At 56.1% G+C, this 56972-nt stretch carries 54 protein-coding genes and 1 tRNA gene (1 of these 55 running past the window's edge); 18 read left to right on the top strand and 37 right to left on the bottom strand.

Annotated features, from left to right (window positions below; genetic code table 11):
- The 3 genes in view from RBQ93_RS02760 to RBQ93_RS02750 are tightly spaced (at most 40 nt apart) and all read left to right on the top strand, a layout consistent with a single transcriptional unit that may run on beyond the window.
- Positions 1-1768, top strand: partial view of an Hsp70 family protein gene (locus RBQ93_RS02760; protein WP_320370483.1) — the 3' portion only. It extends 653 nt beyond the left edge of the window; 1768 of the gene's 2421 nt are visible here — the last part of the coding sequence; its start codon lies beyond the left edge, outside the window; it ends in the stop codon at positions 1766-1768.
- 40 nt (positions 1769-1808) lie between these two features.
- The gene (locus RBQ93_RS02755; RefSeq protein WP_320370482.1) at positions 1809-2495 is read left to right on the top strand and encodes a metallophosphoesterase family protein; all 687 of its coding nucleotides are present in this window, start codon (positions 1809-1811) and stop codon (positions 2493-2495) included.
- 17 nt (positions 2496-2512) lie between these two features.
- Positions 2513-3082, top strand: a complete 570-nt coding sequence (locus tag RBQ93_RS02750) for a hypothetical protein (RefSeq protein ID WP_320370481.1) — start codon at positions 2513-2515, stop codon at positions 3080-3082.
- Positions 3083-3167: 85 nt separating this feature from the next.
- Here the strand turns inward: RBQ93_RS02750 and RBQ93_RS02745 are convergent, their stop codons facing one another.
- The 3 genes from RBQ93_RS02745 to RBQ93_RS02735 are packed head-to-tail and all read right to left on the bottom strand — an operon-like array spanning position 3168 to position 12503.
- Positions 3168-6476: a DEAD/DEAH box helicase family protein gene (locus tag RBQ93_RS02745; protein WP_320370480.1), complete on the bottom strand. Its 3309-nt coding sequence runs from the start codon at positions 6474-6476 to the stop codon at positions 3168-3170.
- Between the two features lie 3 nt (positions 6477-6479).
- Positions 6480-9611 (bottom strand): site-specific DNA-methyltransferase, encoded by a 3132-nt coding sequence (locus RBQ93_RS02740; protein WP_320370479.1) that lies wholly within the window; start codon positions 9609-9611, stop codon positions 6480-6482.
- A gap of 18 nt (positions 9612-9629) precedes the next feature.
- The gene (locus tag RBQ93_RS02735; RefSeq protein WP_320370478.1) at positions 9630-12503 is read right to left on the bottom strand and encodes an SNF2-related protein; all 2874 of its coding nucleotides are present in this window, start codon (positions 12501-12503) and stop codon (positions 9630-9632) included.
- Between the two features lie 134 nt (positions 12504-12637).
- Between RBQ93_RS02735 and RBQ93_RS02730 the strand changes: the two genes are divergently transcribed.
- The 7 genes from RBQ93_RS02730 to RBQ93_RS02705 all read left to right on the top strand — a co-directional run bounded on the left by RBQ93_RS02730 (position 12638) and on the right by RBQ93_RS02705 (position 20367).
- On the top strand, positions 12638-12976 hold the full coding sequence (locus tag RBQ93_RS02730; RefSeq protein ID WP_320370477.1) for a helix-turn-helix transcriptional regulator: 339 nt from the start codon (positions 12638-12640) through the stop codon (positions 12974-12976).
- 387 nt (positions 12977-13363) lie between these two features.
- Positions 13364-15082, top strand: a complete 1719-nt coding sequence (locus RBQ93_RS02725) for an ATP-binding protein (protein ID WP_320370476.1) — start codon at positions 13364-13366, stop codon at positions 15080-15082.
- Between the two features lie 111 nt (positions 15083-15193).
- Positions 15194-15376, top strand: coding sequence for a hypothetical protein (locus RBQ93_RS02720; RefSeq protein WP_320370475.1), 183 nt, complete (start codon positions 15194-15196; stop codon positions 15374-15376).
- A 160-nt stretch (positions 15377-15536) separates the two neighbouring features.
- Complete coding sequence (locus RBQ93_RS02715) at positions 15537-17162, top strand: hypothetical protein (RefSeq protein WP_320370474.1); 1626 nt, start codon at positions 15537-15539, stop codon at positions 17160-17162.
- 213 nt (positions 17163-17375) lie between these two features.
- Positions 17376-17645: a helix-turn-helix transcriptional regulator gene (locus tag RBQ93_RS12420; protein ID WP_413818348.1), complete on the top strand. Its 270-nt coding sequence runs from the start codon at positions 17376-17378 to the stop codon at positions 17643-17645.
- A 5-nt stretch (positions 17646-17650) separates the two neighbouring features.
- The gene (locus RBQ93_RS02710) at positions 17651-17920 is read left to right on the top strand and encodes a hypothetical protein (RefSeq protein ID WP_320370473.1); all 270 of its coding nucleotides are present in this window, start codon (positions 17651-17653) and stop codon (positions 17918-17920) included.
- Positions 17917-20367: a DUF3987 domain-containing protein gene (locus RBQ93_RS02705; RefSeq protein ID WP_320370472.1), complete on the top strand. Its 2451-nt coding sequence runs from the start codon at positions 17917-17919 to the stop codon at positions 20365-20367. The genes RBQ93_RS02710 and RBQ93_RS02705 overlap by 4 nt, the downstream gene beginning before the upstream one ends.
- A 449-nt stretch (positions 20368-20816) precedes the next feature.
- Here the strand turns inward: RBQ93_RS02705 and RBQ93_RS02700 are convergent.
- From RBQ93_RS02700 to surE, 5 genes are all read right to left on the bottom strand, one after another.
- Positions 20817-20893: transfer RNA gene (locus RBQ93_RS02700), tRNA-Arg, on the bottom strand.
- 215 nt (positions 20894-21108) lie between these two features.
- Entirely contained in the window at positions 21109-21624 is a 516-nt protein-coding gene (locus RBQ93_RS02695; protein ID WP_320370471.1) for an adenine phosphoribosyltransferase, read from the bottom strand.
- Positions 21625-21646: 22 nt separating this feature from the next.
- Positions 21647-22603, bottom strand: a complete 957-nt coding sequence (locus RBQ93_RS02690) for an RNA polymerase sigma factor RpoD/SigA (protein ID WP_320370470.1) — start codon at positions 22601-22603, stop codon at positions 21647-21649.
- 10 nt (positions 22604-22613) lie between these two features.
- A complete protein-coding gene (locus tag RBQ93_RS02685; RefSeq protein ID WP_320370591.1) occupies positions 22614-23237 on the bottom strand; it encodes a protein-L-isoaspartate(D-aspartate) O-methyltransferase in 624 nt (207 codons plus the stop codon).
- Between the two features lie 94 nt (positions 23238-23331).
- Positions 23332-24084 (bottom strand): 5'/3'-nucleotidase SurE, encoded by a 753-nt coding sequence (gene surE, locus RBQ93_RS02680; RefSeq protein ID WP_320370469.1) that lies wholly within the window; start codon positions 24082-24084, stop codon positions 23332-23334.
- 154 nt (positions 24085-24238) lie between these two features.
- Between surE and RBQ93_RS02675 the strand changes: the two genes are divergently transcribed.
- Positions 24239-25225: an NAD(P)H-quinone oxidoreductase gene (locus RBQ93_RS02675; protein ID WP_320370468.1), complete on the top strand. Its 987-nt coding sequence runs from the start codon at positions 24239-24241 to the stop codon at positions 25223-25225.
- 3 nt (positions 25226-25228) lie between these two features.
- A complete protein-coding gene (locus tag RBQ93_RS02670; RefSeq protein WP_320370467.1) occupies positions 25229-25753 on the top strand; it encodes a YkgJ family cysteine cluster protein in 525 nt (174 codons plus the stop codon).
- A 60-nt stretch (positions 25754-25813) separates the two neighbouring features.
- Here the strand turns inward: RBQ93_RS02670 and RBQ93_RS02665 are convergent, their stop codons facing one another.
- The 5 genes from RBQ93_RS02665 to hisI form a co-directional block, all read right to left on the bottom strand.
- Entirely contained in the window at positions 25814-27469 is a 1656-nt protein-coding gene (locus tag RBQ93_RS02665) for a mucoidy inhibitor MuiA family protein (protein WP_320370466.1), read from the bottom strand.
- Between the two features lie 69 nt (positions 27470-27538).
- Complete coding sequence (locus RBQ93_RS02660) at positions 27539-28432, bottom strand: RluA family pseudouridine synthase (protein WP_320370465.1); 894 nt, start codon at positions 28430-28432, stop codon at positions 27539-27541.
- Between the two features lie 3 nt (positions 28433-28435).
- Entirely contained in the window at positions 28436-28633 is a 198-nt protein-coding gene (locus RBQ93_RS02655) for a DUF6485 family protein (RefSeq protein ID WP_320370464.1), read from the bottom strand.
- 13 nt (positions 28634-28646) lie between these two features.
- Positions 28647-29522: an ATP phosphoribosyltransferase gene (gene hisG / locus RBQ93_RS02650; RefSeq protein WP_320370463.1), complete on the bottom strand. Its 876-nt coding sequence runs from the start codon at positions 29520-29522 to the stop codon at positions 28647-28649.
- Positions 29519-29896 carry a phosphoribosyl-AMP cyclohydrolase gene (gene hisI, locus RBQ93_RS02645; RefSeq protein ID WP_320370462.1) on the bottom strand — a complete coding sequence of 126 codons (378 nt, stop codon included), beginning with the start codon at positions 29894-29896 and terminating at the stop codon, positions 29519-29521. The genes hisG and hisI overlap by 4 nt, the downstream gene beginning before the upstream one ends.
- Before the next feature lie 180 nt (positions 29897-30076).
- Between hisI and RBQ93_RS02640 the strand changes: the two genes are divergently transcribed.
- Positions 30077-31750, top strand: a complete 1674-nt coding sequence (locus RBQ93_RS02640; RefSeq protein ID WP_320370461.1) for a HAMP domain-containing methyl-accepting chemotaxis protein — start codon at positions 30077-30079, stop codon at positions 31748-31750.
- A 44-nt stretch (positions 31751-31794) separates the two neighbouring features.
- On the opposite strand, the gene dinB is transcribed toward RBQ93_RS02640, so the two are convergent.
- From dinB to RBQ93_RS02620, 4 genes are all read right to left on the bottom strand, one after another.
- Complete coding sequence (gene dinB / locus RBQ93_RS02635) at positions 31795-33030, bottom strand: DNA polymerase IV (RefSeq protein ID WP_320370460.1); 1236 nt, start codon at positions 33028-33030, stop codon at positions 31795-31797.
- Positions 33031-33051: 21 nt separating this feature from the next.
- The gene (locus RBQ93_RS02630; RefSeq protein ID WP_320370459.1) at positions 33052-33297 is read right to left on the bottom strand and encodes a hypothetical protein; all 246 of its coding nucleotides are present in this window, start codon (positions 33295-33297) and stop codon (positions 33052-33054) included.
- 2 nt (positions 33298-33299) lie between these two features.
- Positions 33300-33911, bottom strand: a complete 612-nt coding sequence (gene lexA / locus RBQ93_RS02625) for a transcriptional repressor LexA (RefSeq protein ID WP_320370458.1) — start codon at positions 33909-33911, stop codon at positions 33300-33302.
- Between the two features lie 130 nt (positions 33912-34041).
- Positions 34042-35742, bottom strand: a complete 1701-nt coding sequence (locus RBQ93_RS02620; protein ID WP_320370457.1) for a potassium channel family protein — start codon at positions 35740-35742, stop codon at positions 34042-34044.
- A gap of 185 nt (positions 35743-35927) precedes the next feature.
- On the opposite strand from RBQ93_RS02620, the gene RBQ93_RS02615 reads away from it, so the two are divergent.
- Positions 35928-36809 carry a radical SAM protein gene (locus tag RBQ93_RS02615; RefSeq protein ID WP_320370456.1) on the top strand — a complete coding sequence of 294 codons (882 nt, stop codon included), beginning with the start codon at positions 35928-35930 and terminating at the stop codon, positions 36807-36809.
- A gap of 40 nt (positions 36810-36849) precedes the next feature.
- A complete protein-coding gene (locus RBQ93_RS02610) occupies positions 36850-37104 on the top strand; it encodes a DUF3820 family protein (protein WP_320370455.1) in 255 nt (84 codons plus the stop codon).
- Here the strand turns inward: RBQ93_RS02610 and RBQ93_RS02605 are convergent.
- From RBQ93_RS02605 to RBQ93_RS02565, 9 genes are all read right to left on the bottom strand, one after another.
- On the bottom strand, positions 37101-37853 hold the full coding sequence (locus RBQ93_RS02605; protein WP_320370454.1) for a TSUP family transporter: 753 nt from the start codon (positions 37851-37853) through the stop codon (positions 37101-37103). The two genes, RBQ93_RS02610 and RBQ93_RS02605, sit on opposite strands and share 4 nt — an antisense overlap.
- A gap of 295 nt (positions 37854-38148) precedes the next feature.
- Positions 38149-38481, bottom strand: coding sequence for a type II toxin-antitoxin system RelE/ParE family toxin (locus RBQ93_RS02600; RefSeq protein WP_320370453.1), 333 nt, complete (start codon positions 38479-38481; stop codon positions 38149-38151).
- Positions 38481-38771 carry a type II toxin-antitoxin system Phd/YefM family antitoxin gene (locus RBQ93_RS02595; RefSeq protein ID WP_320370452.1) on the bottom strand — a complete coding sequence of 97 codons (291 nt, stop codon included), beginning with the start codon at positions 38769-38771 and terminating at the stop codon, positions 38481-38483. Before RBQ93_RS02595 ends, RBQ93_RS02600 begins: the two co-directional genes overlap by 1 nt.
- Before the next feature lie 872 nt (positions 38772-39643).
- Positions 39644-41272, bottom strand: a complete 1629-nt coding sequence (locus RBQ93_RS02590) for a TraM recognition domain-containing protein (RefSeq protein ID WP_320370451.1) — start codon at positions 41270-41272, stop codon at positions 39644-39646.
- A gap of 2 nt (positions 41273-41274) precedes the next feature.
- On the bottom strand, positions 41275-42165 hold the full coding sequence (locus tag RBQ93_RS02585; protein ID WP_320370450.1) for an ATP-dependent Clp protease proteolytic subunit: 891 nt from the start codon (positions 42163-42165) through the stop codon (positions 41275-41277).
- A gap of 99 nt (positions 42166-42264) precedes the next feature.
- Complete coding sequence (locus tag RBQ93_RS02580; protein ID WP_320370449.1) at positions 42265-43203, bottom strand: ankyrin repeat domain-containing protein; 939 nt, start codon at positions 43201-43203, stop codon at positions 42265-42267.
- An 11-nt stretch (positions 43204-43214) separates the two neighbouring features.
- Entirely contained in the window at positions 43215-43406 is a 192-nt protein-coding gene (locus RBQ93_RS02575; protein ID WP_320370448.1) for a hypothetical protein, read from the bottom strand.
- Between the two features lie 30 nt (positions 43407-43436).
- Positions 43437-43763: a DUF2958 domain-containing protein gene (locus RBQ93_RS02570; protein WP_320370447.1), complete on the bottom strand. Its 327-nt coding sequence runs from the start codon at positions 43761-43763 to the stop codon at positions 43437-43439.
- The gene (locus tag RBQ93_RS02565; protein ID WP_320370446.1) at positions 43763-44305 is read right to left on the bottom strand and encodes a hypothetical protein; all 543 of its coding nucleotides are present in this window, start codon (positions 44303-44305) and stop codon (positions 43763-43765) included. Before RBQ93_RS02565 ends, RBQ93_RS02570 begins: the two co-directional genes overlap by 1 nt.
- Before the next feature lie 573 nt (positions 44306-44878).
- Between RBQ93_RS02565 and cmk the strand changes: the two genes are divergently transcribed.
- The gene (gene cmk, locus RBQ93_RS02560; RefSeq protein WP_320370445.1) at positions 44879-45415 is read left to right on the top strand and encodes a (d)CMP kinase; all 537 of its coding nucleotides are present in this window, start codon (positions 44879-44881) and stop codon (positions 45413-45415) included.
- 120 nt (positions 45416-45535) lie between these two features.
- On the opposite strand, the gene RBQ93_RS02555 is transcribed toward cmk, so the two are convergent.
- The 6 genes from RBQ93_RS02555 to RBQ93_RS02530 all read right to left on the bottom strand — a co-directional run bounded on the left by RBQ93_RS02555 (position 45536) and on the right by RBQ93_RS02530 (position 51371).
- Positions 45536-46315: a hypothetical protein gene (locus RBQ93_RS02555; RefSeq protein ID WP_320370444.1), complete on the bottom strand. Its 780-nt coding sequence runs from the start codon at positions 46313-46315 to the stop codon at positions 45536-45538.
- A gap of 140 nt (positions 46316-46455) precedes the next feature.
- The gene (locus RBQ93_RS02550) at positions 46456-47316 is read right to left on the bottom strand and encodes a metallophosphoesterase (RefSeq protein WP_320370443.1); all 861 of its coding nucleotides are present in this window, start codon (positions 47314-47316) and stop codon (positions 46456-46458) included.
- Positions 47317-47320: 4 nt separating this feature from the next.
- Entirely contained in the window at positions 47321-47971 is a 651-nt protein-coding gene (locus tag RBQ93_RS02545; RefSeq protein ID WP_320370442.1) for a metallophosphoesterase, read from the bottom strand.
- A complete protein-coding gene (locus tag RBQ93_RS02540; RefSeq protein WP_320370441.1) occupies positions 47962-48768 on the bottom strand; it encodes a metallophosphoesterase family protein in 807 nt (268 codons plus the stop codon). Before RBQ93_RS02540 ends, RBQ93_RS02545 begins: the two co-directional genes overlap by 10 nt.
- 396 nt (positions 48769-49164) lie before the next feature.
- Positions 49165-50922, bottom strand: coding sequence for a sigma-54-dependent transcriptional regulator (locus tag RBQ93_RS02535; RefSeq protein ID WP_320370440.1), 1758 nt, complete (start codon positions 50920-50922; stop codon positions 49165-49167).
- Positions 50923-51026: 104 nt separating this feature from the next.
- Entirely contained in the window at positions 51027-51371 is a 345-nt protein-coding gene (locus RBQ93_RS02530; RefSeq protein ID WP_320370439.1) for a hypothetical protein, read from the bottom strand.
- A gap of 449 nt (positions 51372-51820) precedes the next feature.
- Here RBQ93_RS02530 and RBQ93_RS02525 point away from each other — a divergent pair, with 449 nt between their 5' ends.
- Complete coding sequence (locus RBQ93_RS02525) at positions 51821-52162, top strand: helix-turn-helix transcriptional regulator (RefSeq protein WP_320370438.1); 342 nt, start codon at positions 51821-51823, stop codon at positions 52160-52162.
- 68 nt (positions 52163-52230) lie between these two features.
- Entirely contained in the window at positions 52231-53013 is a 783-nt protein-coding gene (traT, locus tag RBQ93_RS02520) for a complement resistance protein TraT (protein ID WP_320370437.1), read from the top strand.
- Positions 53014-53129: 116 nt separating this feature from the next.
- Here the strand turns inward: traT and RBQ93_RS02515 are convergent, their stop codons facing one another.
- The 5 genes from RBQ93_RS02515 to RBQ93_RS02495 form a co-directional block, all read right to left on the bottom strand.
- Entirely contained in the window at positions 53130-53642 is a 513-nt protein-coding gene (locus tag RBQ93_RS02515; protein WP_320370436.1) for a hypothetical protein, read from the bottom strand.
- Positions 53643-53827: 185 nt separating this feature from the next.
- Positions 53828-54205 (bottom strand): hypothetical protein, encoded by a 378-nt coding sequence (locus tag RBQ93_RS02510; protein WP_320370435.1) that lies wholly within the window; start codon positions 54203-54205, stop codon positions 53828-53830.
- 51 nt (positions 54206-54256) lie between these two features.
- On the bottom strand, positions 54257-55423 hold the full coding sequence (locus RBQ93_RS02505) for a Fic family protein (RefSeq protein ID WP_320370434.1): 1167 nt from the start codon (positions 55421-55423) through the stop codon (positions 54257-54259).
- Positions 55424-55541: 118 nt separating this feature from the next.
- Positions 55542-55817, bottom strand: a complete 276-nt coding sequence (locus RBQ93_RS02500; RefSeq protein WP_320370433.1) for an integration host factor subunit alpha — start codon at positions 55815-55817, stop codon at positions 55542-55544.
- A gap of 122 nt (positions 55818-55939) precedes the next feature.
- Positions 55940-56824: a nuclease-related domain-containing protein gene (locus RBQ93_RS02495; RefSeq protein ID WP_413818349.1), complete on the bottom strand. Its 885-nt coding sequence runs from the start codon at positions 56822-56824 to the stop codon at positions 55940-55942.
- Positions 56825-56972 lie beyond the last annotated feature (148 nt).

The raw sequence follows: 56972 nt of genomic DNA, 5'->3' as shown, positions 1-56972 counted from the left end.
ATTCGACTTTGGTGGCGGCACCTGTGATGTGGCGATTTTAGAGCTGTACTGTGACCATGAAACCGAAAAGCTCTCAGCATCATCGTTGTCCGTCTCGCGGTATCATCGGCTGGGTGGCGGCGACCTTGACAAGGCGATCCTGTACGAGGTGCTGCTGCCCCAGCTGATCGAACAAAATGGCCTCTCTCGCCACAGCCTTGATTACGAGACCAAGAAGCAGATCATCGAACCGGCCTTCCTAGGGATCGCCGAACAACTCAAGATTGTCGTATCGGAACGCTATGAAAAGGCAATGGAAGGCGAGCTGGACGATTTTGAGGAACGTGATGATGATTGGATCTATGTAATCCATGGCAAAAGCGTCTGTAAGCTACCTGATGGACGTAATCTGGTTCTGACCAATCCATCCCTCGGGGTCAACCAGTTTGACGATCTGCTGGAGCCGTTCCTTGATGAGGGCCTGCTGTTCGTCAAGGAGACCGAGTACCGCCAGACCCTCTCCATCTTTGCCCCGATACGGGACGCCCTAGACAAAAGCGGCCTGGAAGACATCAACATCGACTACTGCCTGTTGGTCGGGGGTAGCTCTCTGATCCCCCACATCCCAGCCAAGCTAGATGCCTACTTTCCGGTAGCCGAGATACTCTCCTTTGACACTTCTGATGCCATGCAGACAGCCGTGGCCCGTGGTGCCGCCCTGAATGCCCTGTCCCTGGCTGTCTGTCAGCGGCCGATCATCCAGCCGATCTGCCAGGAGACGATTGCCCTGGTGACCGCCACCGGCCCCTTTGAGTTGATCCAGCGCGGCACCCCACTCCCATGGCCGCCCCATGGCGATTTTGAAGAAGTGACCACACTGGCCGTACCTGAAGACTCACTGCTTGATCCGGTCTCCATGCGGGTGGAAGTCGTGGCCTGTGAAGAGCTGGGACACCGCCCTCTCATGTCCAACATCTGGGAAATCCCGGCACCGGTGGCGGCTGGCGAGCGGATCAGGCTGGAGTACCGCTATGATGAAAATCAGGTATTGGAAGTACGCATCAGCCATGCCGAGCGGGAAGATGTGGACGAGTTGCATGCCGTGCGTGAACACCCCCTGACCCACATCGTCAACCCTCAGGCAGTCAAGCTGCGGATTGCCGAGACCGAGGAGAAGCTGCGGAGCGGTGAGGTCCATCCCGCACATCGGGAACAGGCCATCAAGTCCATTGCTTACGACTGTGCCGAGCTTCGTCAGTACGAAAAGGCCATCGCTACCCTGCAGACGCTGCTACGGGTCAAGAACGAACCGGATGCTTCAATCATCAACCTGATCGGCCTCTATAGCGGCTATATGGGCAACCGAGAGCGTGAGGAGAAGCTCTATGCCGAGGCAATCAAGGCTGATCCCTCCTGGGGCACCCCGTGGTTTAACCTCGCCTTGCTGCTCCAGAAAGAGGGACGGCTAGAGGAGGCCAAGGAAGCCGTTGAAAAGGCTATCCGGCTGATGCCCAAGAACGCCCCCTATTACGTGTTGCAGGCCGAGATTGTCGAAAAGACCGGCAAGGCATTCGCAGTAAAAGAGTTCCTTGATATGGCCGTCAAGCTGTTCAAGCCGCTGGATGAACTGTCCGACTGGGAGCTGCATTGGTACCGTAGATGTGCCGACATGCAGGGCGAAAAGGAGGCTTTGTCAGCGGCGGTTGAAGAAAGGAAACGCCGTGACACGCTTGGCGACGGCGAGTATGTGCTTGAACAGTATGGCACACTGCCGGTGCTGGCAGCATAGGAGCGACTGGGGGCCAGGGCAAGCGATAAGGGAAAATGTAATGAGACGTTTTGCCATAGGAGACATACACGGCGGCCTGCAGACCTTCCTGGCGCTGATCCGCCGTATCAATCCAAGAGACAATGACCGCATCTATCTGCTGGGCGATTACATCGACCGTGGCCCGGATAGCAAAGGGGTGCTGGAGACGATCATCAGCATGCAGGAGGCCGGCTGCGACATCCGGCCAATCCGGGGCAACCATGAGGATATGCTGATCAGGAACCTGTCTGGTGACCATGATTTGTACTCATGGGCCTGGGTAGAGAATTGGGGCCAGAAGACCCTTTTCAGCTTTGGGGTCAAGCGCCCTGAAGACTTGCCGGTACGCTACCGAAAATTTCTGGCCGGGCTTCCTTATTATCTTGAAGAAGAGGATTTTATCTTTGTCCATGCCGGGCTTAATCTGGGGCTTGATGATCCTGTCCGCGATACACCCGCAGAGCAGATGGTTTGGGAGCGATCCTATATCCCTGAATCTCGACCAGCTTTCATGCAGAGGGTGGTATGCGGCCACCGGGTTTGTACTCTTGATGCTGCCCGCCAATCTCTTCATGAGCAGGTACTACAGATCGATAACGGTGCTTTTACCAACCAGCAGCCTGAGCACGGTAACCTGCTGGCATTAAACCTGGATACCATGCAACTTTTCGTTCAACCATGGATCGACCGCAAGGCGGTCTGGTAAAAAAGGAGATAGCCACCATGTCAACTGACTCAATTCGCTATCATTGCACCGGCTGTGAGTATGAGTATCTGGAACATTTTCAGCCGATAAGGCTCAAGTGCAAGATCGGTGATGAGGTGGCCACCTATCGCCGCACAACAGCGTGGTGCAATCAGTGTGATACGATTCGTTACGTTGAGCACATACCCACACTTGATGAACTGCAGGAAGATTACGATGAGTTTGAAGCACCGTTCATAGAGCCGCCTGCGACCGGCATAAGCAAATTCATCTCGTTGATCTTTAGGGGAGGGCGACCTTCAGCGAGCGACATCAGACGCAGTGAAAGCATCAAGAAGCTGAATACTCAGATTGCCTGGCGGCAGGCGCGCATAGCCCCGCCCCATTGCCTTACCTGCGGGTCAACGGATTTAACCCCGATAGATTTTGAACAGGTTGATGAACATACGACGGCAGCCAAGAATTTTCGCCATTCATGCGGCGGGCAGCTGGTGCGAGATCATAATGACGACCCTGGCATCCGCTTTCATTTCCGGGATAGGACAATCTGGATGGATATTGAGGGGAACAAGGTTGATGCCAGTTGAGTCTGTACGCCCTTGAAGGGAGCAGCGATGAATTTTGTATGTGTGTCGCTGCCCCCGGTGCTGGCCAAAATGCTAGAAATTGTAGTTACACCATCCTCTCAAACATCTTCTCCAGGTAGGCCGCCTGCTTTTCCGGTCCCATGAACAGCAGGTGGCGGTCTTCCAACTCCTGCTCCGTGCAGGTTACATTGATAAGATCGGTGATCGGTGTTGCCGAAAGCACAAAGGCATTCAGCACCAGGTCAGGATCAGCAAGTTTTTCCTGCAACACCTTCACTTCCTTATACAGGCCAAACTTGGGATCATTCAGGCCCATCTGGCGGATGCCCTTGGGATCGACAAGACTCAGCCACTGCTTACCGCTGGCGTCATCCACCAGCCAGAGAAGAAAATCGGGATAGAAGTTGCCTGCCAGGGCAAAGCCCAGCCCCTTGGCCTTGGTGTCGGCATTACGCAGCAGGTAGAGGCTGCGTCCGGCAACGGCAGCCTGGCCTTTGGGTGATGTATAAAATGCCTCCAGGTCCTGCACAAAACGGATCTCGCTCGGTGCATCAAAGGCCAGTGGACGCATCTTCAGCGGCACGTCTCCCTGTATCGACATCAGCGGATAATACAGATGCCGGTCAAAGCAGATGGCAACCATCTGGCTGCCGCCGTTCCAGGAGCTGACTTCACCCAGCGTTCCGGAGGCTACCAGCTTCTTTAGCTCTTCCAGCCGCTCCAGATAGATCTTGCCGTCTTCTGTATCCTGAATATCGAAGTGGTAGACCTTCAGCATGGTGTCGTCATCATGCCGCACCGTTACCACTTCATAATACTGGCCTTCATAGGCATTTTTCAGGGCCTTGTAGAAACGCTCGGTGTAATCCTGCAGCAGTCGGATCAGGATATCTTCCAGCTTGCGTATATCCGCGACTCTGTTGATGGCAAGCTCGGCCTCGGGGATGTAGAGGGTGTACCAGCCGTTGCCCGTTTTGCAGAATCCTTCCAGGCCGGTACGATCCAGCCGCAGGTTGGTCATGCTGCGCTGCAGTTTGAAATCCTGCACCGCCAAGTAGACACGGTCAAAATCAAACAGCGCCATTGCTGCTATCGGCAGTTTGCCTTTATGGCGTACATTCGCGGTGGTGGCCTCGCTACCCTTATTCTGGCTGCTCAGCGCCTCCAGTCGCGGATAGAGATCAAGCTCAACATGCGGCGCCTTGACCTTTCCGGCAAATTCAGAGGGTATTTCGTACAACCACGGGTAACAGCTCCGCTTGAAGCCGTTTTTCTGGTTATCCTTGTAGCCGTCCTTCAGCGACAGCGTTTTCAGCTTGTCCTTGGGCAGATTGGGCCGGGTCTCGAAATCCAGCTCAATGATCTCATCGCTGGGGGTAATGCCTTCTTCCTGCAGATACTCCTTGAACTTGGCCATGTACCCGGCCCGAACACCGAAGATGTTGAGGGTCTCCAGCCTTTCCAGGTGTAGTCCCTTGGGCCGTTGCCCCGGTGTGCTTCGCTTCAATGAGTAATTTTGCCCTTTCAGCCGCACCCCCCGGCCAAAGAGCTGGATGATCTGGGAGCCTTCACCCTGTCCCATGTTAAGCAGCCCCATGGTGGAAACCCGCCAACTGCTCCAGCCCTCGGTGAATTTGCGGGAGCCGATCAGGATATGCAGGCGGCTGTCCTTGCGGTTGATGCTGCTGAACAGTGATGCTGCAAACTCATCTGCCTCGGTATCGAAATCGGTCTGTTCCTCACCCTCGCAGAGTTTGTAGAAGGCCGCGTCATCGCCGATGTTGATCAGGCCGAACGGTTCGTCGCCCACCCGCAGGGCCAGCTCACCGCTGCAGCCCTTCATGTTGACCAGCTTCAACCGCTGACGTGAATCACTGTTGAACAGCTTTTTAAGGATGTCGGCATAGACTGCATCGGGGCTTTGCCCCAGCAGTGGCAGAAAGCGATCTTTGAAGATGTCACGCTGCTTGGTATCCAGCAGCCGTGCCCGGTTGTCGATCAGATCCTTGATCCACCCCTTTGCCCGGCTGTCGTTGTTCAGGAAGCCAGCCAGAAAGCGGACCACATCCAACACATCGGAATCCTCATCATTCACCTTGTTGCCCACAAACACCCAGAGCGGCTTTTCAAGATTGTAGTCGGCCAGCTTCTCAGCGTTGCGCTCCCACAGGTACTGCTGCTGGTAAAAGGAGAGCAGGCAGGCGGTGAAGTACAGATCGCGCCTTTCAGTGTCGTCATCATTGGCCAGATTGAGGATCAATGACTCCTTGCCGTAGCCGTCGTCATAGAAAAACTTGTAGGAGTAGTCGAACAGGATGCACTTGGCATACAGTTCCCGCGTTGCCAGAGTGCGCGCCTTGCGGATCTCATCACTGGTCAGCGCCAACTGCTGGAGTTGATCAGCATCCAACCTGCGTAGGGCCGTGGTGCCGAACAGCAGCTTGGCTTTTTTCTTTTTGGCATCCTCCTCGGCCTTCTCCACGGTAAACCCTTTGGCAACGGCCTGCCCAAAGGTGGCGGAATACTCAAAGGCAAATCCACCCCGGCAAAGCACCTCGCGGCGGCTCATCCAGGCCCCGGCAGCGGTGCCGGTCCCCCGGTGTCCTTCATCCACCAGCACCAGGTTGTTGCCTTCAAACGCCTCCACCGCAACGGTTTTGTCGCCCATCTCGTCGCCCAGCTTGTTGATGTCTATGACCTCGATGGTGCCCTGAAAGGCGTTGCTGTTCTTGTCAAACAGTCGGAAGAAGTCGAAGCCGGACAGATCCAGCTCGCTCAGATGCTGGTCTGACAACCCTTCATTCGGCGTCAGCAAAATAATCTTGTCCGGCTGCTTCCCAGGGTAGCGCTGCTGGAAATAGTGCAGATACTGCAGGATGTTGACATGCAGCAGCAGGGTCTTGCCGGAGCCGGTGGCGTTCCAGAAGGCCAGCTTGTTCAGCTCGTCACCATCAAAGGGGCGAAAGCGATGCTCCTCTGTGTTTTGGGCGTTGTATGCTACCACCTCATCATTCAAACCGGCCAGCAGGTCATCCTGACGGTTGAAATACCAGTCAAGATAGATCTCGGTGAACAGCAGCGACAGATACTGGAAGTACTTCATATTCAGTTCGGTCTCTTCCAGCCGGTTGCGCCTGCGGGTAATCCTCTGCCAATGGGCAACGATATTCAGGTCGTAGCGGCGCAGGTCGTCACTAGCTATGCAATCCACATTGAACAGGTTACGGGTCAACTCATGGAAGAAGAGGGTCTGGCCGTCTTCGTCAATCCCTTCGTGGCGGTCATCCCCCAGTCGCTCCTTGACGGTCTGCAGGCTGCCACCCTTAAAGAAGCGATACATCCAGTGGTTAAGCACCAGCTCCTTATGAAAGCTGCGGCGTTGGGTAGGCGGCATCGCTTACACCTCCCCGTCAAACATGTTGCTTAGAAACTCCGGTTCAATCTGGCGGATCTTCAAGGTCTTGGTGATGCCGCCTTCCTCCTCGGTGCCGGTGATGATCGAAGGGATGTTGTGGTCGCCGTTGATGTAGACCACGTCGAACTCGCTATCACGAGGGTTGATGGCGTACTTGTCGCAGACACGCTCCAGCTCGTCGTACCCCACCTGTTCACAATCGCGCCACAGCACCAGGGCCTTCTCGCCGGTGGATAGCGTGCCGGTAACGGCAACAAAACCTCGATCCAAATGGGCGTCTATCTGCTTCACCTTTAGTCCGATCAGGTAATTGAAGGTCTCCACCAGATCAATGGTGCACTCTTCACAGGCCCCGGCAGAATCTACCGCAACCTTGAGGGTGCAGTTGAACGGCTTGCGGAAGGAATCCACCGAGAGGATGGAACCCTGGGATTCGATGTTGAGCAGGTAGCGCAGCAGGTAATCGTCCTGGGCATCCGGTGAAAGGGTATCCAGCAGGCTTTGCTGCTCATCGGTGCGTTTAAGCTGCAGGTTGTTAAGGGTGTCTTCGTAGCTCTCAATCTTGAGAACTTTGAAGGCATGGGAGATGCCGGTTTCCGGGTCGGTGGCCTGGCCGTTTTGCCAGTCAGCAGAATAGACCACCTTCATAACTCTAGCCTTCAGGACAGAATTAAAATATCCACCTTGTTCAATAAGAATGTATTTACGATTTGTTTTATCTTCGCGGTTGCATGTTATTACAGCGTGCGCTGTAGTGCCTGACCCGCCAAAATAATCGATTACCATTCCGTTATTATCAGGACATCCAATACGAATACTATCTGCCACAGCATCTACTGCTTTGGGGAAGTCAAATTCAACATCTGCTGTAAAAAGATCTCTTAACGTTCTGGTTCCATTATCACGAGCTGAGTATTGTGTTTTATCCCACCAAGTTCGTGGCAGCACTCCAGCAATATTCAAGTATTTTCTGCCGTATATCTCAACTCTGTCACCTACCTGTTTTGCAAGCAGTGTATGCAACTGTTGTGAAGTCCGTTCTATTCCCCATCTCCAAACCTTCTCATTATTTCCAGAATCAATCGGCCAAACTACTTTCTCAAAGGAATCATGCATATCAATGACATCATATCTGTTTAAAGATTCGCGCCACACAAGACCAGGCATTCTAATTTTCATCGTAGTTTCATTTACATACAGTGGAAAATGTTGTTTTGGTCTGCTTAGCCTATCAGAACCCGCACTGCTTTTTCTGAAATTTTCCCATTCATATGCTCCATGCTCATCCTCTAAATCATAACGGTTTCTTTGCGCATCACTATGCTGTAAACGGCCAACCTGCGGAGATTTAGAGCTAGCACTATAGAAAAGTCCAAACTCATGATTAACCGAAAATCCTTTTACCGTTGAACGGCCGGAAGGGTTGTTTCTTATGACAACCGTAGCGAGATGATTTTCCTCGCCAAACTCCGAGTCAAGCAACTTCCTTACGTTTGAATGTTCATAATCATCAATGGTTAAAATATGGACGCCATCATCACGCAAAAGGCGCTTTCCAAGTGGAAGTCTCGAATTAACAAGCGTAACCCATGAGGAATCTCTATAACCATTCTTATAAGCGATTACGGTAGCGTCAGTGTTGTAGGGGGGGTCAATGTAGATGCTATTTGCTTTTTCCCGATACCGCTCCTGCAGCAGGTTCAACGCCTGAAAGTTATCCCCGTGAATCAGCAGGCCGTCCAGTGACTCATCCAGGTTGTCAATCGCCCCCAGCAGCTTGTTCTTGAAGCCCATATCAAACAGCGCCGTCTCCACCATCAGGAACGGATGGGCCTGCAGGTGGTCTACGGCACGGCTAGCCCCCTCTGCAAGCATCCCCAGCCGGTCCCACTGTTCCCATTGCCTTTCATTGGCGGCTATCGCCTCCAGCAGCTCCGGGGCATCCCTGATCACCCGGTCCAAGGTGATGCAGTAGTGGGTTGCCACCACAAACTTCTTCTTCAGCCAGAGTTTTTTCTGAAAATCCTCCAGTTGAGCCAGAAAGGTAATCAGATCCAGGGCAATGGCCCGCAGACACTGGATCATCCGCAGGTTTTTCTCGATGTCGCTAAACTTCTCCGCATGCTGGACATCATCCAGGTGCATGACCTCGTTTTTGATGTAGAAATCCAGCTCGCCCCGTAGGAAACGTCCCAGATCCTTATGAATGAAGTAGTCTGCCGTGTTGCGCTGGGTGTAGGTGGTCAGGTGTTTTTCCAGCAGGGTGCGCTGCGGGTTCTTCTCGGTCGGTTCACGACGTGAGAGTTCCGGCCAGCGTGCTGCCACTGCCGGTTCATCCAGTACCGCCTGTACCGCCTTGCTCACCACGGCATCTTGCTTGGTCCCCTTGGGCATGGAACGGTACTCAAAACGGATCAACAGCTCGCCATGCTGCTCCTCCACCGGCAGCAGCTCTTCTTCGTACTCCTCACCATCCTCGTCAACCAGCAGGCGGGTCTGCTGCTCCAGCAGCACAAAGCAGCGTTCCTTGTCGTTATCCTTGCGGTTGTCCTTGGCAGTATCGGCGGCCACCAGACGGAAATTGACAGTGCGGCCATCGGCCAGCTTGAAGCTGTAGTTGGCAAAGGTTTCACCGCTCTTGGTGTAGTACTGGTCCTTGTTGGCCCAGTGCAGCACCACCTCTTCACCGGCGTAGGGGATGGCGTAGGTATCCCCCTTGAAACGGCGTTGGCTGATGAAGTCGCCCTTGTCGTAGTAGCGGGAGAAGAAGGTCAGCAGGTGGGAAAAGACCGCATTTTCATGGTCAGCCGCACCCGTGCCCTGTTCAGCGATCCGTTGCCGCAGCTCCTGCACCTTGGGGACCGTGTCAGGCTGTACGCCGAGCGCTTCTGCATTCTTAATCGCATCGGCCAGTTCTTTCTTGAGTTGCGCAAGGCCGGCAGTACCGGCCTGGGCAAGGGAATCCTGCACCCGTGCCTTGAGGCGCTTGTCCAGATAGTCGTTGATCTCGCTGGCCCGTGCTCCGATGATCCGGTAGATGCCGAAATCCAGCTCAGGCCGGTCAATCTGGAATATCTCCCGCAGTTTGGCGGTCAGGTCGTCATATTTGCTCATACTGTCAAGCTCCTCCGGTTAGACCACTGTCCAGCCAATGGTGAACAGCCGCTCCCGTTTAGTTTTCTGTGTCATCTGTTGTTCCAGCCGGGCAATCAGGGCATCACGCCTTTCGATGATCTGGTCCTCGACGTCGAAGATCCGCTGCCGCTGCTTGCGCTGTTTCTTCTCCAACTCCACAATCTGTTTCTGCAGCTCCACCTGCTCGGTGGTGGTTGCCGCCTGCCGCGCCTGACGGTTCAGCAGCTTCAGCCTGGCCTTGGTCTCTTTCAGCTCCTTTTCAGAGGCAAGCACCAGGTCATCGGCCCATTTTTCCAGCTTTTCCCGCTCTTCCTGAAAATGGCGGTTACTGGTCTCCAGCGCCTTGGCAATGGTTGCCGCTGCGTGGCGTTCGGTTTCAGCGGTAAGCCGCTGGGTGGTGGCCTTCAGGTCAGTTGGCTGGCTGATCTCTGCCCTGCACTGGAACAGCTTCTCGCACTGCTCATGGTCAAGGGGGGGGCCGTCAGCACGGAATGCGCTGAACAGCAGATGTTCTTCAGTAGCAAAGGAGGTGATGGTGAGCCGCTCCAACGCCAGAACGCCGGAATGCCCCTTGAGCGCCTCTACCATCGCAATCTTGGTGGGGTGGCTGCTGATGTCAAAACAAAGCATCGCTGCCGGGGTTGCCTGCTGCAAGGCGCTGTCGAGCACGTATTCGCCCAGCGGGTGGGAGAGGCGGTAGAGGAAGGCGCCTTCAATGTTGTGACGGCTTTTGCTGATAAGATGATAGCGGCCCTGCGGAACGGCTGTCGGAGGGGTCTTCAGGTCGAACGCCAGCTCTTCGTCATCAAAAAGGGCCTGCTGATTGAGCACGATTTTCGTGACGGCCCAGAACAATTTGCTGAAGCGGTCAAGCTGATGACGGGTCTGGTCCAGCCTCACCTTTAAGCGGGAGTGGACATCCTCATCAAAATGCTCCAGCAGTGTCTGCCGGGTTTCACTCATGCGGTTGGCAATGGCCTGTTCCATCTCGGCCTGTAACGCGGCAAAGGCCGCCTCAATCTCTCCGGTGCTGCGGCACTCCTGGTAGATGCTCAGGATACGACGTTCAAAATCAACGCCGGTCTCGATGCTGCCCAAAACCTCGTCCGATGCGCCAAAGACACCGGAGAACAGGTTGAACTTTTCGGTCAGTAGCTCGTAGACCCGACGGTCGGCATCGTTGCGCTCATTGAGGAAGTTGATCACCACCACGTCATGCTTCTGGCCGTAACGGTGACAACGTCCGATCCGCTGCTCGATCCGTTGCGGGTTCCAGGGCAGGTCGTAGTTAATGACCAGGGAGCAGAATTGCAGGTTGACACCCTCTGCTGCCGCTTCGGTGGCCAGCATGATCTCGGCTTTGTCACGGAAATGCTCAATCAGGGCAGTCCGGCGGTCGGCAGTTCTGGAGCCGCTGACCCGTCCGGTATCCGCATTATCTTTGAGCCACTGTTCAAAGATGGCGTTACTGTCAGGATCAGTGTTGCTGCCGTTGAAGAGCACGATCCGTCCGGCAAAACCGTTGGCCTCAAGGAAGGTCTTCAGGTAGTCCTGTGTGCGCCGGCTTTCAGTGAAGATCAGCGCCTTGCGGCACGCCCCCATCTTCTCCATCTCATCAAAGCCGATCTCAAGCGCGGTGCAGAGGGTACGGGTCTTGGTATCGACACCGATCTGTCGTGCCTGGGCGATGAAACCGTCCAGCTCGGCGATTTCTCCATCAAGCTGCGTGCGGTCGATGGCCTGCTGCTGTGGCTCTTCCTGGAGGCTGTCTTCAGTGTCTGCTGTCTCGACTTCCTGTTCCTCTTCCAGAAAATCATCCCCCAGCTCATCCCCCTCAACCAGCTTCTCAAGCAGATTTTCCGGTTCGGGCAGCCCGGCACGCAGCGTCTCAAGGCGCTGTTTGATGGTTTCCAAGGTGCCCGCTACGGCTTGTGTAGAGGAGGCCAGCAGCTTGCGTACGATCAGGGTGGTAAGGGTGCGCTGTCGATCCGGAATGGCATAGGTGTCGGCACGCTGCAGGAAATTTGATATGGCTTCGTAGAGCGACTGTTCCTGATCTGATGGATGAAACGGGCGGGTGATGGCACGACGTTCTGTGTACTGGATGTATTCCAGCACCTGTGAGCGCAGGGTGCGCTTGGCAAAACCGGCCAGCCGCCGTTTGAGCGCATCCAGGTCGGCAGTACTGCCGGTGTACTGCTCGCGGAATGACGGCAGATCACCAAAGATCTGCTCATCAATCAGGGTAGACAGTCCGTACAGCTCCAGTAGCGAGTTCTGCAGCGGAGTGGCGGTAAGCAACAGTTTTTTGCGTTCCTCAAGTGCCCAACGGATACCTTGCCCCATACGGTTACTGGGACGATAGGCATTACGCAGCTTGTGCGCTTCGTCAATCACCGCCAGATCCCAGGGGACCAGCTTCACCAGCTCTTTTTGCAAGGTGGCAAAGTTAAGCGACGTGATGACGATGCTGTCGGCATTGAACGGATTGTCGCTCCCGCTCCGCAATGCCTCCTTGAATGACTTGGCCTCAAGGATCACCGACGGCAGGTTGAATTTTTCCGCCAGCTCCAGACTCCACTGCTTACGCAACGCAGCCGGGCAGATGACGATCAGACGCCGACGCCGTTCCGCCCAATACTGGCAGAGCACCAGCCCGGCTTCAATGGTCTTGCCGAGGCCGACTTCATCAGCCAGCAGGACCCCTTTGGATAATGGCGAACGGCAGGCAAACAGCGCAGCCTCGATCTGGTGTGGATTCAGATCAACCGAGGCATCGAACAGCGACATAGAGAGCTGATCTATGTCACCAGAGCCGGAGCGTCGCCGCAACTCGGCAGCGTAATATTTGGCATGGTAGGGGGTGGACAACGGGCAGTTACCGCCGGACTTGATTTCAATTTTTAAGCCGTCGGTACTATAAGAAATACTTGATTTTAAGTAAAGCAATGCTTGGTGTCAGCGCTCTCCGGTTATCGTTACTCTACGATCCATCGGAGCGTGACATGGGAACCATCTTGACCAGCAAACAAATTGGTTGGAAGCTGAGGAAACTTCGCCAGCAGGCAGGCTGGACGCAGGAGTATTTGGCAGAAAAAATCGGGGTGAGCACCCAGCAGATTCAAAACTATGAATCCGGCACCAACAAGCTTAATACTGATCGTCTGCAGCAACTTGCACAGACGCTTGATGTGCCGGTACAGGCCTTCTTTACTGACGAGGCAGAACCCTACCCATTGGCTGTCTCTGAAAAACTGCTGCTAGATTCTTATCGCGCCATCCCGAACCGTGATATCCAGGAATCGATTCTCAAAATTACGGCTAATGCGACCAAGAACAGCTAAACAGAGGCAGCAGGGAAGGTAATCAGTCCTGATGGATGAGCTGAAAACACAATAGTTGTTCAAGTAAATCTATTCTGCTATCCTCCCCAAATCATCTATTCACCTGCCTTTTGTGACTGAGGTGGTCGGGTTAGTGAGGCAGAACAAAAAATGGATACACCCCCCTCAAAAAAATCGATTCTCTTCACCGGTATTCTACCCGTACTCAAAGAGCAGAGCGCCTACTTTTCCCTCGCCACCATCAAGCGAGCCCTGACTGACGCAGAAATTGGGCTTGCCGACGATATGCTCCTGGGGTACATGAGCGAGACTATGGCATTCGACAGTTGGCTAAAATTACCGGTGCAATGGGTAAGGCTATAGTTGATTCTTCTGAAGTCATTGCTGATGACGAATCCGATGAGGATGACGACTTTGATAACCCTTGACCAACTGACAAACATAATCGCCAAAGGTGAACAGCTTGACGTAGAGTTCAAATCCGACCGGCGAACAATGCCTGACCGCGAGATTTACGAAGAGGTCGTTTCTCTGGCCAACAGTAAAGGCGGTGTTCTCCTGATCGGCGTTGAGGACGACGGTGCGATAACCGGTGCCCGTCCCCGGCATGGCGATGTTACTGATCCACCAAAACTCCAGTCGGCAATTTTCAACAATACCGTTCCGAGTATCAACACCCGCATCTCAGTTGTCAGGCACGATCTGGGGCCGGTCATTGCCATTGAGGTTGATCCATACCCGGAGCCCTGTTCCACCAAATCAGGTAAAGCGTTGCACCGTACCATTAAGTCTGACGGCAAACCGGAAAGCGCTCCATTTTATCCCCGAGACCAACGTTCACGTAGAGTTGACCTGGGGCTGCTGGACTTTACGGCACAGGTTCTTGAACAGCTCACTTTTGCTGATCTTGACCCACTGGAATTTGAGCGGTTACGGCAGGAGATTGTCCGCCTGCGCGGGGACAGAAGCCTGCTTGAGCTGTCCAACGAAGAGATCGCCAAGGCGCTTCGTCTTGTGGAGACCCGCCACAACAGGCTTGTTCCCAATGTTGCCGGGCTCCTGCTGCTTGGCAGAGAAGAGATTATCGAAGAGGTTATTCCAACCCATCAGGTGCATTTTCAGGTTCTTGACGCACAGGCCAACGTAAAGGTGAATGATCCATTCAGGGCTCCACTTCTCAAAACCCTCCAGGAAATAGGCGCTCGCTTTGCAGCCCGTAATGAGGAGAAAGAAATAACCATCGGCATGCTCAGGCTACCGGTGCCGGATTATTCCCCTAGCGGCTTCCGTGAGGCGGTCAACAATGCCATCCTGCACCGTGATTATACTCGGCTTGATGATGTCTATATCCAGATGCACCATGATCAGATGCTTATTGCCAGCCCAGGCGGTTTCCCGGAGGGTGTAACCGTTGATAACCTGCTTGTGCATGAACCAAAACCCAGAAATCCCAGGCTTGCGGCAGCCTTCAAGCGGATCGGCCTGGTTGAGCAGACAGGACGAGGGGTTGACCGGATATTTGAAGGGCAACTCCGTTATGGCCGCCCGGCTCCTGATTATGCCCGCAGTGATACCAATGGAGTCCGTGTCATACTGAATGGTGGTGAACCGTCTCTCAAGTTTGCCTCTTTTGTGTATGAAGAGGATAAGGCTGGCAGGCCGTTTGTACTGGATGAGCTGATTGTTTTGAATACGCTCTTTGTCCAGCGGAGAATTGATTCTGAGCAGGTTTCAAAGGTTATCCAGAAAGGCCCATCAGAAGGTAAGAGAGTTTTGGAGCGTCTGCTCGAACGAGGTCTTATAGAGGCGCGTGGCGAAAAACGGGCAAGGATTTATCATCTGGCAGTGAGCCTCTATAACCGCCTTGATGATGTCTCAGGCTATGTGAGGACCAAGGGGTTTGACAAGATACAGCAATACCAGATGGTGCTCTCAGCCTTGGATGCTAAAAAAGACAAACGGATCACACGGGAAGATGTTGCTGAGCTGTGTAAGGTCACCCCTGCCCAGGCATACCACCTGTTAAAAAAGATGACTAAGGATGGCAAGTTAGAGCTTAATGGTAATGGGCGAGGCTCATATTACACTGCTAAAACGCACGGCTAAACGCACGTAATAATCGCCAAACGCACGGCCGTGTGTTTATGTGTGATTACTTCATAAATACAAATAAATGCAGCTAGTTGATGAGCTGCTAAAGGCAAGGGAACTACATAAATGGCAATGACCGTTGAAATCAAAGACAACAAGCTCTGTATCGAAATTGACCTGGAGAAACCAGCACCGTCAGCGTCTGGCAAAACGCTGGTCGTTGCCAGCACACGCGGCAATGCCGTAACAGACGTTATGGTTGACGGCAAACCGGTTACAATTGGGCTGAATGCGTATATCAAACCGTAGAGATAGTGTGTCCACGAGAGTAAGCTCAAAAATGTATCAGATTGAAGAGTGCAGGATATTTTGTCCCGATGGCTCCTCGCCACCCGGATGGATGGGGACTTGGACACACCAGGAGCCTTACGGAGTAAAAGGCTGACGATCTTTATTGCAGAGGAACAGTATGGAAAGCCACACCCTTGATGAAGCTGCACGGATATTGACCCCCTCCGCTGATTACCTCCAGAAAACACTTGAACAACTGCGCAACAAAATTCTGTTTTCCGGTAAAGCTCACCCGATTTTGAAACCATGCGTATTTTTCCCGGAACCAATATCGTTACGCATATTCAACAGGTATGGAATAATCAATAAATGCGAAGTTGACTACAAAAGGAAAACAGTTCCTGTGCCTTGCAGTGATGGTCGTACACGCGACTGCTCATACGATTCTGCAAACATACCGGGGCTTTTTCAGCTTACCTTATTCCCTGAATCTTTTGACACTACCGAATCCAAAGAATCAGGCCGTATTCAACTTTTCAGAGAAAAAGCAGTTTTTGCGGATTGTTTGGCAAATTTTTCAATTGATATGGCAGTCGGTTGGATAATGAATGGTTGGCAGCATTTCAATGAACTTAAAAACAAGTGGGAACCTGAGACCCCACCAGAAGTAAAAAGAACAAAATCTCATGTCAGGGGAAAGATAGGCGAGTGCGTAATACTTACCCAAAATGGTGTTCATTATCTGGTGGATAGCCCTGTCAGTATCCCGCTTTCAGACATTCGGATAACGGACAAAATGCTTACGGAGTATGCCGCCAGCGAAGGTATCAAGCTCCCGCCAAAAATGACACCTGTACCGACAATAGATCAAGCCGCAAAGCAAGTTACCGTTGATTTCGACATCCAAGACTACCTCCCCGTCAGATTCCTTGATTTCTATACCGGTGGGAAATTAGGCCCTGAAACCACGGCTCTCTGTTTTGCTCACAAGCAGGGTATTGACTGGAATCGACGGATGGAAACGGAGGACAAGCTGACTGCCTATCACTGGCAGTATGGGAAAACTACGGCGATAAAACGGACGGAATGGGAATCTGTACTTCATTCAATAAAATCTCTTTCAGAGCGGTACAACAAGACCGAGAGGCATTTTGACGAATGGCGCACAGCAGCCTTGAAACTACTTCCAGTTGCATTTGTTCGACGCAGTGAATTTGACGCTGCATATCAACGCGCCATGTCACCGGAGCGGATTACCTTTTTAGATCAATCACGAGGTTTCGAGCGCCTTACAGGTGATGAAGATAAAGAGGCAAGGCAGACGACCGACACGCCTTATATTCCTACTGAGCTTTTGGATATTGTGTTTGAAGGTTTTAACGTATCCCCCGCAACTTTCCACAGCTCACCAGAACAGACGGCACAGAAGGCCACACAATCAGTCAAGGAAAAGAAAGAAGCGACAACGACAGACAACAGCAAGAAAATGTCAGCACTGAAAAAAGGAAAGATCAAAGCCAACTCAAAAGCTGTGGACAAGTTATTGGCCGCTTATCACGGTGACACGGGGAAAAAAGCCTCAGATCACAACGACCTCCTGCGGCACATGCGAGAGCACCCGACGCTGTACCCATTGGCGGGATTTGGCAAAGACGGTGACGTAGATAGGTATTTCTGGTTAAAGGTTTCCTCTGGTGCAGCAAAAGAGCATTTTTCCAAGAAGCAGATTGTTAGAAAAATAGTAGCCCGGCTGAAAAACAACGAATATCTCACCAAAGAGTCCCTAGTAGAAAAAAACATGTAACAAAAACGAATCATAAAACTTGTGCAAACAGACAGAAAGGCCGTGAAGATCTTACTTCGCGGCCTTATTTTTATTTTGCAATAACGGGACAGAAACGCCGATTTTGTCATCGTTATTGTTGTTCAAGTTCCTGTAATTGCGATGCTTTTTGTTGACCATCGTGTTTCGTTCGCTATGATCGGAATTAACAGAAGTGCGCGCTCCTGATTTTCGATGCAAAAGGATGAATGTATGACTGACAGAATTATTCGTGAACCTGAACGACGACAGATTACCGGGCGCTCGGCAGCATCGTGGTGGAGAGATGAGCGGGCTGGCAAGGCGCCCAGCAGGGTAAGGATTGGGGACAACGCCGTCGGTTGGCGGCTCAGCGACATTAAGGCATGGCTTGAATCCAGGTTGACCGTCACGCCGGAGAACGCAAAGCCGGTTGCCCCAGGCGCAAAGCGTGGCAGACCCCGCAAAAATAGGGCGGAGGTGTAGCCATTATGAGACCAGATCACATCAAAACAACTGATATTGACCTCTCATCAGCCATCATGACCCTTACCGAGATACGCCCAGTGCTATTTCCCGGACGCAGCCCAGGAGACCCGGTAGAGATTGTGTTTTCAGCAAGTGACGAGATCAGGCTGATTGCCCAGCGGTATGCCACCGGAGAACTGCTTGCGCCGGTTAAGCGTTTGGCTACCTGGCGTAATACTTTGTACCGCTACATCAAGGAAGTTGAGCGCACACGGCGGGAGGTTGCCCTATGAATTGCGACCTTCACACCGCAGCAGAAAACGCCTGCAATGAGATCAGCGTGATGTTCCGTACAGTCCCCACAGACGGTAAATTTTATCAGCTGGATGTCGTTGGTAAAACAACCCGCAATGGCGCAGGCCGGATCAGGCTCTTTCCTGATGGTGAGGGTGGCCAGGTTTGGAACCACATCACCGACGACACCCGTCTATTTTGGACATCAAGTGATCAGCCACTTACTCCAGCCGAGGCAGAAGAGCGTAGACGTAGGGCAAAAGAGGAGCGGGAGAAAGCTGAACGTGCGTTTGACGATGCACGGCAGAAGGCCGCAGCACTTGCCGTTGAAGTATGGAAAGTTTCAACACCACCGGTTGCCTCGCTGTATTGGCAACGGAAACAGGTAGAGCCGACTGACACCATCCGCGAGATTCCACTTGATACACTTGTGGAGCTTATTGGTTACCACCCGAAGGCTAAGGGAAAGCAGTTCTCCGGAGGTATGGTTCAGATTATCCCGGTACGTGGTGACAAGGGCATCAGCAGCATTGAGATGATTGACGAGACTGGCCTCAAAGCCGGTCTCGCTGATGGCCAGAAGCGCGGATGTTTTTGGGCTACTGGTAAGTTGCCAGACGGAGATGGTAGTGGCCTTACCTTTGGTATTGGGGAAGGTGTTGCAACAATGCTGACCTACAGCATGGCAACCGGCAACGTGGGGATTGCAGCATTATCCTGCGGTAACATTAAGGCAGTGGCGGAACTGATCCATCAGAAGTATCCCAAAGCCAGAACCATGATTGTCTCTGATATTGGCAACGGAGAACAGGCGGCCCTGGAGGCGGCACGTTCTGTCAATGCCTTGCTTTTCAAGCCGTCACTTCCAGACGGTAGTGCCGGGAGCGACGCCAACGATCTCCATTGTGAGCTGGGCATTGCAGAAGTTAGGCGTCAGATAGAGACGGCAATCTCGCGGACTGGCGCTTTATCAGGTGCTGCCGATCTCTGGCCCCAGCCTGTGCTGTTTGGTGAAACGCAAACTCCGGATATTCCAACGTCACTGCTACCTGGATGGCTCGGTGATTATGCCGGGGCGGTAGCCGCCAACACCCAAACACCACCAGCCATGTCAGTGATGATGGCCCTGCCTGTCATAGCGGCATGTGTCCAGAAGCGTTTTCAGGTGGCCAGGACACCGGAGCATGTCGAGCCGTTGGCGTTATGGACGGTCACCGCACTGCCGCCAGCCAGCCGTAAAACTGCCGTGGTCAATGCCTTTACCGGACCGCTTTCAGCATGGGAAAAGGAGCAAGCGGATCTTGGCAAAGGAGAGCGGTCACGGGTGGCGGTGGCCCGTTCGATACTAGAGGATCGTATAAAATTGATGCAGTCGAAAGCCGCTAAAACCGACAGCGCAAATGATCGTATCGCCTTGATAGAAGAAGCTGCGCGGATTCAGGAGGAGTTGCCTGACATACTGTACGCCCCCCGTGTGTTCACGGCAGACGTGACACCAGAGCGCCTGCAGGACCTGATGATGGAACAGGGTGAGCGCATGGCGCTGTTTGCCGATGAGGGGGGTATCTTCTCCATCATGGCCGGTCTCTACAGTGGCGGTAAGGCCAACATCGACATTTTTCTTAAGGGTCATGCCGGAAGCGCCGTCCGAGTTGACCGCCAAGGACGCATGGCCTACCTTGACGAACCGGCCCTGACCTTTGGCCTCTGTATTCAGCCGGACATTATTCGCAGCCTGTCTGAAACATCCTTCCGGGGCAACGGATGTCTGGCGCGGTTTCTTTTCTGTCTACCCGCCTCTAACATTGGTACACGAACGGCTGGGTCGATACCGATTCCTCAGACGGTTAAGGCCGCCTACCAGGAGGGCATACGTGGTCTGTTGAATATACCGCCGCTCTTGAATGATCAGGGTAAGCAGAGCGCCCGGACGCTTACCCTTGATCCTGGTGCCATGCAGGCGTGGGAAAATTTCTTCGTGTTTTTGGAGGCCCGAATGGGTGATGGGAAGGATTTGGAGCCGATCCAGGACTGGTCTGGCAAACTGGCTGGTGCGGCATTACGTGTTGCAGGACTTATGGCCGTGGTTGAACAGGGGGAGGCAACCATCACCATCAGTGAAAAGGTTATGCGCAAGGCCCTTGAGCTGTCTGAACTGCTAATTCCCCATGCAAAGGCGGCCTTTGATCTGATCGATGGCGGTACTTCACAGAACGACGCCAAACATGTGTATCGCTGGATTCTGGAAAAGGGTGCATTAACCTTTAGACGTCGGGATGCTCAGCAGGAGTTGACCCGTTTTCGTGAAGTTGACCGGTTGGAAAAAGCGCTTGGCTCTCTAGCTAAACGCTACATCGTGTCAGAACCTGAAAAAATCAGGTCCGCATCCGGGAAGGGGATGGCCTCTGTGGTCTATCATGTGAATCCAGCAGTATTTGAGCATTAGCGATGGTACAACAGTTACAACACTTACAACACTATAGGCTTTCGTGGTCTCATTCTGTTGTAAGTGTTGTAACTGTTGCAGAACATTATTATCAATGAAATGGCATGCACGGGAGGGGGAGTCCACCGGATAACTTGTAGATAATTCTCCTTTTTTCTTCCTTTTTTCATAGCATAGCCGTTGCTATCCATTGCTAATATGTCAGCATTTGTCACCATTTTTCAGGCTCGCCCTGACGCCTTAACGGAGCTTAACAGTAAGCGCTGGAATGTTAGTAAAAGTTAGGTGTTTTGAGCTTGGCCCTGCGTATTCATGGCGAAGTCATTTTAGGAAAAGTCAGCAGTTTTTGGGGGACGGTAGCAAGCGGCAAAAGTACAACTAAAGTACAACTATTTTAGAAATAAAGAAAAAGCACCTGCAGCCAATTTGCTGTAGGTGCCTGTTTTGATTGGCGTCCCCGAGACGATTCGAACGTCCGACCCCTTCCTTAGGAGGGAAGTGCTCTATCCAGCTGAGCTACGGGGACTCAAATGATCTTTTTCCGCGCTGGCTTCGTTTGCATCAGGTTTGCTTGTGCTACGTACACGCTAGTACGTCTCCGCGCAAACCCTCTGCAAGCCTGGCCAACACGAAAAAATCTTCATTTGTTACTTTTTTGAAAGGCTTACGTCGTCGCCTGGTGATTATCTGAAATCTGTCATCGTTATAGACAACATTTTTTGTGGATTGATTTCGTTTGTATCAAAACTGCAGCAGGGAGTAAACCTTTCCCTCCGGCAGGCGTTTGCGGCCCTCCAGGAAGGTGAGTTCGGTCATGAAGCAGCATTCGACGATATCGCCGCCCTGTTGTTTGACCATGTCCACCACGGCTGCCATGGTGCCGCCGGTGGCCAGCAGGTCGTCGGCGATCAGGATCTTTTCACCCGGCTTGATGGCGTCTTTGTGAATCTCCAGGGTGTCGGTGCCGTATTCCAGCTGGTAGGTCTTGCTGAAGGTTTCCGAGGGCAGTTTGCCTGGCTTGCGTACCAGCACAACACCGGCCCCCAGCTTGTAGGCCAGCACCGAGCCGATGATGAAGCCCCGCGCCTCAACCCCCACCACCTTGTCGATCCGCTGACCGATGTAGCGGTGGGCCAGCAGGTCCACCATGCGCTGGTAGGATTTGGCATCCTGCAGCAGGGTGGTGATATCCTTGAAGATGATCCCCTTTTTGGGGAAGTCCGGGATATCGCGGATGATATGTTTCAGGTCGTCCATGCTGGCTCCTTGCGTGGTCATATCAGGCCTGGGCCGCAAAGGCCTTCAGCTTTTCAAGCGATTTGGCCTCAATCTGGCGGATCCGTTCGCGAGTGACACCGAAACTCTGGCCGATGGTGTCGAGGGTTTGCGGTTCCTGGTCGTAGAGTCCGAAGCGCAGTCCCAGGATGACCCGCTCACTTTCGCTGAGTTTCTCAAAGTGCTGGGCGATCAGCTCATACTTGTCGAGATTTTCCAGAAGTTCTGACGGTGAGACCACCGAGCTGTCTTCGATGGTGTCGATCAGGAAGTAGTCGTTGCCGTCGCCGATCGGGGTTTCGATGGAGCAGGTGCGTTTGAGCAGTACCATCAGGCGCCGCACGTAGGCCGGCTTGGTCTTCATGGTGTCGGCCACTTCCTGTACTGACGGTTCGCGGTGCAGTTGTTGGGTGAGCTGACGTGAGATGCGCAGCATCCGGTTGATGTCGTCGGAGACATGCACCGGCAGGCGGATGGTACGGGATTGATTGACCAAGGCCCGTTCGATGGACTGGCGGATCCACCAGGTGGCGTAGGTGGAAAAGCGGCATTCCTTGGCCAGTGAGAAGCGTTCCACCGCTTTCATCAAGCCCAAGTTGCCTTCTTCGATCAGGTCGAGGAACGGCAGGCCACGGTTGACGTAGCGTTTGGCAATCTTGACCACCAGTCGCAGGTTGGATTCGATCATCTTGTTGCGGGCGGCGCGATCGCCCTGTTCAACCTTGCGAGCCAGCTCCTTCTCGCCTTCAGGGGTCAGGAGCGGTGTCTTCTGGATGTCACGCAGGTAGATTTTGATAGCGTCATCGAGGTGTTCTGCTTCGGGCAACGGCAGCTCTTCAGCGCTGGTCTCTTCCTCATCCGCTTCAGCCTCGGCCTCGGCGGCAAAGTCGAGGGGCGGCTCCTGCTCATCAAGAGCTGGTACCAGCAGTTCCGGTTCGTTGTAGCTTGCAGAGCGGCTCATGCGTTTCTCCTTAGGCAGCGGTTTGCCAGCCCTGCTGGCCAATCAACGGCACAAAGCGGCAGCCAGCGCCGGTTTCGCTGGTCAGGCTGCCGTCGGCTTGCTTGCGAATCCGCAGGATGGTCTGGTTGGCCGCGTCGCCCACCGGGATCACCAGACGACCACCGGGGGCTAGTTGCTGGGCCAGGGCCTCCGGCACGGCCGGTGCGCCGGCGGTCACCAGAATGGCGTCGAAGGGCGCCTCCTCGGGCCAGCCCAGGGTGCCGTCACCCACCTTGATATTGACGTTGAGCAGGTGCAGCGCGTCCAGCACCTTGCGGGCCTGCATGGCCAGCGGGCGAATCCGTTCAATGGTCCAGACCCGGCGGCAGAGCGACGCCAGCACGGCGGTCTGGTAGCCGGAGCCGGTGCCGATCTCCAGCACATGGTCCTGGGGCTTCAGTTCCAGCAGTTCGCTCATCAGGGCCACCATGTACGGTTGGGAGATGGTCTGCTTCTCACCGATCGGCAGGGCGCCGTCGTTGTAGGCCTGATCAGCCATAGCTTCCTGGACGAACAGGTGGCGCGGAATCTTGAGCAGGGTCTCGATCACCCGCGGCGAACTAATGCCGCGTGCAATGATCTGTTCCTGCACCATCCGTTTACGGGCTATCTCAAAACGTTTCAATGCCCCTCCCAAGGCCCGGATTCAGGGGGCATACGATAGCAGAGCAGCGGTCGGTTGTCCAGTGTCATGGGGCTCCGAACTGCCATGTCTGCAGGGTCTGCATGCTGCGGTAGTTGGTCAGGTCGAGATGCAGCGGGGTAACGGAGATATGCCCCAGCCCCACGGCGTGAAAGTCGGTGCCTTCGTCGTCCAGAAAGCTGGGTTCCTCGCTGCCGATCCAGAAGTACTTGCGGCCCCGCGGATCCACCTTGTCGATAATCTTGCCCACGAAGGAGCGTTTACCCTGACGCGTGATCCGCACCGGCTTGATCTGGTCAAAGGGCAGGTTGGGGACGTTGACGTTGAGGAAGGTGTCTTCCGGCAGGCGGTTGCGGGTCAGCTCGGTAGCAACCTGCAGCGCGACGCGGGCCGCATCGGGAAAGTGATCGCTGGGCCCGTAGGTGGCCAGTGAGACTGCAATGGCCGGGATCCCCATCAGGTTGGCCTCCATGGCGGCGGCCACGGTGCCGGAATAGGTGATGTCATCACCCAGGTTGCCGCCGTGGTTGATGCCGGAGACCACCAGGTCGGGCGGCGTGTCCAGCAGGCTGTGAATGCCCATGTTGACGCAGTCGGTGGGGGTGCCATCCACGGCAAACCAACCGGGCCGCAGCTCAAATACCCGCAGTGGTGAGTGCAGCGTCAGCGAGTGGCCGGCGGCACTGCGCTCCCGGTCCGGCGCCACAACAGTCACATCGCCCAGTGCCTGTAGCGCCTCGGCCAGGGCCTTGATGCCTGGCGCGGCGATGCCGTCGTCGTTGGTTACGAGAATCTTCATGGCTTTAACCCCTTTGGAATGCGGCGGTTATGGCAGAAAACAGTCATAAAATCAAGGGTGCAGGCGGCTATTTAACTGTTTACAAACGCAGCACGAGCAGGTAGATTGGCACTCTGTAATTTCAAAACAACATTTTGTTTGGAGGGATACGGCTATGAAAGCAGTGTTGATGGATGGTTTTGGCGGGGTGGAGGTGCTCAAGGTGGGCGAGGTGGAAACACCGGTTCCCGGCGAGGGTCAGGTGCTGGTGAAGGTCTATGCCACCACGATCAACCGTCCCGATCTGGTGCAGCGTGAGGGTAAATATCCGCCGCCGCCGGGCGATTCCGAGATCCTGGGCCTGGAAGTGGCCGGCACCATCGAGGCGTTGGGGGCAGGCGTTTCCGGTTGGAAGGTGGGCGATCGGGTGATGTCGCTGGTGGGTGGCGGCGCCTACGCCGAGTTCGCCGTGGCCTATGCCAGCCACTTGATGCCGATCCCGGAGGGCATGAGCTTTGAGGAGGCGGCCTGCGTCTGCGAATCCTACATCACCGCCTTCTCCAACCTGTTCATGATCGGCGGTCTCAAGGACAACAATACCACCATCATCCACGGCGGCGGTGGCGGGGTTAATATGGCCGGCGTACAGCTCTGCAAGGCGCTGGTACCCAACACCAAGATCATCGTCACTGCCCACCCCAGCAAGATCGAGCGGGTCAAGGGAATGGGGGTTGATCTGGTGGTTGATTTCACCACCACCCCTGATTTTTCCGAGGCGGTCAAAGAATTTACCAACAAAAAGGGAGCCGACGTGATCCTGGACCATGTGGGCGCCAAGTACCTGGCCCCCAACATGAATTCGCTGGCCTATGCCGGACGACTGGTGATCATCGGCATCATCAGCGGCATCAAGGCCGAGCTGAACCTGGCCCTGATGATGGTCAAGCGTCAGCAGATCATCGGCAGCGTACTGCGTTCACGGCCGGTCAAGGATAAGGCCGCCATAGTGGCCGAGTTCACCAAGACCGCCCTGCCCAAGTTTGCCGACCGTACCATCGTGCCGATCATCGAAAAGGTCTTCACCATCGATCAGGTGGTGGAAGCCCATCGCATGATGGAAGAAGACAAGCACTTCGGCAAGATCGTCTTAAAGATCCAGTAGCCGATGCCTGACCCGCTGGCAAACTACCGCAGTCTGCTGGCCAAGGTGGATGACCTCTGCCGGGGGATCGAAGATCGCCTGGGTGACGCCATCACCTGTCATGCCGGTTGTTCCTCGTGTTGTCTGGCCATCTCGGTCTTTCCGGTGGAGGCGGTGGCCATGATCGCGGCGGCCGATCGTCTGCCGGCCGAGGAGTTGCGACAGTTGAAGGCCCATCTGGCGGCTTGGTCGCCGGAGGACGAGCATTGTCCTCTGCTTGCGGGCGAGCGGTGCCTGCTGTACGAGGCGCGGCCGATCATCTGTCGCACCCATGGTCTGCCGATCCTGCTGGTGGAAGGTGAGCAGCGGCGGATTGACGTCTGCCCCAAGAACTGCCAGGGGATCGATCATCTGCCCGGTGAGGCGGTGGTTGATCTGGAGCGGTTGAACACCCTGCTGGCGGCGGTTAACGCCCTCTATCTGCGGGAATTCGGCATCCGGCTGCCGGAACGGATTCCGATCAGCCAGTTGGCGGAGATGCTGCCCTGAAACAGAAACGGGACGGTCGTGATGACCGTCCCGTTTTTTGCATCGAGCATCGACTCAATCTTACAGGCCGTTTATCTCCCGGTCCTTGGGATAGTCCACCACGATCTCGTAGCTGAACTCCTTCTTCTCGCCCGCCGCCAGTGGCAGCTTCCAGGACAGCGTGCCGTCATCTTTCTTCTCGCTGGGCTGGAGCGTTACATCAGTCAAACTGACCGTGATCTCGCTGTCGCCAGCCAGGGGCAGCTGATCCTTAATGGTGATGGTCTGGGGCTGCTTGCGGAAGTTGGTTGCCTCAAGCCGGTAGCGATAGCCCATCCGGTTCTTGCCGAACAGCCCCGCCTCCTTGTGCTGTTTCAGCTCCTCCCGCTTGACTGTCAACTGATCGTCGCTGCCGAAGGGCAGGGTGAACTTCTCTCCCACCGCCACCTTCTTCAGGGTGGCACTGCCGGTAAAGGTGTTGCCGGTGAAGATCCTGATCGGACCGGCTAACAGCGGATAGCTGGCCTGGTTAACCAGCTCGGCAGACAGGTAGACCGTCGGGCTCAGCTTGGGCACTGCCAGATAGTCGGTGCTGACCGGCAGTGTGCTGATGGAAATCACGCTGCTCTGCAGGCTGCCGTCGCTGGCAACATCCACCGGTTTGGGGATTACGAAGCTGACCGAGGTGGCCTCGCTGGCAAGCTGGGCGGTCTGGACAGCGGCCTCCTCCTCCTCTGGTTCTTCCTCCGGTGCCGCCATGGTCAGCGCCTTGTTGTCCATCTCCATAAATGCTGATTTTGCGCGGCTTTCATAGTAACGGGGAGCCGCGGCTGGGGGCGGTGGACGCCAGAAGGCGATCCGCCACGGTTTCAGTTCCGGCGGCGCACCGCCGCTGGCAGGGCGGGCGGTGGAGAGGGTCAGGGCGACGTTGTTCCAGTCCTCGCCGGTCTGCTGGCGCACCTGGGCCCGGTAGGTCAGCTGGGCGCTGCCGCCATCGGGCATCAGGCGGACATCGTAAGCCGGCGTCCAGCTGGCCCGGCTCACTACGCCGGACAGGTTGAGGGTGAAACTGCCTTCGCGGGTTACCTCCAGGGTCACCTCCGCCGTCTTCATCTCTTTGCGCAGTGAGCCGCTGGCCTCGCGCAGTTCCCGCCGCAGGGCGTCGATCCTTTTCTTCAGTTGCAGCTTGTCGTTTTCGATGTCCAGCGACTGTTCTTCTATCTTGGCGATGCCTGAGGCCACAAAGCCGGCCGCATCCTGCAGCTCGGCCGCAGAGGGCCTGCCGATGGCCAGTTCCTTGGAGAGCCGGTCGCTCCAGGCCACGCGGATCGACTCCAGGAAGGTCTTCTGGGCGCTTAAGCCTGCCTTTTTGGCGTCCAGACCGCCCACCTTGCGCTCCAGGTCGCGAATCTCGTCCTCCAACTCCTTGGCCCGTTTTTCAGCGGTCTGCTCCAGGAACCTGCGCTTGATCTCGACGCCGGCAACGGTGACCCGCGCCGTGCCGTTACCCTCCACCCGGATCGAATCGTCCTGCAGCAGCACCGGCAGCCCTTCCAGGGCCACGATCTGGGTGCCGGTTTTGAGGTTGACGGTGGCGCTGCGCATGGTCTGGGCTCGGTCCTGGTAGACCGTGACTGCGGTGATGCGTGGGGTGAGCGCACTGCGTTGGGGCGTTGCCGCCAGTGACAGGGCCGGCGTCGTCAGAGCCAGCAACAGTAGGATGGGTATGATCTGCATGGTGAACCTCCCTTGGGGATCGGTAGGGAGAAGTATAGCAGGGTTACGCGCGATTGCCAGCGGCAGTGATCAGCGTCGGGAGAGCTCGGTAAGCAGCTGCAGTAATGACGTCTCGTCAAGTCCGCAGCACTCAATGGCCAGCGTACGCAGGGCAGCGGGCAGCGGCGCGCAGATGGTCAGCTGCCGGTGTTCGGTGGGGTGCTGCAGGATGGTGCGGAAGGAATGCAGGGCAATGCCGGGCAACGACGGCAGGGGGACGGCGTTGTAGCGCTTGTCGCCCAGCACAGGATGGCCCACCAGCGAGAGATGGCGGCGTATCTGGTGGGTGCGGCCACTGACCGGCTCCACCAGCAACAAGGCGTTGTGCTCGCCGACAGCAAGGCACTGGTAGCGGCTTAGGGATTCTTTGCCGTCCAGGGCGGCGTCGATCTCCCCCGAGCCCTCCAGTCGGCCTTCAACGACGGTCAGGTACCATTTATCCAGCCCTTCTTCCTTGACCTGCCGGCCCAGCATGCCGGCGTTGCTGGAGCTGGTGGCCAACAGCACTACGCCTGAGGTGCCGCGGTCCAGGCGGTTGACCGGATAGGCGCGGGTCGGGTGGTTACTCCGCTTTTCGAGCCAGGCTGAGGCCAGATCCACCAGGTTTTCGTCTACCTCGGCCGCCGGGTGCATGGCCAGACCGGCCGGTTTGTTGAGCACCAGCAGGTGGTCGTCCTGCCAGAGTATATCTATAGGAGGATGTGGCCTGTTCAGCTGCTCCATGACCTGGCCGCTTTCCTTAAGGCTGATGATGTCGCCCGCGCTGAGCAAAACATCAGGGGTAGCGGCGCCGCCATTCAGGCGGCAGGCGTTTGATTTGATCAGCTTGCGGCAGTAGGCCAGCTGGGCCGCCGGCAGCAGTCGTTGCAGAAAGCTCTCCAGCCGGCGGCAGTGGTCGTCGGGGGTGATGGTGTAGGTGAGCATCGCTTACAGTCCAATGCCGCGGTCGCGCATCAGGTGCTGCAGCGATCGGTCGTAGCTGCGTTCCCCTTCGGCGCTAAAGAAGCAGGCCGTGGCCTCGCCCCGCTCACGGTGGTAGGCCACACACTGGCAGCAATTGCCGCGGCGGGGGCAGCCGGGGTAGGTACATTTGCAGTTGTCGCCGGTGCGGTCGCAGGCTGGCATGGTGGCCCCTTTCTCAGATAATCTTGCTGAGCGGATATTCGATGATTCCTTCGGCACCCTGTCGGAGCAGTTCCGGCACGATCCGGCGCACCTCTTTTTCCGGCAACACGCTCTCGATGGAGACCCAGTCTGATTTGTAGAGGTGGGAGACCGTCGGGGCCTTCTGGCTGGGCAGCATACTGGTGATGTCATCCACCCGGTCGGCCGGGGCGTTCATCTTGAGCCCCACCATCCCTTCGGCCCGCAGGGTCGAGTTGAGCAGGGTGGCGATCTGTTCGACCTTGGCCCGTTTCCAGGGGTCGTTCCAGGCGGCCTTGTTGACCACCATCACCGGCACCGATTCCATCAGGTCGCAGACGATTCGCAGGTTATTGGCCCGGATGGTGGAACCGGTCTCGGTTACCTCTACGATGGCGTCGCACAGGCCGTCCACCACCTTGGCCTCGGTGGCCCCCCAGGAAAACTCCACATTGACGTCGATGTTGCGCTCTTTGAAGTAGCGCTTGGTGAACGCTACCAACTCAGTGGAGATGGTGGCGCCCTGCAGGTCTTCCGGCTTCTGCACCGTGGAATCCTGGGCCACCACCAGCACCCAGCGCACCGGGCGGCGGGAGACCTTGGAGTAGACCATCTCGCAGACTTCCACCACGTCGGAGTCGTTTTCACGAATCCAGTCACGGCCGGCGATCCCCACGTCGATGGTGCCCCGTTCAACGTACTTGCCCATCTCCTGGGGCCGGATCAGGTGGCACTTCATCTCGCCGTCGTCAACGGTGGGGAAGTAACTGCGTGACGAGATGCCGATCTGCCAGCCGGCCTGTTTGAACAGGTCGACGGTGGCCTCCTCCAGGCTGCCTTTGGGGATGCCGAAGCGCAGGACGGTGTTCATTGTTTGTAGACCTCCTTGGGATCAAACAGCGGGTTGGAATGCTCCACCCACTGGCCGTTCTCCCACCTAACGTAAAAGCAGCTGCGGTTGCCGGTGTGGCAGGCGGCCGGGCCGTTCTGTTTGACCTTGATCACCACGCTGTCGGCGTCGCAGTCGGTCAGCACCTCCATTACCTCCTGGGTGTTGCCCGACTCCTCGCCCTTCATCCAGTATTTGTTGCGGGTGCGGCTAAAGAACCAGGTCTTGCCGTCCTTGAGGGTCAGATCGAGGGTCTTCTTGTCCATGAAGGCCACCATCAGCACCTCACCGTTTTCGTAATCCTGGATAATGGCCGGAATCAGGCCGCCCATCTTGTCAAAATTGATCTCGATCATAACGTTGTCGCCCTCCTGATATAGATCACGGCAGTATAGGGGCAGGTGGGCGAAAATGCAAGCCTGGCCCGGGGTGGTCGCCTTGCTGTTGCCGGTAGGATTAGCCGTTTGTTTTGCAGCGGTTTTACGGTATAAAGAAGCGACAAAATCCGATACTTCTCGCGTATGGATGGTTGCCCCATGGCTAAAAATCTTGGTTTTGGTACCACGTTGATCCGTCTGCTGCTGGTGGCCGGCATGGTTGTCTCGGTTGCCGCCTTTGGCATCAAGCAGATTCCGGAAGACGGGCTCCGTTTTCTGCACCTGCTGAATGTGCTCTTTTTTCTGGGGGTGTTCTTCATTCTGGCCACCCGTAAGTTGCCGATCCGGGTCAAGCGGCTGGCCGGCGTGATGGATCAGGCCGCCGAGGGCGATCTGACCGTGCGGGGGCTTGATCTGTCGGCCGACGAGGTCGGTATGCTCAACAGCAACTTCAACGAGATGCTGGAGCGGCTGGCCGGCATGATGGCCAGTATCCGCCGGGCCGCCGAAGAGTTGCGCACCATCGGTCAGACCGTCGATACCGTGGCCCGTCAGGGGGTGACCAACGCCGAGACCCAGACCCTGGCTGCATCCAGCACCAAGGAGGCCGCCCTGCAGATCCGCCGTTCGGTGGAGGAGGTGACCACCGCGGTGGAGGGGCTGTCCGACGCCGCCACCGTTAATGCCAGCTCGATCCAGCAGATGACCACCAGTACGGTGGAGATCAACCAGCTGGTGGAGCATCTGGTGCTTGCGGTGGAGCGGGTCAGCGACTCCATCGACCGGATGGCCAACGCCCAGAAGGAGATCAACAACAGCGTCAACCGGCTGCTGGAAAACTCCTCCCATGCCACCGATCTGGTGCTGGAGATGGACCAGTCGGTGCGCCAGATCGAACAGAACGCTCAGGCCACGGCCCGCATCTCAGGTGACGTGCTGCGGGATGCCGAACTGGGCAATATCGCCGTGGAGACCACCATTAACGGCATGGATCAGATCCGCACCTCATCCCACACCGTCCAGCAGGCCATAGAAAATCTGTCGGTGCATGCCGCCAGCATCGGCACCATCCTGCAGGTGATCGACGAGGTGACCGAGCAGACCAAGTTGCTGGCCTTAAACGCCTCGATCATCGCGGCCCAGGCCGGCGAGCACGGCAAAGGCTTCGGCGTGGTGGCCCACGAGATCAAGGAACTGGCCCGTCGTACCACCGCCTCCACCCGCGAGATCGCCGAGATCGTCAATGGCGTCAAGGACGAGACCGATAAGGCCGTTACCGCCATCCGGCTCTCCGAGCAGGCGGTGGGGGACGGCGAGGTGCTGTCGCGCCGTTCCGGTGATGCCCTGCGCAAGATCGTTGATGGCGTCAAGACCGCCACCGACCAGGTGACCGCCATTGCCCATACCACCCAGTTGCATGCCCAGCAGAGCGACCGGATGCGGACCTCGGTGGGCGAGGTGGCTTCAATGGTGGAGCAGATTGTGCGGGCCTCGGGTGAGCAGACCCGCGATACCGAGGTGATCAATCGCTCAGCTGAGAACATTCGTGAGCTGGTGGCGCGGGTCCACCTGCAGACCAGCGCTCACAACGATGCCGGCAGCGGCGTGGCTGAATCCAGCGAAACCATTGTCCAGATGATCGAGGGGATTCGGGCCGCCTGTCAGGTGCAGTCGACCAGCAGCGAGCAGATCGTACGGGCTGCCGGCGAGATGGCCGCCACCGCCACCGGCAACCTGGAGACCACCAAGCTGGTGGAGGGGGCGGTGTCCGGCCTCTCCAACCAGATCAAAAACCTGGAGCGGGAAGTGGCCGGCTTCAAGACCTCAACCTAAACCTGCTGTACAGCCCGGTTGTGGTGGTGCGCGGCATTCGCTGCTTACGTCACGGTGACGTTGCGGATCCCCTCCGGCTTCCAGGCCGGCGAGATGACGTGTGAGCCTTTCTCTTGCTCATCCAGCAGGCTGCCGAAGGTCACCTTGAAGTCGCCCAGCTTATTGTTGACCGCATCCATAGCCCTGGTCAGTTGTTCCTTCTTCCTGTCTGTCTCGAATAGTGAGATCTGCTGCCCCTCATGCTCGTACAGGTTTGACAGGCTGATCCCCAACAGGCGGATCGGCTGGTCAATGCCCATGCTGTCGAATACCCTGACCGCTGTCTGGTAGATGTCGTCGCTCAAGTTGATCGGGGTGGTGAGGGTGGTCTGCTTCTGGAAGTTGCTGAAGAAGTCCCCCAGCCGCACCTGTACGCTGAGGGTCTTGCCGGCCAGGTCATACCTCCGGGCACGCCTGCCGACCATTTCCGAGAGCTGCAGCAGGCGCTTGAGGATGTCGTCACGGTGCTCGACATCCTTGGGCAGGGTCATGGAGTGGCCAACGCTCTTGACCTGTTCTTCCTCTTCCACCGGCACCACCGGGCTGTCGTCGATCCCCTGGCCCATCTCCTTCAGCCGTTTGCCGATGATGCCGAACCTCCTGGTCAGGATTTTTTCATCACAACGCCCCAGTTCGCCGCAGGTGTGGACATTGCAGTAGAGGGTCAGCTGTTTTTGCAGTCGCTTGCCGACCCCGCACAGATCACCCACCGGGATTTTCTCCAGGATCTCTCGTACCCGGTCCGGCGGGATCACGGTCAGGCCGTCCGGCTTTTGCATGTCGCTGGCCAGTTTGGCCAGCAGTTTGTTGGGGGCGATGCCGACGGAGCAGGTCAGGCCCAGGTCGTGCCTGATGCGGGCCTTGAGCTGGTAGGCGATGGTCTCAGCCGGGCCGTAGAGGGCCTGGGAGTGGGTGACATCCAGGAAGGCCTCGTCGATTGAGAATACCTCCACCAGGGGAGTGTATTCTCGCATCATGGCGGTGATCTGCGAGGAGGTATGGGTGTACTTCTTGTTGTCACCTTTGACGATGATCAGGTCCGGGCAGGCCCGCTTGCCTTCCCAGATGGCCATGCCGGTCTTGACGCCAAACGCACGGGCCTCGTAGGAGGCGGTGGTGATGACCGTGCGGTGGCTGGCGCCCACCACGGCGATCGGCTTGCCTTTGAGCTCAGTGTTGGCCTGCTGCTCCACCGAGGCGAAGAAGGCGTTCATATCGAGGTGGATAATGGAACGTGTCATAGGTGCGATTGTTTGGTCGGTTTACTCTGCCTGCAGATTCAACAGCTCCCAGTTTTGCCTGGTTGTGCTGTAGACCAGTTCAAATAGCGCTTCGCCATCACTTACCGAGAAGTGCAGGCGGGTGTCATCACCAACCCTGTCCGACCAGCTGTAGGTGGTCTGCTGAATGGCGTGCTTGCGGCGGCGCCATTCAAACCAGACCGGCTTGACTGCCCGTCCCGGCCCGAAGACCACCGCCACCCGTATCGGTTCACGGATTCGTTCCATTGTCAGGCCATGCTGCGGAAGATACCCACCACCTTGCCGACAATGGTTACCTCTGCCGAGCCTTCCTTGACGATGATCGGGTCCATGTTGGGATTCTTGGGCTGCAGGCGGATCTGCCCTTTTTCGCGGTGGAATTCCTTGAGCGTGGCCTCGCCTTCAACCATGGCCACCACGATGTCGCGGTTCTCGGCAGTCGGCTGGGGGCGCACCAGGGCCAGGTCGCCGTCACAGATGGCGGCGTTGATCATTGAATCGCCGGCCACCCGCAGCAGAAACGTGCCGCCATGCAGTTGCAGACGGTCGAGGGCCAAGTAGCCCTGGATGTCCTCGATGGCCGGGGTAAGGGCGCCGGCCCGCACCGTGCCGACTATCGGCAGCGAAACGGCGCTGGCAGCGGAGCCGGTCAGGCAGATGCCGCGCGCGTCGTTGCTGCGGCTCAGGTAGCCCTTGCGCTGCAGGGCCTCCAGGTGTTTGCTGACCGGCAGGGTGCCGCTGACCCCCAGTTGCCGGGCCAGCTCACGCAGGGTGGGCGGGTAGCCGTTATCGTCGATATGCTGGCGGATCAGTTCCAGCACCTGTTGTTGGCGTGCAGTGAGTGCGTGCTTGGTAGTCATGTGGCTACCATACTGCGGGGCGGGTCCTCTGTCAAGGTAGTCAGGGGGTATAAAAAACAGGCTGACAGGCTTAAGCAACCTTGTCAGCAATCGACCTGGTCGAAACAGGTTTCAGGATAGCAAGCGACGTCTATCTGTCCGCCGGGGAGAAGGTCTCGGCGAACAGCGCTTCCTGCTGCGGACTGCCGATCAGGATCAGGCCCATGTCGGCCTGCAGCAGCTGCTCAGGGGGCGGCACGATCAGGGGGGGACTGTCATCGGTCGGCTCCAGGGCCACGATTGAGCAGCCGGTCAGGGGCCTGATCTGCGATTCGGCAATCGTCTTGCCGACCAGTTCCGGCGGGATCAAGCGACGGAAGACCGAGATTCCCTCGGTCAGAAACACCGACTCCTTGGATTCAAGCACATTGCTCAGGATGCTGGCCCCCACCGAGGCGTTGGAGACCACGAAGTCGGCCCCGGCGGCATACAGCTGCTCAACATTGGCGTCGTCGTTGGCCCGCGCCACGATCCGGATGTGGGGGTTGCTGTGGCGGCTGGAGAGGGTCAGGAAGATATTGGTACTGTCGTTGTTGGTGGTAACAATTACCCCCTGGGCCTGCTCGATGCCGGCCTGTTTCAGCAGATAGCGGCCGGTGGCGTCGCCGATTACCGCAACGTGGTCGGCGCAGTCGGGGTTGGCCAGCTGGTCGATCAGGATGAAGGGCACCGGCTTGCGTTCGAGAAACTTGGCCGAGGCGCAGCCCACCCGGCCATGGCCCAGGATCAGCACCAGCTCCTCCCGTGACTGGTCGCCGGCCAGCTGCTCCAGCTTTTCCAGCTGTTCACGGCTGCCGGCCAGGATCATCAGCGCCTCGGGGTGCAGGATGGCATCGCCGGTGGGAAACTGCAACGTGCCGCGCTCCCACAGCGCCACCACCGCCAGGCCGGTACGCTGGCGGATACAGGCCTCCGCCAGGGTCTGGTTGACGAAGGGGGTGCCGTAGACCGGAATCTCGGCGATCTGCAGGGCACCGAAGGAATCCAGTACATGGGCCAGGGCACCGCAGGTAGTGGCCCGCGTGGCCAGGTAGCGGCCCAGGATGCGGGGCAGCGGGATCACCTGATTGGCGCCGGCCAGTCGCAGCAGGTCAACGTGCTCGGGGTCGTTGGCAATGGCTGCAATCGGGGTTTTGGCCATGGAGCGCACCGTCAGGCAGAGGTTGGCGTTTTCCGGGTCGCTCAGGTTGGCGATCACGTAGCGGGCCTGGGACACCCGTACCCTGCGCAGCACCTCCTGATCAGTCGGCGAGCCGCAGACCACCCGGATGTTTTCCTCCTCCTCCAGGTGCAGCGCCTGCTGATGGTCCGGCGTCACCACCACGAACGAGATCATGCGGCTCTTCAGCTTGCGGATCAGGTTGGTGGTAATCGGGTCCATGCCGAAGATCAGCACATGACCGCTGGTTTCTTCGTCCAGCTCCAGGGTGGGGTGGTAGCGCAACCGCTGCTCGATCCAGGGGGCCAAAAACAGGCTGATCATACCGAAGGGCAGGATGATCAGCAGGAACACCACCCCGCTGATGGTGACGATGGTGGCGAACAGGTAGCCCAGGTCGGTATGGAAGGTGATATCGCCAAAGCCCAGGGTGGTCATCACCGTGATCACCCAGTAGATGCTGGCCATCAGGGAAAAGTCGCGGCCCTCCAGACGCCACATCAGAAAATCGAACAGCAGGGCGTAGGTCAGCATCAGAGCCACCAGAAAGAGGCCGTACAGGCAGAGTACTTTCAGATTCTGACGCAGGCGACCGCGGAAAAAGTACGCCAGTTCAGCGCCGATTGATTTCATAAGCTAGACTCCGACAGGGGTGATCTGCTGGCAGTATACCACGCTGGCCGAGCTTGCCCAGCAGATTAGCTGCCGGCCTGGCTGGTCGGGCCTGGATGTGGTAGTGCAGTTGGGATTTCGCGAAGCGGCTGCACCGTGCTACACTGCGCCGAGTTTAGTCTGTTCAGCGCGAGGATTGATCGTCTATGCCCAGCTATGTTGAACCGGTGTTCCGTCCCCCCAGCGAGGCCCGCAGCCTGATCTTCCAGATCACGGTGGGCTGCTCCCAGAATAACTGCGCCTTCTGCGGCATGTACAAGGGCAAGCGCTTCCATATCCGGCCGGTCGCGGATATTGTGCAGGAGATCAGCGAGATCCCGGCCCGCTACCGCGAGCGGGTCGAGCGGGTCTTTCTGGCCGACGGCGATGCCCTGGTCTACCCTTTTGAGGGGCTGGTCACGATCCTGGACGCCCTGGCAGCCACCTTTCCCGGCCTGACACGGGTGGCCAGCTACGCCTCGCCCAACAGCCTCACCAACAAGACCCTGCCGCAGTTGCACCAGTTGCGGGAAAAGAAGCTGCGCATCCTCTACTTCGGCCTGGAGTCCGGCGACGACCCGACCCTGGAGCGGGTAGGCAAGGGGTATGCCGCCGACCAGATGGCCGAGCTGGCGCTGATGGCCCGTGAAGCCGGCATCAAGCTGTCGGTCACCGCCATCCTGGGCCTGGCCGGCAGGGGGCGCAGCCTGGAGCATGCCCGTGCCACCGCGGCCTGGGTCAACCGGGTCAATCCGGAGTACTTCTCGCTCTTAACTCTGTTCCACCGCCACAACGAGCCGTTTGTCCGCTCGCTTGATCAGGGTACCCGCCGCGAGCTGATGCAGGAGGCGCGGGAACTGCTGACGCAGCTGGCCCCGGCCCGGACCATCCTGCGCTCCAACCATGTCTCCAACTTCCTTAATCTGGCCGGCAGCTATCCCAAGGATCGCCAGCGGCTGATCGAGGATGTTGACCGTGCCCTGCACCAGGCCGAGCGTCTGCCCGGCTTTCTGGACGAGGTACCGGCCTATGAAGAGGAGTATTACTGATGTGGTCCAACAGCTGTACGGTGAGTATGGGGGAGGGACGATGACCGAGACACGGGATACCCTGCAGCCCTGCCAGGGGGTGCCGGCCGATGTTGAGGAGCTGCAGGCGTTGGTGGCGATGCGGATGCCGTTCGGCAAGTATCAGGGGCGGCTCTTGATCGATCTGCCCGAGCCATACCTGGTCTGGTTCGCTCAGCAGGGCTTTCCGGCAGGCAAGCTGGGCAGGATGCTGGAAACGGTCCACACCATCAAGGTCAATGGGCTGGAATACCTGTTTGAACCGCTGCGCTGTTAGCGCTGCAGTATCAGCTTGATCAGCACCGCCAGCACCATCGTGATGAAGACCGGCCGCACAAACGCAGCCCCCTTCGTGATCACCAGCCGGGCCCCGATCCGGGCCCCCAGAAACTGTCCTGCCCCCATCACCAGCCCCGCAACCAGCTGCACCTGTCCGGCCAGCAGAAAGAACAGTAGTGCAGTTGCGTTGCTGGTGAAGTTCATCACCTTGGTGTAGGCGGTGGCGCGCACCATCGAATACCCGAACAGCAGCATGAACGCCATGGCCCAGAACGAGCCGGTGCCCGGTCCCAGAAAACCGTCATAAAAGCCGATTGAGAGTCCGAACACCATAAAGAACGGTCCGGCTGACCAGCGGGCGTGGCTATCGTCCCGCCCCAGTTGCGGGGTGAATAGCGTGTAGAGCGCAATGGCTGCCAACAGCCAGTGGATCAGACGGCGCAGCAGCCCCGGATCCAGCAGTTGGACCGCCCAGGCCCCCAACCCGGCGCCGAGAGCGGTCCAGATGATCCCGCTGTAGCATTCCCGCAGGTTAACGCGGCCAGCCCTGATGAAATGCAGCATGGCACTGCCAGAGCCAAAGCTTGCCTGCAGCTTGTTGGTGCCCAGCGCCAGCTGGGGTGGCAACCCGGCAGCCAACAGCGCCGGCACGGTGATCAACCCGCCTCCGCCGGCGATCGCATCCACCAGCCCGGCGATAAAGGCGGCGCTAAACAACAGGGCCAGTGTGGGCAGGTCAATCAGCATGGGGGTATCCTTAAGAGTGCTGATTCGGTTGAAGTAGCTAATCTAGCTAGTTCTACTTCTTAGCGGAATCTTTCTTGGATAGGCCAGTGGTGGTATGGATCTTTTCGACGATGTCTGCCTTGGTCACTGTAATGCCGCTTTCATAGGGTTTTACTGTCGTCAGGGGGTGAAGTTAGCGAGGGTCTGCGGCAATTAGGTGGTATGTCCCCGGAACTCATCTCAGGAACTGACCTGCCCGCATTATGAGAGGATGAACATGGCAGTCATAACAGGCTCCAAAATGCTTTGCACCAGTTCAATCCCTTGACAATCTTTCCAGTAGCAAATCCTCAAGATTCCTCCGGCTATCCACGACCGAGATAACATAAACCTTCGTACCGTCAATCCGATACATAATGCGCCATGACGCCACAATCAGCTCACGGTACTGAGTAATGCCATGCTGGTGGAGTTCGGGCACAACCCTCCCTTTATTGGGAAGGTTGTCAAGAGTGGCAGCGCGCTCACGAATCCGGGCAAAAACCGCAAGCGCAGCATCAAAACTGTCATCAGCGATAAAGTCAACAATACACTCAAGATCAGTCTCTGCTGCTTTCGTCCAGACAACAGAAAACAGATGCCGCGCCATTACTCCGCCTGCCTTCTTCGCTCAGCCAGTCTTGCTTCAATGCGGGAAAAAACCTCATCCTGCCCGCTCAACCTGCCAGCGCGGATGTCATTTTCCCCCTGCACCATCAGCTTGAGCATTGCGATAGCATTCCGCATGCTTTCGTAACTGGCAGTGTCCTGCAGTACTGCGCGTGCCATGCCATTCTGGGTGATAATGACCGGCCTGCGGGTTTCATTTACCTGATGCAGCAGATGAGCGGCGTTGCCTTTCAGGTAGGTTACTGGTTGAATATCTTCTGCTAAATTCATAGCACACCTCCGGTACGAATAAAGTACCTTATTAAGACCTTTGTGGCAACCTTTAGTTCAATCGGCACCTTTGCCTTGTCAGGCGTGATCATTCCGCAGACGTCCGGCCAGCATACGGGCCGCATCGGAATCTGTAACCCATTCACCATTCCTTCAGCGTTACCCAGGGCGGCTAACCACTCCAGCAGGGCGATGAACCGCTCCCGCTGCCCCCAGTATAAATCCGGTATCACGCCATCCTCAGCCAGCCGTACCTTGGGGCAGTATACGAATACATTTTGTGTCTAAGCGCCTCTGTCATCTGTAGTCTTACAAGGTGTTCTGTGGGGGGGCTGAAACAAGAAAACGCCCCTGGCGATTGTCAGGGGCGTTTTGTATGGAACCGGCTGTTGCCGGAGTATGGCTTGGTGGTGCTCAGGCTGTCGAACTAATCTTTTAAGTATATAAAAGCAAATAATATTTTTTGAGACTGAATTTTGCCATACCGTCAAAAATACCACCACAATCTGAGGCATTATAAAACGGGCATCCGCGTGGGTACTGAAAAAGGTCGCTATTGAAACCAGCCTTCACACAGAGGCCTTCTATTGAGCTGCCTGAAAGCCTACTCCATATATCATTGTTTGCCTGTTTTTACAATGCGTTACGTGGTGGTGCTATGCAAGATTGTCTGGCTACTCCACCCTCCACGTTCTTGATCCCCTCCGGCCGCCAGGCCGGAGGGGATCAAGAGTGAGTTTTATCTCATCCACCAGGCTGCTAAAAGTCGCCCAGCTTGATGTTTGCCGTATCCGTGGCCTTACTCAGTTTTTCCTTTGTACGGTCTGTGTTGAGCAGGATATCTGCAGACCTTGCAGCTCACCGTCGCTCACTTACACCCCGATCTGCCCCCTGCCGGCCTTGCCGTTCACCAGCAGATAATAGCATTCGCCCGGTTTAAGGGTTGAAAGCGGCCGGACACGGACCACATGCAGTTTGTCCGGCTGAGGTGGCGCAGGAATCAAGCCGCTCAGGCTGTTTGCGGTAGCATTGTCGGTGGTACGGAAAAACAGCTTGGTGCCGGTATTGATCAGAATAATGTCGATGGCATGTTCTCCTGCTTTTGAGGGCAGGCTGTAGCGCAGCGAGGCAATCGATTGTGTGGCCAGCCCGCAGCAGACCCGGTAGGCCCGGCAGCGGTCAAGAAACGACTGTTCACCGCTATCCTCATCGTGGGTAATAAAACGCTGGAACTCATCACAGATGTAGAAAAATGGGCGCACGGTATGGTTATTCATCCGTTCCGGAACCAGCAGCGCCTTAAAAAAACCGGCCTTCAACGTCTTGCCAATAGTCAACGCAACTGTACTGGTCTTGTCCGGCTCATACACGACAATCCTGCCCTCTTGTATGACCTCGCTTGTACTCAACAGCACTTCAGGCGGTTCAAACGGATTAATGGAGATGCGGCTGCAAAACTCAGGGCTGGCCTGGTCATTGATCAGGTTGCTTATGACAGCATATATCGACGCATAGGTTGTGTCCGCCATGTGCATATACTGGCTGAAAAATGAGCCCTCTCCCTGTGAAAAAACCGCTTTGTCGTTGATCTTCCAGCCCGCCACAAACGCCATGAAGAGCGCCCAGAATACGTTAAAGGTATGTGACAGTTCACCCGCTTTCAGTCCTCTCAACACCGCCTTCGCGACTTCACCTGACCAGACACCGCTCGTGGCAAGCGTCAGCAGGTCAACAATATGGTTAAGGTAGTTCTCAGGCTGATAGGTCACCAATGGCAGTATCTGACCGGACTGCAGGTTGCGGGCAACCAGCTGCTGCGCTTCATCGCCACAATTGCGGTAAATAAAAAATGATGCCACACGCAGGGGTTGATCGTATTTATCACCAGAGACGATCCTCTCCACGCCGACTGCATTCGATAGTGCAGGAGCCTCGGGCTGCTTAACAGACAGCAGCTGGAGAAGCCCGGACAGGCAGCTCCAGAACTGTCTGATGTTTTCAACCCCCAGGCCGTTTGGGTGCCGCCACAGGGTCAGATCAATTTCCACGATGGCCTGTAGAAACTGCTTGGCAGCATCAAACCAGAACCGGTCATTCAGTACCTCTTGCTGCCCATTGAAGGCATCGGAAGATGCCATCATCTGCTCCACCACGCCAATGGCACCTATCTCGTCGAGCTGCTGATGTTCGAACTGCCACAATACCGGGCCGGGGCCGCCCGGTTTCAGGCGCAACAGTCGATCGGCACCTGCGGCGCCGACCAGTTCTTCAAGATAGGCACCCAGCTCGGCCTTGGGGTCAACCACCAGCCCGGCCGCCTGTTTGCCGTTGAAGCAACGGTCGGCAGCAAAGGCCAGCCGGCACAACGGTTTGATGCCGGATGTCGTCTTGCCCGAACCGGTTTCCCCCAGAAACAGAAGGTGTCGAAACAGGCTGGTCTCGTCCAGATCGCCCATCTGTATTGCATCCCACTCTGCACAGCGCAGCTTGTGTGTGTTCATCGCTATACCCCCGCTATCTGATCGATCAATCCGTAGGCGACTGCTTTTTCAGGCCTGATATACTCATCCCGGCCAAACGTGCGCAGATACCATTCCATCCTGCCAAACAGCCAGGCCTGCACCTGTGTGCGCTGCTGGGCGCCAGAAGTCGTCTTCAGGTGCTGCAGCAGGTGCTCGACCGATTCGTCGTCACCAACTGCCTTGACCTGCTTGCGGATACGGTCAGTCAGCAGCAGATACAGGTCGCGCCGCAGAATCAGCCGCTCCTCATCATTGCCGCAGGCCTCTATCCGCCTCAGCATCTGGGCAATGCGGGCACCGCCCAGTTTTTCGATCCGCTCCGCGCAAAAGCTGCGCTTCGGATCCGGCAGGCAACAGACCAGCTCCGTCAGGGTATCAAACTGCTCCAGCGGCAGCAGACCGCCGTACCTGTGCCTGAGCAGCTTCATGATCAGCCCGGCATCGGTCACACTCAGGTCCCAGCGCAGGTCATCCAGGCGGCTTACGGTCAGTGCCGCATTGCCACCGGAAACCCGCACGTTGTGATACAGGAGCATCGAATCGGGCAGGGCCCAGCGATGCCCCACGTCGCCGAAGCTGAGCATATACGCACCGGCGCTGCAGCAGCTGGTCAGGGCCATGGTCTCGATCACCACCCCCCGCTTCCGCCAGCTGGCCAGTTGGTTGATAAAATAATTGAGTGCTTTGGCCTCGCCGCCAGGCGAGTCGATCTCGATCCGCACCCGATCGTAAAAATAGTAGTTGATGGCGGTATCGATCTCGTCGCACAGACTAAAGATCCGATTGGCGTTCACATCCCCGGAAAACCTGACCACCGCGTGGTCAGGCCGGTAGATGACGGTCACCTTGTTTTCAACGAGTACCTGGTTCATAGGGCTCCCTTTGCTTTCTCTCACAATCTACACCTTGCGACGCATACAGCGGGCGCTTGCCCAAAAGGCCTCCGGCGGCTTGTGCTCCGGCCGTTGCCATCAGAGCCGCATCCCCGCGAACGTGCCGTCACCGCTTTCGCCAGCAGGCCACTGTAACAGCGCCCGCCAGTCGGTATGGCAGACCCCTGCCTGTTGCAGGGCACGTTGCCGCGCAATCAGCGGTAGTTTCTCAGTCAGACAGGGTATGGCCGACTGCGAATCGGTATCCCTCAGCGATAGCTCCAGCACCTGGCCGGTGCGGTACGGCAGCCTGTCCACCAGATAGCCGATGATCTCCCGAAACTGAACACCATAGCTGGTAAAACGGTCGCCGGGGTCAAACCACTGCCTGATGTTGCCGCGATACCGTACGGCCTCCGGCGCCTTGTCCAGCAGGCATCGCACCAGGTCCAGGCGCCCCATGTATGCCGCCGCCCGCACAGCGTCTGCCGGTATGCGTTGCCCGCACTGTGCGGCCTTTTCGACCAGATAGCCCAGCAGCCTGCCATTGCCGCTCACGACCGTTGCGGTCAGAAGCCTGTCAAGGTACGGAGCCAGATCAATGCGCGCCTGGCCATGCCTGGGCGCCTCATCCAGCAGGTAGCGCACCACCATCAGCCGGCCGCGGGCTACAGCAGCCAGCAAGGCGGCATTATCGCAATCCGTAATATCAACCCGCGAATCGGCATGGTGTGGGGCCGTTTCCACCAGATAGCGGATGATCTTGTGGTGCCCGTTGCTGGCCGCCTCAATGACGGCCCTGTTCTGTTGTGCCGCCAGATCAACCGGTGGCTGGACAAAAGCGGGCGCACGCTCGACCAGGTAGCGCACCACCGGCAGTCGGCCATTGGACGCAGCCAGAATCAGGGCCATATGGTCATCGGCGGTTATGGGGCAGCCCTGTTCCTCTACCAGCTGCCTGACCAGCCTCAGCGCCCCGCGGGCGCTGGCCTCGATCAAAAGCTGTGCATAACGCTCACTGGTCCATGCGATATCCATGGTGCCCCTCCTTACAGCTTGATCAGACAGGCAGTCTGGCGCCTTGCCTGCGTCTCGGCACAGCGTGCCATCACCTTGAAACGCTCGGCAAGGGACAAGCCGTACTCTTCCAGTCGGCGCATTGCCACCAGCTGCTGCACCAGCTCTTCATCACCCTGCTCACTTGCTGCTGTAAAGCTGACTGTCTCGCGTACCGTATCCATCGTTAGCTCCTTTCCGGTCTCGTTCGTAGGTTAGTAGCAATCATGCCTTGCCATCAGCTCGGCAACGCTGCATGGCACAAACATCTTGTCGCGCTCCACCCGCATGCAGCGCGCGTCGAAATCCTGCTGCAGGTCAGACAGGCTGAAGCTGCCGAAATCGGCGCCGTGGCTGCTGACCACGTACCCCATGAAGACGATATCGCCGTCATGCTGCTGGCTGCCCTCCAGCACGTACCAGCTCCAGTCGTCCCAGGGGGTGAAGAAACGCGCCAGCGCCTGCCGCTCCTCCAGCGGCACCTGTGGCATCGAATCCAGCGCCGGCAGCCTCTTCTGCATCGCCTTGGTTACCAGTTTCATCACTTTGCCCTCCTTTTGACAGCTGCCTTGGCCAGCCCTGACAGGCGATCTTGTTCCGCTTGCGAGCATTGCACCAGCAGATGGTTGTTAGCCGTGCTGCTGAGAAGATCCATCCGCACCACGCGCAGGCGCTCGGCGCGCTTCAAGTCGTCCGCGGTAAGCTGCCATCCGTTGGCGGCGGCGGCCTCGACGGAGCCATAGGCGGCCTTCCTCATCTGCACCACAACCTTTGTAGCCAGCAGCTCATCGATATCGGCCGAACCATCGGCAAGCCCTATGGCCAGCTGGGCAACATCATGCCCGCACTTCAGCAAGAACAGCTTGCCGGTACGTTTGCCTGCAACCACCTGGGGCTTCAGATACTGCTGGTGGAGTTCGCGGCCATCAACCACCTGCACAACAGACCGGTATGCGCTGAGAATTCTGGTGTACCGCGCCTCTGCGTTGTCCACCGGGATGTCACTGATCATCGGCACCAGTTCGCGGATCGGTGAGCTGCTGCGGGTGGCCTCGAGGTCTGACAGGTAGGTCGGAGATTTCATTGCCGTGTCCTTTCGCTCGTTGGAGATGCATACGAACTAATGCATGATGTGTGCCAAGCCTGGCTTGGCCTGTATCATACTGATATTAATGATAGAATTTTGCTGTTTGAGCTTGGCGGCGTAGCCATTGATCAATTTATGCTGTCTAAGTGTCTAATTCTGATTGTCATGTGGCCGCCATTGCCTTGCGTGGCCACGCCCATCGGCCAGCATGCCGCAGCCTTCGTTCTGCTGGGCAGCGTTGGGTGAGTAAGTACAAAAGAGAGCGGAAGAAGGTGTTGCAGGAGATGATCAGGCAGATTGCTTCTGAGCCGCTCCCGAATCCGCCAACTTTTGACGAACTCTTTTAGCCCAATCTGAAAAAAATCAACGATGGGCCCAGATCGTGCATTACTCTGGGGGCAGCACACACCCGGCCGACAATGCAGGTCGTGCACAGAATTGCAGGCATGGCCAATTGGGGGATTGGGGCGCAAAAAGGCCCCATGTGGTACATGGGGCCGAAGGGAGTTTTAAAAGCCGGCTGTCATATGGATACTATCTCTGTACACAATTAAACTTATGGAGCATCTGATGTACGATATTATAGCCATTTCAGGAAAAAGCGGATGTGGAAACACGACGGTATCAACCCTGGTTGCACAAAAGCTAAACTACAGATTGATTAATTACACTTTTCGTCAACTGGCAGACAAACACAATATGGGTTTTGTAGAGTTATTGGAAAAATCGAAAATGGATCCTCGATATGATAAAGAGCTGGATGATGAACAAATCAGACTGGCCGAATCAGGCAAATGTGTATTGGCCTCTCGTCTGGCAATTTGGTTATTAAGGGATACAGCATTTACGGTGTACTTAAATGCAGGTATTGAAAAAAGGATACAAAACATCAAGAAACGGGAAGATAGGTCGCTTGAATATCTATATAATTTTACAATGCAGCGGGATGATAATGATGCAAGACGCTATAAAGAGTTATACGGAATAGATATCAATGATTATGGTTTTGCAAATCTGGTCATTGAAACTGAAAACTTAACGGCAGATGAAGTTGTTGATAGCGTCATAAACGGGTTTAAGCTATGGAAAAAAGAAAAAGACAACTAATAGCAACCTCAAGCTGTTGCTTACTGCTCAAAAGCACCACAAACAACGTCAAAACATTTTGATCTGGCAGGCTCTCAGAATTAATTTCTGTATAAATCCACATGCAATCCGAAAACTCAATCAAAACAACTCAATTAGCAAGCAAGATTCACGGATTTGCACAACTTTATGCCCTGAAAAACCATAAGGACCCATACGCCAAACGTTGATTCGTTCAAACAAATCACTTTCAGAAGGGCTTTTTTCGGAATTACCAATATTAAACACATTACAGCCACACCGCATCAAATTATATGATATTTTATTAGCCATTGACGTGCCTAAATTAATGGTTTTGCCAAAAGTAATAACATTTTTATCTCTATGTTTGTCAAAAAACGTATCCAATATACAAATTATATTATTTACATTATTTTTTTCTCCATAAACAATTAAGTACTTTTTTCCATTGCATATATATGACATTCTTATTATATCTTGAATTATAACTCCACAATCAGCAGCAATTATACAATTTTTAAAGAAAACTTTTTTAAATGCAAAACTACTTACTTTTTTTACTTCAATATAATTATTAGTATAATTTGAATAAATCAAATCTACATTCGGCTTGTAAGAGCACTGAGGATTTATTATCAGGATATCATCATATTTTTTTGGTATATAATCTATTTTATCGCATTTATATTCTTGCGAAAACTTGTGTTTATAACTAATTGGAGTTCTAACATAGGTATTTGTTTCATAATAATTTGCTACGTCTACAGGGTATTCGCTACAAATAAACAATTCTTTGTCTGAAAATTTAACAAAATCACCTACAAACTTGTTTTCGTAGCCTTGAACAGAGGCTGGATTTTGCTCAAGGTATTCACAAAGTTTACTTTTAAATTTTTCCATACTAGCCTCCATGTTTTATGATGATGATTCTTTGCCATACACCATCATTCAGGCCTGTAATTTCGGCATTTTTTTGACTACAGAACGCCGCTCTTCCCGCTATTTTAACCATCTTCAGGTGGTGTCCTCACCCTCTGCTGTTATTTGCCTGCCACGTTCATGCCTGGCTTGCCATGCAGTACCCACTCTTTGAAGTCTGTGGGCCAATAGGCATCCTGCTCGTCATTCGGCTCGTTTTTAAGGTGTGGCGCTGATCTGCCACGCAGATAGTACCTGAACGCCTCCTGCTCCTGGGGCGGCAGATTCCTGATGCGTCTGTGCGGCATCTCCACGTTCACCAGTTCATCGGTCGTGGTGTCATAGAGCCAGCAGCAAAAATCGTTGTTGGTGGTATCCAGGGTCACCAGGTGCGGCCTGCACAACGGTTCTTGTTCGGTGTGGCCGGTGATCTGCCGCAGATTCCGGGCAAGATTAGCAGACTCTCGCCGGGTGTCAAACCAGAAGATGCCGCCGCCCTTGCTGTAGGTGCCCCCTCGTTCGGTGCCGATCGCAAAGATCCCCTGCCTGCGGTCACCGGGCCGCGCCAGAAAATCCTCCATCTCAAGGTTAAACCGTTCGGCCAGCCGGTGCGGGTCGGTCTCACCCTTGGCCAGCCAGTCGCATACCCCGCCGTGGGTGCAAAGCCAGTCGTCGGCCACACAGGCAGCCATAAACCGCCGCTTGTTGGACTCGATCAGCTCCCGCAGGGCACTGGCATGCTCATTGCGGTAGCCGCTGCAGATAAAGGGGGGCTTATTGAGGTAGTGCAGGTCGTGGTTGCCCCACAGCAGCAGCGCATCGGAGGCCAGCAGCAGCTGCAGGCATGCCAGCTGACGCTCCAGCGGCTCGTAAAAACTGTCGCAGTAATCGCCCAGGGCGATATGGGGCTGATCCGGACGATAGGCCAGAAAGGCCTGCACTTTTTCCACGTTACCGTGAATGTCTCCGACAACAATAGCCATCAGTCTACTCCTCTCTGTCAGCGGCAGTCTGCAGCAGATCGCACACTGCCCCCAGCTGGGTATCAAATATCCAGGCCGTCTCCGGATCAAAGCAGCCAACCCTGACAAAATTCGGATTAACGAACCCCGGATTTTGATAGTGGTCGTGTGCCACCACCTGGCGTATGTCGCCGGGTGTAAGACGACCAATGCCTGCAAAATCAAAGGTGAAGATCGATTTGAAGCGGAACCCCTGGCTGTGGTCAGCCAGGTACTGCTGCCAGTCCGCACTGATCAGCTGTTCAAGCTCCTGCTCGGTGTGCCCCTGGGAGCTGTGCAGTCCTGCATGGCTGCAGAGCCAGCCATCCGCCAGGCAGACCGGTCTGAAACGGTCGATGGCCCCTTCCAGCAGCGGCTGCAGCAGGGCGGCATGTTCCTTTTCATAGCCGGGAAAGCGGAACAGCGGTGTGTTAAGATAGTGCAGGTCGTGGTTGCCCCACAGCAGCACCGTATCCGAGGCCATCAGCAGCTGCAGGCATGCCAGCTGGCGCTCCAGCGGCTCGAAAAAACTGTCGCAGTAATCGCCCAGGGCGATGTGGGGCTGGTCCGGACGATGGGCCAGAAAGGCCTGCACTTTTTCAAGATTGCCGTGGATATCGCCAATGATTATTGCCATGATTCCCCCCCGGTCTGCCAGTACTCCCTGGTCAGCACATTGCAGCAGGTCAGCTTGCCGTTGGGCTGGCAGACGCCCGAATCAACGTTGATACGCCCCTTGAAGGTGCCGGGGGGCTCATGTTCACTGGTATGGCCGTGCACCACCAACAGGTCGTCAGGCAGGCAGGATGAGCGGTGGAGGAACCGTTCGTCGATAAACAGCAGGTCCATTTCATCCTGCCAGTCGATCGGGTCGGTGGGCCAGATGCCGGCATGGACAAAGAAGTACCGCATGCCGTCGATCACCTCGAGGTGCGAGATGCGGGTGGCGCGCAGGAAGTCGAGGTGCTGCTGCGGCAGGCAGTCGGCCTGGTAGCCGATCTGCTCGAACAGGCATCCATGCTCATAGCTTTTGAGTGTGGCGCCGCCACCGTTGTACAGAAACCTTAATTGGTACATCTGCCCAGGATGACTGCAGCCCCAGTCGGAGGACTTGCTGAACAGATGGTAGCGCTCCTCAGGGGGGATATCGCGCACAAAGCCGATCTCGGCCACACGCTGGACCACCAGCAGCACATCCTCATGATCGCCCCGCAGGAAGACGGTGTTGGGAAAGCGGCGGCCAAAGTCGAGCAGATAGTCGATCACCCCCTTGCTGTCCGGGCCGCGATCGATGTAATCGCCGACAAAGACCACCCGGTCGCTGGCGGTTGGCTGCACCTGCTCCATCAGGGCGATCAGTTTGTCGGCATGGCCATGGATATCGCCTACCGCCAGCAGGCGCCCCTTGGCGGGATTGAAATCGGATTGTTGCATGAGATGTTCCTTGTCCCCGTTATGGTCGTTACGGCATGGCTGCTCTGCCTAGTACAGCTTCTGTGCCAACCGTCAGCGTCAGTCATAACATTGCGAAATCATGGCATAACGCTCGCTTCTGCCCGCAAGCTATCCATCCAGCCAATCAATTCATGACGACACAAGGCTTTAAAGCAATCAAATTATGATTGCGGCACACGGATACAGCCCCCTGCCTGCCAGCGAAACGGCCGTAACCAGCGGGCTGCAGGGGTTGACATGACGTTTGGCATGTTGCTTGACAAGCCTGCCAGCAGATTATTAACAGGAGGCGGAGAGATGACGGAAGATCAGGAGCAGCTGGCAGCCCCTAGAACTGAGCTGCAGCAACGTTTTCGTCGCTATTCTGAAGAGGCCCTAGCGGTTGCGCAGGCTCCGCGGTGATGGCTGGTCGACTGGTGCAGGCTGCAGTTCAGGCTCGGCAACGCCGCCGGCCGGCTTCAGTTTTTCCTTGAGCGTGTTGATGGCACACCCGAGCCGCTGAGCCAGCTCTTTCTGGCTGAGCGCCAGTGTAGCGGCCCGGGTCACATAGCGGTGCTGCAGCTCGGCAAGCGTTATCAGATCGTCGGCGCTGCGGATCACCGGCGCGATGCCATCAGGCTCGGCCAGGGCAGACACTGCCGATTGCTGGGCGAGCAGTTCATCCAGCATGGTCTTTAGGGGAATCGCCTGTGTTAAGGAGCGCTTTACCACGCCATACAGCTCCCGGACATTGCCGGGCCAGCAATAGCTGCTGATCAGCTGTTTGTTGTGCTCGATCTCGTCCCAGAATTGATCGATGTCACCCTGGGTGATCGGACGATGCTGCGGGCGATTTTCGTTGTCGTCCCAGAACGAGCGGATCTTGCCCTGCAGGTCGTCTGCCCGGTTGCGTGCGATAATGATCTTGTCGTGGTCGGGCAGTTCCCGCAAGGCCGGCATATGGATGACGCTCTCAGCCAGGCGGTGGTAGAGATCAGACCTGATATGTTCTTTGATCCTGTCAAGCTGGCCACCTGCAACGATCCGGCAGCTGGCGGTCTTTTTGACGCTGCTGCCCATGGTGTAGTATTCGCCGGACTGGATAAAACGCAGCAGCTTGGCCTGAAGCCGCCCGGAAAGCTCGGGCAACTCATCCAGAAACAGGGTGCCGCCGGCGGCCTCATCCACCAGCCCTTTGCGTGTTTCTATGGCGCCGGTAAAGGCGCCCTTTACATGGCCGAACAGCATCGATTCGGCCTGATCATCGTCAATGCCTGCGCAGTTCAGTTCGAGATACGGCTTGTCACGCTTTAATCCCAGTTCGTGCAGGAAATAGGCGGCCATCTCCTTGCCGGTGCCGGTCTCGCCGATAATCAGTACGTTCTGCTCCGTCCGCGCCAGACAGGCGATGGTCTTCTTCAGCTCCTCAATGACCTGTGTGCGGCCGGCAATGGCCGGATAGCCCTTGGCGCTATAGCGTGCGAGCAGGGCCTGCGTCGTCTTTGCCGGGAGCCGCCCCTGAATTTTGTCAGCTGCGTCCGGCACGGGAGGGAGCGTGAGGTCGGCTGACGTTGTGCGCAAAAGCTCGCTCAGGGTGTCCCGCAGGATCGCTCCGGGCTGATCCTGCCGCATGTAGAGCTGACGCATGCGGTACTCTATCCATGCCGCCCGCTTGTGGGAGTCATCCATCTTCTCCCAAAAACCCTTCATCACCGGACTGGTCCGCTCCGCGCGGTAGGCCGCCATCTCCCTGAACGCAAGCCCCAGTTGGCTGCAGAGGGATTGGGGGCTTGTCGTGCCAGGTTTGGCAGCCGTGGCCCCGCACCAGTAAATCTCACATCCCTTGGCCTTCAGCGTCTGCAAGGCAGCCGTAATCCTGGCCGCCTGGTTTGTGCTGACAAAGGGGAATGCCAGCAACAGCCTTGCGGCAGGTGCTGAAGCAGCCGCTAGCGCATCCAGTACGGTGACAAGGCTGTCCGGCTGGCTATATTCGTCATCATGGTAGCGAACCCAGCGCACCTCCGAGGCGCCGCTGTCGGCCAACTCACCAGCCGTTACCGTAAGCTCGCGGCACAGTTGCTCCATGCCCATGATGCAGCGGGTGCTTGATTCCGTCAAAACGACCAGCTTCCGTGGTGCGCGCTTGCCAGACATGTGATCACCTCGTCAATTAATGACTGCGTTAGCGTCATTACCTGACAGCAAATCAACCGTCTGTCAAGCATGCTTCACCTGCGACATGACTCAGGCGGGCCGCGCTACATGATGATGCAGCGTTCTACCTGGGCCTGCTCGAGCAGTGCCATGCAATCGGGGCAGATGGTGTCATGGCCAAACAGCAGCAGAGTGCCACCATGGGCATGCTGACCGGCTGCCTGCACTGCCATCGCCTCGGCATGCCCCTGTTGCCCGCAGACTGAACGACACAGGCCCCAATCCTCGCCGCGCGCATAGCCGGACTGCGCCCTGCGCGGGCAGACGGGCTGCGGATGCTCAACCCCGTTGGTGCCCAGATACAGCTCACCGTTCAGCCCAACCAGTACGGCAACCACATGCCTGCCTTTGCAACGAGAATACTCCGTACGAGCTAATACCTGCATCATGGTCTCCCCATCCTTTGAACTTGCTGCCATCAGGCATTGTTCAAGATGCAGGCCAAGCTGCCAGCTGCACGGCAACAGCCCACCCGGCAAGGCTTTATGGGCGGCAGTCCCCACACACAGCAAGCCCACCCGCCATCAACCATCAAAATATGCATGCCATCACTTAATTTTTGATGTCTGTCGGTCCATCCAGCAGGTGCCGACCCGGCCATCCATGTACAGCAAAGCCGTAACATCATGATTTTAAGCGCTTTTTTCGCTCCAGGCCTATTGGCACAGATCATGAAAAAGCGTTGCCACTGGTGCTGTCCTGGAAGGCCACCACACCGGTCAGGCACCAACCGTTGGTTGGTCAGCACCAGCTTTTTTAAACCAGCAGGATATGGCGGAAAGAGCAGCAAGCCCCGTATCCTTACTGACCAGCTGATCCCGGGGAGATACCACCAGCAATGCAACCTGGAGCTTTTATCAAATCATGCGAGATCGGTATGCGGATTCGGAACTTCCGCCAGCGAGCCGGCCTGAGCCAGGAAAAACTGGCTGAACTGGTGGGGGTGACCACCCAGCAGATACAGAAGTACGAATACGCCAAGACCCGCCTCTCAACCGACCGGATCCAGCTGATCGCCCAGGCCTTGCAGGTGCATGTGGCGGCCTTTTTTCATGAGCGGAGCGAGGGGCTGGCACTAAATGAAGCGGAGGCCGATGTTATCCAGGCATTGCGGAAGATTCAGGACAGACAGCTGCACAGCAGCATCAAGCTGATCCTGGACAGATTGGCGGCTGATTGACCGAACGCGCTGGCGTTCCAGTACCTCACAGGAGGATCACAGATGAGTAGAGAGAAAGGCAGGCACCAATGAAAACATTATTCGCAAAACTGGTAGCTATCGCGGTTCTGGCTGGCAGTATGGTCATGCAATCGGGCTGCGCAGCCATCCAGCACCGCAACCTGGAAACCAACATCCAGATGCAGCAGACGATCTTTCTGGACCCGGACAAGCTGGACAACCGCCCCGTGTATGTGCGGGTGACCAACCAGACCGGCAAGTCTGATCTGAATTTCGACAACCTTCTGGTGCAGAAGCTTAAGGCAAAAGGGGTGCGGGTAACGAAAAACCCCAAGGAGGCCGGACTGCGGATCCTGGCCAACTTCGTCTACCTCGACAAGGCCAAGGAGGGCATGACCACTGATGGGGCGATTGCCGGTGGCGTTGGCGGGGTTTTTGTCGGCGGGGCAGCAACAAATACCTACGCGGGAGCAGGACTGGGCGGGTTGGCTGGCGCCGGCATCGGAGCCCTTGCCGGCTCACTGGTGCAGGTTGACACCTGGTTTGGCATTGTCGATATCCAGGTTGAAGAACCCCTGAAGGGCGCTGCGACCAGAAAGATCCGCTCCGGAACGGACCAGAGCCTTCGGACCATGTCGGCAAGCGGACAGCGCAATACGCGCGGCAGCTCTGTCTCGATCGGCACACAAGGTTCCAGCGAAGATGCCAGCATGGAATATTCTGAAACCACAAACCACAACCGCCTCCGGACGCGGATCGTGGCCGAAGCAAAGCAGACCAACATCAACATTGCAGAGGCGACGCAGGCGATCAAAGAACAGCTGGCTGATGCAATCGCGAACTTCATGTAGCGCGACGCTAGCACGCGCTGTTCAGAACCGGTATCTTACCATGGTTACCGTGGAGCCAGGCAAACTGGCTCCACGGTAAAGAATAGACAGCAAAAAAGGAAGACTGTGTATCGACGTTACAGGTCCACATCCTCGGCAACCGTATCCCAGTCAAGCGCCTGGATCTGTTCCACCACCAGCGGATCGATCGGCATGGCGAAGCCGTCCTGAAACCACAGCAGCATCAACTGTGAAAGCATATAGACATCGCCATTGATCGGCTTGGACTCAAACAGCGCCCTGCAGCAGACCGAGCCGATCGAGACCGGTTCCGGGTAAATTATTCCCGCGCGACGGGAAACATCGGGCTCCTCAGACTGTGACAGCGTGCGCAGTCTCTGCAGCTCAACCTCCGCTATGCCCAGTGGCCGCAACCTGGGCTCGAGCACAACGATCCTGCGATCAGGGTATCGATCTTGGGCCCACGTGAGGTGCAGATTCACGGTCCGTTGGTAGTCCGGCCCGTAGGGTATCCCTTCCAGCACATAGGAGTAGGCCAACCCCTGGTAGATCGTCTGCATGTTGATCACCCTGCCGCTGTTGAGGGTGATTCTCGGGCCTGTGTAGAAATACTCGCTGAGTGTTGCCATGGTCCCACCTCCTGGTTGTGTATGCTGGCCTTTGCATCGGTGGCCGAACAGATTCCACCGGTATGGCAAGCATACTAACAGACCTTACCCATATGGCGTCATAGGTTACAGGTTATTGTCTCAGGCGGACAGCTACACGCAAGATAGAAGATGTAACGGGGCGTTCAGAGGGGGCAGAGGGAAACTTATTTCAGCAGATCAGCCTTGACAGTCTCATCAATAAAGCTCTCCTCAATCGCCTCGCGCGCCCAGGCTTCCTTGCACTGGGCCAGTACCCGCGCAGCACCTTCGGCCACGGCCGGCACATTGCTCCAGAGGGCATTGCGGATCGAGCGCAGTTCGTTCAGATCGGCCCTGCGGCCATCGGCCAGTTCTCGGCAGTTCTGGCACAAAAGCGCCAGCGAATCCATGTCGGGCGACAGATCAGGCTGGTAGTCCCACAGGCGCAAGTCGTCCTTGGACTCGCACCACTCGCACTTGAAGCCGGCCCGCTTGCCGACGGACTTGCCAAAGCTCTGCAGCTCTTCCTGTCGTTCCTTGTTTGCCTGGTATCCCTTGGCCATGGTCCCCTCAGAAAAACGTGATGGTTTGTTGCGGGCAGGTGCCCGGTTTGCTCACCTGTTGTTGAGAATATCAATGGCCTCATGGGCGATAAAAGTCCGGTTGCGCTGCTGCTTCTGCGGATTAGTGAGGATTCCCAGTTCTTCCAGCCTGGCCAGGGCGTTATTGGCAGCCGGGAAGGAGATACCGAGCTCCGCTTCTACCTGTCGAGCAGTAACGACTGGCCTGCCGATCAGAAGCTGCGGCAGTTTATAGAGCGCCGCATCGGATCTGACTTTCAATGCTGATATACGTGCTTCCCATTGCCGCAGCAGGTTGTCCAGGGCATTGGCCGTCTGAATCGATTCCTTGACGGACTCTTCGACTGCCGTGGCGAAGAACTGCACCCATGGTTGCCATTCTTCCCGCAACTGCACCCCGGCCAATCGATCGTAGTACTCCTGCTGATAGTTTTTCAGGTACCCGGCAATGTAGACCGGCAGGTAGCCTTCCGCCGCCAGCATGATCGGCAGCAACAGGCGGCCGACACGGCCATTGCCATCCACGAACGGGTGAATCGTCTCAAACTGGGCATGGGCGATCGCCATTCGAACAACGATCGGAACTTCAAACATATCCTCTTCTGCTGGCACCTCCCGCAGAAATGCGATCAGCTCTTGCATGCAGCCCGCTACATGCTCAGGAGTGGGTGGCACGAAGCGGGCATGGTAAATCTTTGTGCCGCCAATCCAATTCTGGATATCTCGATACTCACCCGCCTTCCCGCGATAATCGGTGCCATGCATCAGTGTGCGATGCAGTTCCTTGATCAGCGCCTCATCAACGGCTGAAGGTCCACGATCTTTGACCTCCTTCAGACCGACTTCAAGCGCCCTGACATAATTCAGGGTCACCAGCACGTCTGCCGGCAGACCGTCATCACTGCCAGTAGCCTCATAGGTAAAAAGCTGATGCATGTCCGAGCTTGTCCCTTCGATCTGGCTGCTTCGTACAGCCTCACGCCGGTCAAAGGTCCTGGTGACAAGGTTCGGATTCGGCAGTCGTGCCGTGGCCAGCCTGAGTTCCCCCAGCGCCTCGTGGGCATGAATGACTTCCTTTGTAATGCCTTTCGAGGAAATGAATCGTGGGGGAGCCGGCGGGATGACTGCAAACGCACCAGAATGCGTCGGTACCGGAATGAGTTGCTGTTGTCTGGCCGGGCTGAGATCGCTCTTCTTCACAGGATTATCCTTTAATAGTCGAACAGCTTGTTAAAGGATAAGGCTTTAGTCGTTAACAATCAAGCGTATTGTTAAAGGATAGCTTTTGTATGCTGCTGACTTGCGCTGCAGTGAAAGATCATTTGTTAACAGCCTGCCGCAACAGGGTGCTGGGCTTGAAGGTCAGCACCTTGCGGGCCGCGATGGTGATCGCCTCGCCGGTCTGGGGATTGCGGCCGCGCCGGGCATCCTTTTGTTTGACTTCAAAGCTACCGAAGCCGGAAACCTTGATGGACTCGCCTGCCTCCAGGGATTCCTTCATGATGGCAAAGACCGATTCCAGCATCTCAGCGGAATCTTTCTTTGAAAGGCCAGTGGTGGAGTGGATGTGATCTGCGATGTCTGCTTTGGTCACGGTAATTCTGCTTTCATAGGGTTTATTGGTCGGCAGGGGTTGAAGTTAGCGAGGGTCTACAGCAATTAAGTATCATGTCCCCGGAACTCCTCCGGAACTCTACAATATACATTATGCCGATGCTAGCGTCTGTAGGCTTGGGCCGCGATGGTGCGGCACTGTTGATCAAGCTGGTGTGAGATCCGTTGTATCTGCTCCGAGGTAAGCGTTATCCCTGTATTCCTTGAGCAAAGAAATTGTGGGTTTTTACCGTTGAAAATCAGGCAGCCTTTGCCCTTGAGTTCAATATACCAGCCTGGCAGGGCCAGTACCGGCATTGCGGCAACCGATTCTCCTGTAGCTTTCGTAAGCCAGTCTGAAAGCCAAACTGCTTGACGTTTGGCTTGGTCTAACGGTTCTTTTTCTCGCCAGGTTGGAAACTGTAATACCTGGCCATCATAGATCACCTTGGCATCATCCTGACCTCTGCCGCGATCCGGCTTCGGACGCCCCTTTGTTTCAATGGCAAAAACACCATTTGTACCAACCACGACATGGTCGATATTGAAGTTGTCGGCCGGTACATCGTGGAAAACGCGATACCCGTCCAGCATCAATTGGTTCAGTTCCTGGCCTACGGCGCGTTCGCAATCAAGGCCCAATTGTTCTTTATGTCTCTGTATAAAAGCCTTGTTCAATTGAAATCCGTAATATGCAACAAAGCCAACTGCAAGCATAAGAAATACTACTGGTGATGCCTGAGTTTGAGCAACATAACGTGTTGATAGATACATTGAATAGCAAAGTAAGGGTATGAAGCCAGTAAATGCAACATACTGGTCAATGTCACTACTCAGATTTTCAATCCTCTCACTGATAGATTCACCGGGAGCACGCAGCATTTGAAATGTCAGCGGGTTTCTCCTGTTTTTCCTTTGGCGCCGAATCCAGACAACAATACCTACAGGCACACAGATTGATAAAAAGAAAAGAGCTGTCGGGATAAGCTGAATAAGTAGTGTATTCATTGGGTTCCGTTCTTTTTTATTGGCTCTTCGTCGAAATGAGTGGGTAGCCGTGGTATAGTCGGTCATCTCATTTTGGAGGTGCCCGTCACATGCAACCCGAACAGCTCTTTGGTATGGCCCTTGGCATCGTCTCTCCCTGGGAAGTAAA

This window comes from Trichlorobacter sp. (assembly GCF_034008105.1).
In the GTDB taxonomy this organism is placed as follows: Bacteria; Desulfobacterota; Desulfuromonadia; order Geobacterales; family Pseudopelobacteraceae; genus Trichlorobacter.
Note: the sequence above shows the minus strand (reverse complement) of the source record. Positions and strands in the feature narration are given on the sequence as shown.

Excerpts from the sequence above, each read along its gene's own strand:
- RBQ93_RS02755 (WP_320370482.1), top strand. The coding sequence starts at position 1,809 with ATGAGACGTTTTGCCATAGGAGACATACACGGCGGCCTGCAGACCTTC.
- RBQ93_RS02750 (WP_320370481.1), top strand. The coding sequence starts at position 2,513 with ATGTCAACTGACTCAATTCGCTATCATTGCACCGGCTGTGAGTATGAG.
- RBQ93_RS02745 (WP_320370480.1), bottom strand. The coding sequence starts at position 6,476 with ATGCCGCCTACCCAACGCCGCAGCTTTCATAAGGAGCTGGTGCTTAAC.
- RBQ93_RS02740 (WP_320370479.1), bottom strand. The coding sequence starts at position 9,611 with ATGAGCAAATATGACGACCTGACCGCCAAACTGCGGGAGATATTCCAG.
- RBQ93_RS02730 (WP_320370477.1), top strand. The coding sequence starts at position 12,638 with ATGGGAACCATCTTGACCAGCAAACAAATTGGTTGGAAGCTGAGGAAA.
- RBQ93_RS02725 (WP_320370476.1), top strand. The coding sequence starts at position 13,364 with ATGACGAATCCGATGAGGATGACGACTTTGATAACCCTTGACCAACTG.
- RBQ93_RS02720 (WP_320370475.1), top strand. The coding sequence starts at position 15,194 with ATGGCAATGACCGTTGAAATCAAAGACAACAAGCTCTGTATCGAAATT.
- RBQ93_RS02715 (WP_320370474.1), top strand. The coding sequence starts at position 15,537 with ATGGAAAGCCACACCCTTGATGAAGCTGCACGGATATTGACCCCCTCC.
- RBQ93_RS12420 (WP_413818348.1), top strand. The coding sequence starts at position 17,376 with ATGCAAAAGGATGAATGTATGACTGACAGAATTATTCGTGAACCTGAA.
- RBQ93_RS02710 (WP_320370473.1), top strand. The coding sequence starts at position 17,651 with ATGAGACCAGATCACATCAAAACAACTGATATTGACCTCTCATCAGCC.
- RBQ93_RS02705 (WP_320370472.1), top strand. The coding sequence starts at position 17,917 with ATGAATTGCGACCTTCACACCGCAGCAGAAAACGCCTGCAATGAGATC.
- RBQ93_RS02695 (WP_320370471.1), bottom strand. The coding sequence starts at position 21,624 with ATGGACGACCTGAAACATATCATCCGCGATATCCCGGACTTCCCCAAA.
- RBQ93_RS02690 (WP_320370470.1), bottom strand. The coding sequence starts at position 22,603 with ATGAGCCGCTCTGCAAGCTACAACGAACCGGAACTGCTGGTACCAGCT.
- RBQ93_RS02685 (WP_320370591.1), bottom strand. The coding sequence starts at position 23,237 with ATGGTGCAGGAACAGATCATTGCACGCGGCATTAGTTCGCCGCGGGTG.
- surE (WP_320370469.1), bottom strand. The coding sequence starts at position 24,084 with ATGAAGATTCTCGTAACCAACGACGACGGCATCGCCGCGCCAGGCATC.
- RBQ93_RS02675 (WP_320370468.1), top strand. The coding sequence starts at position 24,239 with ATGAAAGCAGTGTTGATGGATGGTTTTGGCGGGGTGGAGGTGCTCAAG.
- RBQ93_RS02670 (WP_320370467.1), top strand. The coding sequence starts at position 25,229 with ATGCCTGACCCGCTGGCAAACTACCGCAGTCTGCTGGCCAAGGTGGAT.
- RBQ93_RS02665 (WP_320370466.1), bottom strand. The coding sequence starts at position 27,469 with ATGCAGATCATACCCATCCTACTGTTGCTGGCTCTGACGACGCCGGCC.
- RBQ93_RS02660 (WP_320370465.1), bottom strand. The coding sequence starts at position 28,432 with ATGCTCACCTACACCATCACCCCCGACGACCACTGCCGCCGGCTGGAG.
- RBQ93_RS02655 (WP_320370464.1), bottom strand. The coding sequence starts at position 28,633 with ATGCCAGCCTGCGACCGCACCGGCGACAACTGCAAATGTACCTACCCC.
- hisG (WP_320370463.1), bottom strand. The coding sequence starts at position 29,522 with ATGAACACCGTCCTGCGCTTCGGCATCCCCAAAGGCAGCCTGGAGGAG.
- hisI (WP_320370462.1), bottom strand. The coding sequence starts at position 29,896 with ATGATCGAGATCAATTTTGACAAGATGGGCGGCCTGATTCCGGCCATT.
- RBQ93_RS02640 (WP_320370461.1), top strand. The coding sequence starts at position 30,077 with ATGGCTAAAAATCTTGGTTTTGGTACCACGTTGATCCGTCTGCTGCTG.
- dinB (WP_320370460.1), bottom strand. The coding sequence starts at position 33,030 with ATGACACGTTCCATTATCCACCTCGATATGAACGCCTTCTTCGCCTCG.
- RBQ93_RS02630 (WP_320370459.1), bottom strand. The coding sequence starts at position 33,297 with ATGGAACGAATCCGTGAACCGATACGGGTGGCGGTGGTCTTCGGGCCG.
- lexA (WP_320370458.1), bottom strand. The coding sequence starts at position 33,911 with ATGACTACCAAGCACGCACTCACTGCACGCCAACAACAGGTGCTGGAA.
- RBQ93_RS02620 (WP_320370457.1), bottom strand. The coding sequence starts at position 35,742 with ATGAAATCAATCGGCGCTGAACTGGCGTACTTTTTCCGCGGTCGCCTG.
- RBQ93_RS02615 (WP_320370456.1), top strand. The coding sequence starts at position 35,928 with ATGCCCAGCTATGTTGAACCGGTGTTCCGTCCCCCCAGCGAGGCCCGC.
- RBQ93_RS02610 (WP_320370455.1), top strand. The coding sequence starts at position 36,850 with ATGACCGAGACACGGGATACCCTGCAGCCCTGCCAGGGGGTGCCGGCC.
- RBQ93_RS02605 (WP_320370454.1), bottom strand. The coding sequence starts at position 37,853 with ATGCTGATTGACCTGCCCACACTGGCCCTGTTGTTTAGCGCCGCCTTT.
- RBQ93_RS02600 (WP_320370453.1), bottom strand. The coding sequence starts at position 38,481 with ATGGCGCGGCATCTGTTTTCTGTTGTCTGGACGAAAGCAGCAGAGACT.
- RBQ93_RS02595 (WP_320370452.1), bottom strand. The coding sequence starts at position 38,771 with ATGAATTTAGCAGAAGATATTCAACCAGTAACCTACCTGAAAGGCAAC.
- RBQ93_RS02590 (WP_320370451.1), bottom strand. The coding sequence starts at position 41,272 with ATGAACACACACAAGCTGCGCTGTGCAGAGTGGGATGCAATACAGATG.
- RBQ93_RS02585 (WP_320370450.1), bottom strand. The coding sequence starts at position 42,165 with ATGAACCAGGTACTCGTTGAAAACAAGGTGACCGTCATCTACCGGCCT.
- RBQ93_RS02580 (WP_320370449.1), bottom strand. The coding sequence starts at position 43,203 with ATGGATATCGCATGGACCAGTGAGCGTTATGCACAGCTTTTGATCGAG.
- RBQ93_RS02575 (WP_320370448.1), bottom strand. The coding sequence starts at position 43,406 with ATGGATACGGTACGCGAGACAGTCAGCTTTACAGCAGCAAGTGAGCAG.
- RBQ93_RS02570 (WP_320370447.1), bottom strand. The coding sequence starts at position 43,763 with ATGAAACTGGTAACCAAGGCGATGCAGAAGAGGCTGCCGGCGCTGGAT.
- RBQ93_RS02565 (WP_320370446.1), bottom strand. The coding sequence starts at position 44,305 with ATGAAATCTCCGACCTACCTGTCAGACCTCGAGGCCACCCGCAGCAGC.
- cmk (WP_320370445.1), top strand. The coding sequence starts at position 44,879 with ATGTACGATATTATAGCCATTTCAGGAAAAAGCGGATGTGGAAACACG.
- RBQ93_RS02555 (WP_320370444.1), bottom strand. The coding sequence starts at position 46,315 with ATGGAAAAATTTAAAAGTAAACTTTGTGAATACCTTGAGCAAAATCCA.
- RBQ93_RS02550 (WP_320370443.1), bottom strand. The coding sequence starts at position 47,316 with ATGGCTATTGTTGTCGGAGACATTCACGGTAACGTGGAAAAAGTGCAG.
- RBQ93_RS02545 (WP_320370442.1), bottom strand. The coding sequence starts at position 47,971 with ATGGCAATAATCATTGGCGATATCCACGGCAATCTTGAAAAAGTGCAG.
- RBQ93_RS02540 (WP_320370441.1), bottom strand. The coding sequence starts at position 48,768 with ATGCAACAATCCGATTTCAATCCCGCCAAGGGGCGCCTGCTGGCGGTA.
- RBQ93_RS02535 (WP_320370440.1), bottom strand. The coding sequence starts at position 50,922 with ATGTCTGGCAAGCGCGCACCACGGAAGCTGGTCGTTTTGACGGAATCA.
- RBQ93_RS02530 (WP_320370439.1), bottom strand. The coding sequence starts at position 51,371 with ATGATGCAGGTATTAGCTCGTACGGAGTATTCTCGTTGCAAAGGCAGG.
- RBQ93_RS02525 (WP_320370438.1), top strand. The coding sequence starts at position 51,821 with ATGCAACCTGGAGCTTTTATCAAATCATGCGAGATCGGTATGCGGATT.
- traT (WP_320370437.1), top strand. The coding sequence starts at position 52,231 with ATGAAAACATTATTCGCAAAACTGGTAGCTATCGCGGTTCTGGCTGGC.
- RBQ93_RS02515 (WP_320370436.1), bottom strand. The coding sequence starts at position 53,642 with ATGGCAACACTCAGCGAGTATTTCTACACAGGCCCGAGAATCACCCTC.
- RBQ93_RS02510 (WP_320370435.1), bottom strand. The coding sequence starts at position 54,205 with ATGGCCAAGGGATACCAGGCAAACAAGGAACGACAGGAAGAGCTGCAG.
- RBQ93_RS02495 (WP_413818349.1), bottom strand. The coding sequence starts at position 56,824 with ATGAATACACTACTTATTCAGCTTATCCCGACAGCTCTTTTCTTTTTA.